A 56,129-nucleotide genomic window follows, 5' to 3' on the forward strand; every position below is an offset into this window, starting at 1 on the left:
CGCCGCCGGCTGCGCTCGCGCTGCCCGACCGGCCCGCGATCGCCGTGCTGCCCTTCACCAACATGAGCGGCGACCGCGAGCAGGACTATTTCTCCGACGGCATCAGCGAGGACCTCATAACCGCGCTGTCGAAGCTGCGCTGGTTCTTTGTCGTCGCGCGCAACTCTTCCTTCGTCTACAAAGGTCGTGCCGTGCACATCCACGAGGTCGCGCGCGAGCTCGGCGTGCGCTACGTGCTCGAGGGCAGCGTGCGGCGAAGCGGCGAGCGGCTGCGCATCTCGGCCCAGCTCAACGACGTCTCGACCGGCAGTCATCTCTGGGCCGAGCGCTACGATCGCGAGCTTGCCGACATCTTCGCCGTGCAGGACGAGATCACGGAAGCGATCGTCGCCGCGATCGAGCCGCAGCTCTACGCGGCCGAGAGCTTTCGCGCCCAGCAGAAGCCGCCGGGCAGCCTGGACGCCTGGGACCTCGTGATGCGCGCGCTGTCGCATTACTGGCGCATCACCCGCGAGGACAATGGCGCCGCGCAAGGATTGCTCGAAAAGGCGATCGCGATCGATCCCGCCTACGGCAAGGCGCTGGGCCTGTTCGCGACCAGCCATGTCTTCGGTGCGCATATGGGCTGGGCCGACATGGCCGCAACCGTTCCCATCGCGGAAGCCGCAGCCCTCGCGGCGGTGGTGGCCGATCGCGAGGACGCCTGGGCCCATCTCGGCCTCGCCTACACCTATCTGTTCCGCCGCCGCTTCGACGACGCGCTGGCGGAGTTCGAGCTGGCGCTGAAACTCAATCCGAATTTCGCGATGGCGCACGCCTTCTACGGCGTGACGCTATGCTACGCGGGACGATGGCAGGACGGCGATGCGGCCGCGCGGCGCGCGCTGCAGCTCAGTCCGCGCGATCCGCTCGCGGGGATCTATTGCGGCGTTGCGGCCTATGCCCAGTTCATCGGCCGCAATTACGAGGCGACCGTGCAGATGGCGCGGGAGTCGATGCGACAGCGCGGCGATTTCGTCGGCGCACATCGCGTGCTGACTGCCGCCGCCGGAATGTTGGGCGATCCCGTGCTCGCCGCGTCCGCGCTGCAAGGCCTGCGCCGCACCCAGCCCGGCATCTCACTCGCCTGGATCATGCGCGAGCTCCCGATGCTGCGGGAGGAGGATCGCGCGCACTATCTGGAAGGATTCCGCCGCGCGGGGATGAAGTGACGAACTTCTCCCTCTCCCCGCTTGCGGGGCCGCGACGAGCCTCGCTCGCGCTGAGAGAGTTGGGGTGAGGGGGAGTCTCCGCAGGGGCGCTATCAGTTGGACTCGCGGAGAGTCCCCCTCACCCGGATTGCATCTTCGATGCAATCCGGCCTCTCCCCGCAAGCGGCAGGGCTATCGCATATGACGGTTGAGAGGGTGCCGACCGAGCTCGGCCTGCATGGTTCGAGACGCCCGCTTCGGCGGGCTCCTCACCATGAGGGTTTGATATCTCGCCGCGAAAGGTGACCTCATCCTGAGGGGCCGCCGTAGGCGGGCGTCTCGAAGGATGGCCGCAGGCGAGCTTCCCGGCACGTTTTTCTTCATATGCGATAGCCCTGCCGCAAGCGGGGAGAGGCGAAGGACACCCTACTCCTGCATCATCTCGCCGCTGCCGCCGAACTCCGCGGGAAAGTCCTTCAGCTTGGGCAGGCCGTCGCGCATCGGCAGCACCGTCTCGGCATAATTGACGTGGACCCCGGGCGTGAAGGCGAGTGTGGGGATGGTGGCGGTGAAGACGTCGATCAGATCGAGCGGCGGGTGATTGGTCATGAGATGGCCGCCGCACTTCTTGCAATATTTGCGCTGGCTGAGCGGCGTCTTGGCAAAGGTCTCGACGTGCTGGGCGCCTTCGGTGATGCGCACGGCTTCAGGCTTCCACAGGCTGAAGGCGTTCACCGGTCCGCCCGACCACGAGCGGCAGGAGCGGCAATGGCAATAGCCCATCGCCGCCGGATCGCCCGTGACCTCGATCGTGACCGCGCCACAGAAGCAATTTCCGACATGTTTCATTTGGTCGTCTCCGTTGATGAAGGTTTGAAATCGTTACTCTCTTCCCGCTCCCTATCCGCCGAAGCCTCGGCGAAGATGAAGGCGGGATCGAGACGAGCTTCGCTCACTCTGAGAGGGTCGAGCTAAGGGGGCGAGGTGACGGGGAATCACCCCCGGGGGATATCAAAGGCTGAACTGCTCCGCCCTTCCCCGCATCCTCCTTTTGGAGGACGCGCGGAGAGACAAAGCAGCGCACATATTCACGCCGACCTGCGCCAGGGAATAAGCATCGACACCCGTTGTTTGTACTGCCGGTAATCGTCGCCGAAGAGATCGACGAGGTCGCGTTCCTCCAGCGCGATGCCGACGAAGATGTAGAGCGTGGTCACGGCCGCAAACAGCAGGTGGCCCGCGGTCATGGTCGGCGCCGCCCAGAACGCAATGATGAAACCGAGATAGAGCGGATGGCGGACGAACTTGTAGAGTAGCGGCGTCTTGAAGCGCGCCGGCGTCACTTCCTTGCCGACGAGATGATTGGTCACCTGATGCAATCCGAACAGTTCGAAGTGGTTGATCAGGCAGGTGCTGATGAACACGAGCACCCAGCCTGCGAAGGACAGCGTGACCAGCGTCACGGCAAGATCGGGATCCTGGACGTCCCATATGATCGTGGGCAGTGGACGCCACTGCCAGAACAGGAGGAGCAATGACAGGCTCGAGAACAGCACATAGGTGCTGCGCTCGATCGGCCTGGGCACGAACTGCGTCCACCACGCCTTGAACCGCTGGCGCGCCATCACGCTGTGCTGAACGGCGAACAGCGTCATCAGAAGGAGATTGACGATGACGGCCTCGGCCGTCGGCGTCTCGGGTCCGGTGTCGATGGTCTTCGGAACCACCAGCCCCATCACGAAACCGATCGCGTAGAGAATGGTGACGAAAAACACGAGATATGCCGCAATTCCGTACAGAAAGGCGAGGAACTTGAAAATGCGTGAGCCCGCAAACTCCGGGCTGATCGAATGAACCTGATGGTCAATTTGGGTCATAGAAAGCTCCGTTGTGCCGAGGCATCGGCACTGTTTGGTAGCTGCACCATGCCGGATCTGACGGCCCGAGGCTTTCGCGGACGGTTGATTTTCGCCTGAGACGACTTTGATTTTTGCTTGAGACGACAGAAACGTGCGATTCCTCTTTGAAAACAACGTGCTCGACGGCGACCTGCGCGAGCTGACCCGCGCCGGAACAACCGTGCCGCTGCAGCCGCAGGTGTTCGATCTCTTGTATTACCTCGTCGCGCAGCGGGCGCGCGTCGTCAGCAAGGATGACCTGATCAGCCAGATCTGGAGCGACCGCATCGTCTCGGACTCCGCCCTGAACAGCCGGATCAATGCCGCGCGCAAAGCGCTCGGCGACGACGGCGCGACGCAGCGGCTGATCAAGACGATTCCGCGCAAGGGCTTTCGTTTCGTCGGCGAAGTCCGGGAAGAATCGGCCGCAACGCTTGCGCCGGCCGAACCCGGCCCAGCCCCGGCGCGCGCCGTGACGGACCGTCCCGCGATCGCGGTGCTCGCCTTCGAGAACATGAGCGGCGATCCCGCGCAGGAGTATTTCGGCGACGGAATCAGCGAGGACATCCTCACGGCGCTGTCGAAGCAGCGCTGGTTCATGGTGGTCGCCCGCAACTCGTCCTTCACCTACAAGGGACGCGCGGTCCACATCAGGCAGATCGCCGAGGAGCTCGGCGTCCGCTACATCGTCGAGGGCAGCGTGCGCAAGGCGGACAACCGGGTGCGCATCACCGCGCAGCTCAACGACGCCACCACCGGCAGCCACCTCTGGGCCGAGCGCTACGACCGCGAGCTGGTCGACGTCTTCGCCGTGCAGGACGACATCACCAACGCGATCGTCGCCGCGATCGAGCCCCAGATCCATGCGGCGGAGAATTTTCGCGCCGACCGCAAACCTCCCGCGAGCCTCGACGCCTGGGACCTGTTGATGCGCGCGCTGTCGCATTACTGGCGGGTGACGCGGCAAGACCACCAGGCCGCGCAGGCATTGCTCGAGCGCGCCATTTCCATCGACCCGAATTACGGCCAGGCACTGTCAGTGCTCGCGGCAAGCCACATGTTCGGCGTACACCTCGGCTGGGCGGAGCTTGCCGCGGCGGCGCCGATCGCGGAGGCCACCGCGCTCGCCGCGGTGCGCTGCGACCACGAGGATGCCTGGGCGCACACCGCGCTCGGCAGCGTCTGCTTCTCGACACGACGGCTTTCCGAAGCGCTGTCCGAGTTCGAGCAGGCGCTCGCGCTCAATCCGAACTTCTCGCTGGCCCAGGGCTATTACGCGCTCGCGCTGTCCTACGCCGGGCGGTCGGGAGATTCGTTCGAGGCGGCGCAAAAGGCGATCCGGCTCTCACCGCGCGATCCGTCGTTGGCGATCTATTACGGCATCGCCGGCTATGCGCGCTTCACCGAGCGGCGCTACGACGAGGCCATCACGCTGGCGCGCGAGGCGATCCGCCATCGCGGCGACCTCACCGGCGCCTACCGCGTGCTCGCCGTCTCCGCCGGCATGACCGGCGACAGCATGCTTGCGGAGATGGCGCTGGGCGAGCTCCGCCGCACCCAGCCCAAGATCTCGCTGCACTGGATCGCGACCCAATTGCCATGGGCCAATGAAGCCGATCGCGAGCACTATCTCGAGGGATTCCGGCGCGCGGGATTGCGGTGAGGGCCCTTGAAGCATTTCGTTCCGATGGAATCGGAACGGGGCTCTAGATTTTTGTTTTGACGCGTTTCCTTTACGCGAACCGGTATCCACTTCGCTCGAAAACGCTCTAACCCTCCCCTGGAGGGTGCACGGCGGCGCTACCTTCGCTTCCGGCGCAGATGGACGATGACGTCGAGCCGCGCGATCTCGTGGCCGGGGAGCGCTTCGGGTATCTTGGTGAAGGTCAGGCCGTCGGCGACGTCGACCAGCACGTCCTCGCCTTCGAGATAGAAGTGCGGATGCACGGACGTGTCGGTGTCGAAGAACGACTTGATGCCGTCGGCGGCGATCCGGCGCAACAGGCCGGCTTCAGTGAACTGGTTCAGCGTGTTGTAGACGGTCGCGAGCGACAGGTACGCGTTCGCCGCCAGCGCCTCTTCGTAAAGCCCTTCCGCGGTGACGTGACGGTGGCCGCGCAGGAACAGCAATTGGCCGAGCGCCAGACGCTGACGCGTCGGGCGCAAGCCGGCATCGCTCAGCAATTGCAGACAGCGCTGCACGCCTTCGTCCGGCGGCGGCTCCGGTCCGGCGACGCCCGGGCCGCTCGCGTCATCCGAAGGGATAGTCGTGGCCTGGATGTCCATCGATCGCCTCACGGCTTGGGGATCGGCGACGCCGCGTCCCGCCAGTTGCCATTCGATCGCAGAAGCGGCGACTTGGCTTTGATCCGGATCAAATTCGGAGCGGCCCCTGCATCTGACCTATCGAAAGGCGGCTCGATTTATTCCCCGCCACGGCGGCTCAAAGAGCTCAAGGCGCGCCTCGGCCACTCGATGCTATTCATCACCCACGATCTACGCATCGCAGCCCAAATCTGCGACCGTATCGCGGTGATGCAACGCGGCGCCATCGTCCGGCTGAAACCGACCGCGCAGCTCTTCGCCGCGCCAGAGCACGCGTATACGCGCGAGCTGCTCACGGCGGCGACAGGGCGCAAAGAGCGCGCGCCGGCGGCATGAGATGGGCGCTTCGCCGGTTCCAGCCGACTTCGCATCCCTTCGGTATTCCGTTCCGACCCGGCAGCGGCGCAGTCACGCGCTTTTTATTCGCCTTGACCGCCCACGCCGTTTCAAAGAACCGGGCAGCACCCTACATCGAGATCGAATGATATCCATCATCTCATGATGGACACCAGTTAATGTTTGGAGTCGACATGGGCGAAGTTATTCAGTTTGTCTCAAGGTCGGAGCGCGAGCGACTGCGCCTCATCAAGGAGGCGCGTGCGATCTATGACAGCATCTTTCCGCCGGAGCCGGTCAACGAGGAGCAGGGCAACGCAACGATCAGTCGCGCAGTCAGCGGCGGCGATGTAGGAAACCTCTCGTGATCAAGATCATCGCCGTGCTCTGCAGCCTCTCATCTCCTGCCAATTGTCACGAGCAGGTCGTCACGACGTCGGACTTCGCTCAGGTCTCGGTGCAGTCCTGCCTGATGGGCGCGCCGCAACTCGCCGAATGGATGAACCAGCATCCGGCCGAGCGCCTGGCGGGATGGCGCTGCGTGCTTGGTCAACAGGGCGGCGGGGGCGCTTAGGATCGAAGATCCGCTCCTCAAGTGCTTCAATGCATTCTTGTTGTCGGTCTCGACGTGGCCCCGCCTCCTTCCGAAGAATGAGGAATGCCCGGATGAAGTCCGCGCACAGCGACGTGGGGGCGAGCGATGGTCGACGACAATTCCGGCAAGCAGCCGACCGAATACGGCGTCGTGCCCATCGAGGTGATGGCTTCGATGTCGGGGCTTGATTTCGTCCGCGCGATCTTCGCGCGGCAATTGCCCGAGCCGCCAATCATGCAGACCGTCGAGCCGTTCGACTGCACCGCCGATCCCGGAGTCGTCGTGATCCATAGCGTCCCGGGCTTGCGTCACTACAACCCGATCGGCTCGGTGCACGGTGGCTATGCCGCGATCCTGCTGGATTCCGCGATGGGCCTTGCAGTGCAGAGCACGCTGCCCGCAGGTACCGGCTATACGACGCTGGAATTCAAGATCTCCTTCGTGCGCGGCATGAGCGAAGCGAGCGGCGTGATCCGCACCGAGGGTCGCGTGCTCAATGCCGGCCGCCGCGTGGCCACCGCCGAGGCGCGCATCACCGATACAAAGGGCCGGCTGCTGGCGCACGCGACGACGACCTGCCTCGTGTTCGGAATTGGAAAGGACAGCGCGGAAGACTGACGTTGAGTTGCCCAGCCAGCGGGGCGGGCACCGGCTGACCGGCATCGGCTCCCACCTCGCCGGAGCGCCCTCTATCTCGTGGTGTTGCTCCAGGTCGGGACCGCGTTGGTCACGCCGACCGACGGCCAGTTGTATGATCCGATCGACGGCGCCGTGACCGTGCCGACCGACTGTCCGGACGAGCCGTAAGACGCCCTGGGTTGCACGGCCGGCGATCCGACGCCGCTAAAGGTCGGGGCCACCACACCGGTGCTGTAATGTCGGCTCGACCGGTGCTTCTTTGCTTCAGCCGCGAAAGGAGCGGCCGCCAGTCCGGCAGTGATGAGTACGGCAATGGCGAGTTTGAGGCTTGTCATCGCTGATCCCTCCGTCGCTAGGAACCCCTAGTGCCATGTGTTCATTCATCGGAAGATTTCCATAGGCACCCGTTCATAACTCCGTGCACGACCGTGATGTTGACGAGGCCGAACTGGCCGCCAGTGGGGCTGAAGAACGAAGGATAGATGGACTGGACGACATCCCCCGACAGAGGCAGCTTGAACACAGGCATGCGAATTCCCCTCGCTGACGCTCGACCGGCGCTGACACACTATCATGATCATGCCTGCCTTCGGATGGACCCGAATCAGCGTTAGTGCATTGCCTTCAGTCGCTCCCCCTGGACGCAAGCAGCATGACCGGCCCCGAACTGAAGCAACTCCGCGACGATCTCTCCGACACTCTCGGGCGGAAGCTCACCGCGTCCGACATGGCCAGGCTTTGCGGACTGACGGGCAAGGACGGCGCCGACACCATCCGGCGATGGGAGGTGAGCGGCCCGACGCCATCCGCGACCAAGGTGCTGCGCGTCCTCGCGATGGCGAGCGAGCGCTACCCGATCCTGGAGAAGTTCGACATCTTTGATCGTCACGACGTGCGCGAGGAAGACCGGCCGGCAAAGCGCGCGGCATTCCGCGAGCAGATGCGCGACGAGGTGCGGCGCCGTCTTGGTTAACGACAGACGCGCGCAAGTTACCCGAAGGCTACACAGTTAAGCCTTCCTTCAGCATTTCTTAAGCTGCCATTAAGCACGAAAATCATTTGCAGCCCAATAAGTTAGGTTGGCTGTCCTTGTGCCATGGATGTGACAGCATTTTCTTCAAAAGCGAGCTATCTGCAAAACCAACGACGGCGCGGACAGCGCGCCTGCCGGGGATAAAGTGTTGGAGTTCGAGACTATGAAGAAGATTCTGTTTGCGACCGTTGCGCTGCTCATGGTGAGTGCGGCTGCGCCGGCGATCGGTGCCGATCTCGGAGCGCGCAACTACTACAAGACCCCCCGCGCCGGCCTACGTCGCGCCGATCTACAACTGGACCGGTTTCTACATCGGTGGCCATCTCGGCGGCGCCTTCTCCAGCGACAACAATTTCAACGGCCTCTCCACCGGCAACAACGGCAACGGCCGTTTCCTCGGCGGCGTGCAGGTCGGTGCGGACTGGCAGCTCAACCCGTACTTCGTGGTCGGCGTCGAAGGCCAGTATTCCTGGCTCTCCGGCAACGTTGGCGCGGTGTTCCCGGGCGGTGTTGCCTACACCAACGACCAGCGTGGCCTTGGCTCGATCACCGGCCGCGTCGGCTACACCTGGGGTCCGGGCCTGCTGTACGTGAAGGGCGGCTACGCCTATTCGGACAACAATGAGAAGGTGACGGTTGGTGGCGTGCCGACCGGCTTCATCATCGATGGCGATCATCGCAACGGCTACACCGTCGGCGCCGGCATCGAGTACATGTTCGCCCCGAACTGGTCGGCCAAGGCCGAGTACCAGTACTACAATTTCGGCGACGCGCACTTCATCGCAGGCCCGCTGGTGGGCACCGGCAACTTCACCACCGACGACCACACCGTCAAGGCCGGCCTCAACTACCGCTTCAACTGGGCCAGCCCGGCGGTCGCGCGCTACTGATCGCGCCTCAAAAATCTCTTTCGCCATCAAGGGCCGGCAACTCTGCCGGCCCTTTCTTTTTCGCTGTGCGGAACAGACGCAACCGATTGTGCAACTTGCGATTTTTTAACCCGCCCCAAGGATACTCCGCCGCGAAAATATTAAGAGATCATGGGTGTGGGGGAATTTCGATGGCGATCCGTCTGAGTCTTAGCCGCTTCCTTGGCCGTTTTCGGCCTCGCTTCAAGATGCCGAAATGGGGTGTGCGCGGCAGTCTGTTCGCGGCCTTCGCGCTGATTGCTGGCATGGGCCTCGTGATCGCGGCCGGCGCCGGCTTCGTCTTCAATCATCTCGGCGCGACCATGATGGATCTGAGCGGCCGCGACATTCCGCGCCTCTCCGCCAGCCTTCAGCTCGCCTCGCAGAGCGCAACGCTCGCGGCGCAGGGCCCCGGCCTCCTGGCATCGCCCTCCGACGAGGCACTGAACGAACGCACCAAGAGCGTAAAGGACATCCAGCAGCTCGCCATGGCCAAGCTCGGCGAGATCATCGAGCTCGGCGCCGACAAGCAGACCGCGAACGCGCTGCGTGACACCGCCAAGAGCATCGACGAGGCAACCCAGAGCCTGGTGTCGGCCGCACGTGAACGGCTCGATACCGGCGCGCTGCACGACAAGCAGTATGAAGCGCTGCGCAAGGCGCAGCTCGCCTTCGTCGGCGCGGCAGGTCCTGCGATGCTCGATGCGCAGACGCGCCTGAACGCGATCCTCGGCGCCGCGGAAGTCTCCGCTGACGAAGCCACCGAAGCCGCCCGCACCGTCGCCCAGATCTCGACGATCTCCGCCAACGGCAATCTGATGGCCGCCGACATGATGGCGGCACTCTCGGCCAACAACAGCGACACGCTGGAGGCGATCGAGAAGGAGTTCAAGGCGACCCGCGACCGCGTCAAGTCGAACCTCGAGGACCTGCCGAATATCCCCTCCATGCAGGCGACGCGCGACGCCGTGCAGAAGCTGCTCGCCTTCGGGGAGGGCAAGACCGGCGTGTTCAAGATCCGCCAGAAGGAGCTCGACTCCATCGATTACGGCCAGACCATCCTGGACGAGACCCGTAAGCTCAATGTCGGCCTCGGCATCAGCGTGCAGCAGCTCGTCGACGGCGTGCAGAAGGAGACCAACGCGTCGACCTTCCAGGCCCGTCAGGAAATCTCGTTCGCCACCATCGCCATGCTGGCGCTGGGCGCGCTGATGCTGGTCGGCTCGGCCCTGTTCGTCTGGCTCTATGTCGGCCGCAACATCCTGCGCCGGATCGGCGCCCTGCATCAGTCGATGCAGCTGCTCGCGAACGGCGACCTCGAGACCGATATCTACCGCTCGAAGAACCACAATGACGAGATCTCGGTGATGGCGAACACACTGCAGGTGTTCCGCGAGAGCATGATCGAGGCCCGCGCGCTGACGGGCGAGCAGGACAAGGACCGTGTCGCCAAGGCCGAGCGTGCCGCGCGCCTGGAGGCCAAGATCGCCGAGTTCGAGGGCACGGTGCGCACCGCGCTCGAAAATCTCGCGCAGTCGGCCAATTCGATGCAGTCGACCGCGCAGAGCATGTCGAACACCGCCGACCAATCCAGCGCGCTGGTCAACGCAGTCGCCTCCGCCGCGGAGGAAACCTCGGTCAATGTCCAGACCGTGTCGGCGGGCACCGAGCAGCTGTCCTCCTCGATCCAGGAAATCAGCCGCCAGGTGGTCACCTCGGCCGAGATCGCCAAGAAGGCGGTCGACGAGGCCGGCGCCACCGACACCACGGTACAGAGCCTCGCGGACAGCGCGAGCCGCATCAGCGTCGTCGTCGACCTGATCCAGACCATCGCCTCGCAGACCAATTTGCTCGCGCTCAACGCCACCATCGAGGCGGCGCGCGCGGGCGAGGCCGGCCGTGGCTTCGCGGTGGTTGCCTCCGAGGTGAAGAGCCTCGCGAGCCAGACCGCCAAGGCGACGGAGGAGATCCGCACCCAGATCGCCAGCATGCAGCAGGTCACGACGTCGGCTGTCGGCGCCATTCAGGGCATCGGCCGCATCATCGGCGAGATCAACGACGTCACCACCACGATCGCCGCCGCGGTCGAGGAACAGGGCGCGGCCACCCGCGAGATCGCCCGCAACATCCAGCATGCGGCCGGCGGCACCAGCGAGGTCTCCAGCAACATCGTCGGCGTCTCCACGGCGTCCGCAGAAGCCGGCGCGGCCGCAACGGAAGTGCTGGGCGCCTCGGATGCGCTCCGCCGCGAGGCCGACATGCTGCGTGGAGAGATCGACGCGTTCCTCAACAACATGCGGGCGGCCTGATTGTCGTTCCGGGGCGCCTCGAAGCGGCGAACTCTGGTGCGCAATAGCGCACCTGAGAATCCCGCGCTACAATCTCCGGATTCCGGGTTCGCGCTCACGCGCGCCCCGGAATGACAGCGGTTTTTGGCGCGCTCCAACCGGGACACGGAAATACGTCGCCCGGTATGACGGCCATGCAGCGACCACCCAGCGTAGTTTTTCGGCTGGCGCCCCACGGCCGGTCGGTTTAAGCCGGTAGCATGAATTCAAAAATCGATACCGCGCAGTCCTCGGCTGAGGCCCTGCGCTACCCCTGGGAACAGCATCCCGGTCCCGAAGAGGTCGTTGAGATACGGCCCGGCGTGTTGTGGGTGCGGCTGAAATTGCCGTTCCGCCTCAACCACGTGAACATCTATCTGCTCGCCGACGGCGACGGCTATGCGATGGTCGATGCCGGCTTCGGCAACGAGGAGACGATCGAGGCCTGGACGAAGCTGTTCGACGGTCCGCTGAAGGGCGTCAACATCACGCGGCTGATCGTCACCCACTCCCATCCCGATCATGTCGGGCTCGCGGGATGGATCGTCGAGCGGTTCAAATGCCCGCTGGTGATGTCGCAGGTCGAATATCTGCAATCGGTCTATCACCAGAACCGCGGCACCGAGGAACGACGCGAGGCGCAGCGGCTGTTCTTCCGCCGCCACGGCATGGACGAGTCGCTCACCGAGAAGCTGCTCGGCCGCGGCCAGGATTATCTCAAGCGCGTCTCGGTGCTGCCGCCGTCCTACCGCCGCATCTCGCACGGCGACGACGTCGTCATCGGTTCGCGCCGCTTCAAGGTGATCACCGGCGGCGGCCACGCGCTCGACCAGGTGATGCTGTATTGCGCCGACGACAAGCTGTTTCTCTCCGCCGACCAGGTGCTGAGCAAGATCTCGCCGAATGTCAGCGTGTGGGCGGTCGAGCCCGACCAGAACTCGCTCGGCGAATATCTGGCCTCGCTCGCAAGCCTTACCACCACCCTGCCCTATGACCTCCTGGTGCTGCCCGGCCACGGCGTGCCGTTCTATGGGCTGAAGACCCGCATCAAGCAGCTCGCCGACCACCACGAGGAGCGCTGCCGCCTGATCGCGGAGGCGTGCCGCGAGGTGCCGCAGACCTCGCGCGCATTGGTGCCTGTCGTTTTCAACAAGCACGTACTGGACGAACACCAGCTGGGCTTTGCCGCCGGCGAGCTGGTCGCCCATGTCAACTACATGATCGTCGAGGGCCGGCTGACGGCGGAGACGAAGGACGGCATGCTCCAGTTCAGGACGACCTGAGCGTGGTTTTCGCCTCTCCTCGCACGCGGGAAGAGGCCGACGCGCCGCGAGCGATGCGCAGCATCGTCTCGCGCGCGGCGGGCGAGGGGGGCTCTCAGCGCGTTCAACTCTCATCATCCCCTTGGAGACTCCCCCTCACCCAACCCTCTCAGAGCGAGCGTAGCTCGTCTCGACCCCGCAAGCGGGGCGAGGAGGCACACCGTCGGCGCTGCGGCGCATTGTGCAAAGCAACATTGCATCTCGCGTGAACTTGATCGGGATCAAGTTTCAAATCGCACGATAGGGCATTTTGCCCAAATGCCCCTCAGAGCCAAATGTGGGATAGCCGCATGGACATTAGAGCTGGAAAAGCTCTAAGAAGATGCGTCCCTTTTGGTCAGTTCCGTCTCAGGTTTTGCCGATGGATTACGCCCAGTTCTTCAATTCCGCCCTCGATCGTCTTCACACCGAGCGGCGCTATCGCGTGTTCGCCGACCTCGAACGCACGGCCGGCCGGTTCCCGCACGCAGTCTGGCACTCGCCCAAGGGCAAGCGCGACGTCGTGATCTGGTGCTCCAACGATTATCTCGGCATGGGCCAGCACCCGAAGGTGGTCGGGGCCATGGTCGAAACCGCGACCCGCGTCGGCACCGGCGCCGGCGGGACCCGCAACATCGCCGGCACGCATCATCCGCTGGTGCAGCTCGAGGCCGAACTCGCCGACCTCCACGGCAAGGAAGCCGCGCTGCTCTTCACCTCCGGCTATGTCTCGAACCAGACGGGCATCGCGACCATCGCAAAGCTCATTCCGAACTGCCTGATCGTGTCGGACGAGCTCAACCACAATTCGATGATCGAAGGCATCCGCCAGTCCGGCTGCGAACGCGTCGTGTTCCGTCACAACGATCTCGCGCATCTCGAAGAGCTGTTGAAGGCTGCGGGTCCGAACCGGCCGAAGCTGATCGCCTGCGAGAGCCTCTATTCGATGGACGGCGACGTCGCCCCGCTCGCGAAGATCTGCGATCTCGCCGAGAAGTACGGCGCGATGACCTATGTCGACGAGGTCCACGCCGTCGGCATGTACGGCCCGCGCGGCGGCGGCATCGCCGAGCGTGACGGCGTCATGCATCGCATCGACATCCTCGAAGGCACCCTCGCAAAGGCGTTCGGCTGCCTCGGCGGCTACATCGCCGCCAACGGCCAGATCATCGACGCCGTGCGCTCCTACGCGCCGGGCTTCATCTTCACCACCGCGCTGCCTCCCGCGATCTGCTCGGCCGCGACCGCCGCGATCAAGCACCTGAAGACCTCGAGCTGGGAGCGCGAGCGCCACCAGGACCGCGCCGCTCGCGTCAAGGCGATCCTCAACGCCGCCGGCCTACCGGTGATGTCGAGCGACACCCACATCGTGCCGCTGTTCGTCGGCGATCCCGAGAAGTGCAAGCAGGCCTCCGACCTGCTGCTCGAAGAGCACGGCATCTACATCCAGCCGATCAACTATCCGACCGTCGCCAAGGGCACCGAGCGCCTGCGCATCACGCCCTCGCCCTATCACGACGATGGCCTGATCGATCAGCTCGCCGACGCCCTGCTGCAAGTGTGGGACCGCCTCGGCCTGCCGCTCCGCGAGAAATCGCTGGCGGCGGAGTAGGCCTCTTCGCCTCTTCGCCTCTTCCCCAAATCCAACTCTCATCGAGCCCGGGGCTACCCCCCCTCCCCAACCCTCCCCCGCAAGGGGGGAGGGAGCGATACAGTTGCGCTTTCCTCACCTCGATTGAGTGCAACTGTCTGACGCGGGGCTGGTCTCACCTTAACGACAACCCCAGTTCCCGCTCCCACACAGCATTTCGCTGTCGCTTGCGCCCGTCCAAAGCGCTAGATTTGCAGGGAAAATGAGAGCGGGCGCTGTCACGCCCAGGGAGAACGCACGGACCAATGTTGCACGACTGGGGCGTGATCGCCGCCGCCTTCGGCTATATCAGCTTCCTGTTCCTGGTGGCGAGCCACGGCGACCGCCGTTCGCCGGCCGGGCCCGGCCGCGCCTCCGGGCTGATCTATCCGCTGTCGCTGGCGATCTACTGCACCTCCTGGACCTTCTTCGGCTCGGTCGGCTTCGCCACCCGCAACTCAACCGACTTCCTTGCGATCTATGTCGGCCCGATCCTGATGATCGGGCTCGGCGCCGGCGTGCTACGCCGCGTGATCCAGCTCGCGAAGGCCCACAACATCACTTCGATCGCCGACTTCATCGGCGCGCGCTATGGCAAGAGCCAGGCGGTGGCGGCCACCGTGGCCCTGATCGCGATCATCGGCTCGGTGCCCTACATCGCGCTCCAGCTCAAGGCGGTCGCCTCCTCGCTCGCAACGATCCTGAGCGAGGACCAGGCCTTCTCTCACATCCCGATCCTCGGCGACATGGCGCTGATGGTGACGCTGGCGATGGCAGCCTTCGCGGTGCTGTTCGGGACGCGGCAGACCGACGCCACCGAGCACCAGCACGGCCTGATGCTGGCGGTCGCGACCGAATCCATCGTCAAGCTGGTCGCCTTCATCGCCGCCGGCATCTTCGTCACCTTCTGGATGTTCTCGCCGCATGAATTGATCGAGCGCGCGATGAAGACGCCCGAGGCGGTGCGCGCGATCGAGTATTCGCCGTCGATCGGCAACTTCCTCACCATGACGCTGCTGTCGCTCTGCGCGATCATGTTGCTGCCGCGCCAGTTCCACGTCAGCGTGGTCGAAAACTCGTCCGACGCCGAGGTCGGCCGCGCGCGCTGGCTGTTCCCGCTCTATCTCGTCGCCATTAATTTGTTCGTGATCCCGATCGCCCTCGCCGGCCTCGTCATCTTTCCGTTCGGTGTGGTCGATCCGGACATGTACGTGCTGGCGCTGCCGATGGAGCGCGGTGCGGGACTCCTCAGCGTCGCAGTCTTCGTCGGCGGCCTGTCGGCGGCGACCGCGATGGTGATCGTCGAATGCGTCGCGCTCTCCATCATGGTCTCAAACGACCTCGTGGTGCCGCTGGTACTGCAACGGCGGCCGGAGGGGCGCACCGGCGGCGCCGATTTCAGCGACTTCCTGCTGCGCTCGCGGCGGCTCGCGATCTTCGCCATCATGGTGATGGCCTATTTCTACTACCGCGCGCTTGGCAACACCCAGCTCGTGGCGATCGGTCTGCTCTCCTTCGCCGCCATCGCCCAGCTTGCACCAAGCTTCTTCGGCGGATTGCTGTGGCGGCGCGCGACCGCGCGCGGCGCGATCGGCGGCATGCTGGTCGGCTTCGCGGTGTGGCTCTACACGCTGTTCATCCCGAGCTTCATGGACACCTCGACTTCAGGCATCCTGCTGCTCCAGCACGGTCCGTTCGGGATCGAGGCGCTACGGCCGCAGGCGCTGTTCGGCGCCGACCTGCCGCCGCTGATGCATGGCGTTATCTGGTCGCTGTCGCTCAATATTCTCACTTATGTGCTGCTGTCGCTGGCGCGGCACCCGTCTTCCATCGAGCTGGTGCAGGCCGATCTGTTCGTGCCCAACACGCTCGCGCCGATCTCCCCGAATTTTCGCCGCTGGCGCACCACCGTCACGGTGCAGGACATCCAGACCACGGTGGCGCAGTATCTCGGGCCCGACCGCGCACGACATTCGTTCGAAGCCTTCTCCGCAAGACGCAACGTTCGGCTGGAGCCCGCGGCGCCCGCCGATTTCGAGCTGTTGCAGCACGCCGAGCGCCTGATCGCCTCCTCGATCGGCGCGGCCTCCTCGCGGCTCGTGATGTCGCTCCTGCTGCGCAAGCGGACCGTCTCCGCGAAGGCCGCGCTGAAACTGCTCGACGATTCCCATGCGGCGCTGCATTTCAACCGCGAGATCCTCCAGACCGCGCTCAACCATGTGCGCCAGGGCATCGCGGTGTTCGACGCCGACCTGCAACTGATCTGCTCCAACCGTCAGTTCGGCGATCTCCTCAACGTGCCGCCGCATTTCATCCAGTTCGGCACGCCCTTGCGCGAAATCCTGGAATTCATGGGCGTGAGCGATCCGGACGATCCGTCCGCGCGCGAAGCCATGCTGGAGCGGCGGATCGCGGCCTACACCACCGACGGCGAGCCCTATCTCGAGCGCCTGCCGGAACGCCATATGGTGATCGAGGTGCTCACCAACCACATGCCCGGCGGCGGCTTCGTCATCACCTTTACCGACGTCACGCCGACATTCGAGGCCGCGGAAGCGCTGGAGCGCGCCAACGCGACGCTGGAAAAGCGCGTGCGCGACCGCACCGAGGAGCTGACGCGGCTGAACTCCGAGCTGGCGCGGGCCAAGAGCACGGCGGAAGACGCCAGCATCTCCAAGACGCGCTTCCTCGCCGCCGCCAGCCACGACATTCTCCAGCCGCTCAACGCGGCGCGGCTTTACGTCACGAGCCTGGTCGAACGCCAGCACAGCGGCGAGGAGACGCGGCTGGTCGAGAACATCGACGAGTCGCTCCAGGCGATCGAGGAGATCCTCGGCGCGCTGCTCGATATCTCGCGGCTGGATGCCGGCGCGATGACGACCTCGATCTCGAGCTTCAAGATGGCCGACTTGATGCGTTCGCTGGAGATCGAGTTCGCGCCGATCGCGCGCGCCAAGGGTCTCGAGCTCACCTTCGTGCCCTGCTCGCTGCCGGTCGAGTCGGACCGCCTGCTGCTGCGGCGCCTGCTCCAGAACCTGATCTCCAACGCGATCAAGTACACACCGCGCGGCCGCGTGCTGGTCGGCTGCCGCCGCCGCGGCGCCTCGCTCAAGATTTGCGTCTACGACACCGGCGTCGGAATCCCATCGGTCAAGCGTGGCGAGATCTTCAAGGAATTCCACCGCCTCGAACAGGGCGCACGGATCGCGCGCGGCCTGGGCCTTGGCCTGTCGATCGTCGAACGGCTGGCGCGCGTGCTCAAGCACGGCATCGCCATCGACGGTAATCCGAGCGGCGGCTCGGTGTTTTCCGTGACGGTGCCGACGGCGAAAGCGATCACCCACACCGCCGCCGTGACCAGCGCGACGCCGCTCGCGCGCACGCCGATCTCGGGCGCCCTGATCGTCTGCATCGAGAACGACGCGGCGATCCTCGACGGCATGCGCACGCTGCTAAAGGCCTGGAACGCCGAGGTGATCGCGGTGGCCGATCCCGAAGGCGCGATCGCCGCGATCGAAGCTGCCGGGAAGCGCGTCACCGGCCTGCTCGTCGATTACCATCTCGACCGTGGCAACGGCATTGCCGCGATCCGCGAGATCCGCCGCCGCTTCGGCGACACCATCCCCGCGATCCTCATCACCGCCGACCGCAGCCCCGCCGTGCAGGTCGCCGCGCGTGAGGAGAATATCGCGGTGCTCAACAAGCCGGTGAAGCCGGCTTCTCTCCGCGCCCTGCTCGGCCAGTGGCGAACGCAGCAGATGGTCGCGGCGGAGTAACGCGCGCGGCAGGTCAGTAGTCGGTCGAGACGCTGAGCGCGCGCCACCTATCGAGTTCCTCGAGGCGTTGCCGATCCGTCGTTGCGATGGCGCTTACCGCATCGCTGCCGAGCGCAATCCGGAGAGGCGGACGATCCATATCGACGAGCTTCAACAGGACAGTGGCAGCCTTCGCCGGATCACCCGGTTGGCGACCATCGTACTCGCGCTGCATCCTGACAGCAGCTCCAACGACTGCATCGTAGTCGGCACGACCTTCACCGGTCGCATGCGCGGCCTGCGCAAAGCCGGTCCGGAAGCCGCCGGGCTCGACGATCGTCACGTGCACGCCGACCAGCGCCATCTCGCGCGCCAGGGATTCCGAAAAGCCTTCGATCCCCCATTTCGCAGCCGAATAGGCCGCGCGGGCCGGAGCACCGATACGTCCACCGACGGATGAGAACTGCACGATGTGTCCGCGGCGCCGCCGACGCAGCACAGGGATCGCCGCCTTCGTGACGATGATGGTGCCGATCAGGTTGACCTCGATCTGCTGACGGAACGACTCCAGGCTCGTGTCCTCGACCGATCCGAGTTCGCCATAGCCGGCGTTGTTCACGACCACATCGACGCCGCCAAACGCCTCTACGGCGAGGCCGATGGCCGCTTGCGCTGCCGCCTCGTCGGTCACGTCGAGCGCTACGAGCCGCACTCTGTCGCCGAAGCATTCAAGCAACGGGTCGAGCGGCACCGTGTCACGAGCCGAAGCAACCACGCGATCTCCCGCCACAAGCGCGGCCTCCGCGATAGCCCACCCCAGACCGCGCGAGCTGCCGCTGATGAACCAGGTCTTCGACATCGTCGTCTCCCGGGGCTCAGGGCGCGAGCCGTGTGAAGACGTAATCGCGGCTCTTGGCGCGGGCTTCGTGACAGGCGAAGCAGGTGCGGTGCTGGGCCTCGTCGACCGGCTTGCCGTTGACGAAGCGGCCAAACCCCCAGCCGCCGGTGGCGGCATATTTTTTCGAATCCTTGACCATCACCTGCACCGTGGTGGCGGCGCCAGGAATCGTCGCGGACGCGAATTCGGGTGACTGCTTCCGCTTCCAGGCGCGCTTGACCAAAATGGTGCCGTCAGGGAATGGAAACTTTCCAGCCTGATAGGCGTCGATTGCGGTCTGGTTGCCGACCACGGCGCGAAGCTCGTCGAGCGGCGCAGCCTCCTCGGCCGGTGCGATCAGCTCCCACTGCTTGTAGCCCTGTGGAATCGTGACGCCGAAGATCGGCGACGCATCGGCTGTCGCGCGTTCCGCCGGCCCCTCCGCAAGGGCGATCGTGACGAGGTACGGCACGCAGGTCAGGAAAACGACGAGAAGGATCATGGCGAGCACGATCACCGTCGGGAAGGAGAATCTTTTCTTTTCAGTTTCGGTTGTCGTCATGACGCTTGATCAGGTTGGGATGGAAAGGAAGAACCTCGGTCCAGTCAGGCTGGACCGAGGTACAGATGAATCCTTAGGCACCGTCGGCGTCGATGACAGCCTTGGCAAAGGCTTGTGGTGCCTCCTGGGGCAGGTTGTGGCCGATGCCGCCGGTAATCAGGCGATAGTCGTACCGGCCAGAGAATTTCTTGGCGTAGGCGCTGGCGTCGGGATGTGGCGCGCCGTTGGCGTCGCCTTCCATCGTGATTGTCGGCACGCCGATCACGGGAGCGGCCGCAAGCTTCTTTTCGAGTTGCTCGTATTTCGCCTCGCCCTGGGCGAGCCCGAGCCGCCAGCGGTAGTTGTGGATCGTGATCGCGACATGATCCTTGTTGTCGAGCGCCGCCGCGCTCCGGTCGAAGGTGGCGTCGTCGAACTTCCACTGCGGCGAGGCGAGCTTCCAGATCAGCTTGGCGAAGTCGTGCGTGTATTTCTCGTATCCGGCGCGGCCGCGCTCGGTGGCGAAATAGAATTGATACCACCATTGCAGCTCGGCCTGCGGCGGCAGCGGTGCATTTCCGGCGGCCTGGCTGGAGATCAGATAGCCGCTGACCGACACCAGCGCGCGGCAACGATCCGGCCACAGCGCGGCGATGATATCGGCGGTGCGCGCGCCCCAGTCGAAACCGGCGACGACCGCCTTCTTGATGTTGAGCGCATCCATCAGCGCGATGATGTCGACAGCCATCGCGGCAGGCTCGCCATTGCGCGGCGTCTCGCTGGAGAGGAAGTGCGTCGTGCCGTAGCCACGCAAATACGGGATGATCACGCGATAGCCGGCCTGCGCCAGGATCGGCGCAACATCGACGAAGCTGTGAATGTCGTAGGGCCAGCCGTGCAGCAGGATCGCCACGGGACCGTTCGACGGACCGGCCTCCGCATAGCCAACATTGAGGACGCCGGCATCGATCTGCTTGATCGCGAAGGACGCCTTCGTCGAGGAGGAGCGCGGCGCCTCCGATTCAGCGCGGGCGAGGCTCATTACGCCGAGGCCGGCTGCGACGGTGCCGGCGGCGACGCCGAAAAACTGGCGCCGGTGTTGGTCGATGATCTGCTTCATGATGGTGCTACCTTGCTGATGGTTGTTGGAGGGTGCGTCAGATCAGCGCGACCGTGACGTCGATGTTGCCGCGGACGGCCTTGGAATAAGGACAGGTCTCGTGCGCCTCATCGACGATGCCGCGCGCGATATCGCGATCAAGGCCCGGCAGGCTGACATTGAGACGCGCCCTGAGCGAATACGCGCCCTCGTCAAGAATGAGGTCGATCTCCGCATCGATCGCGCTTTTCCTGGGAAGGTCGATCTTCCGCTTGCGGGCCGCGATCTCCATCGCGCCTTCGAAGCAGGCCGACCAGCCCGCCGCGAACAATTGCTCGGGATTGGTGCCTATGCCTGTGCCACCCGGCGGCGAGAGCTTGACGTCCAGACGGCCGTCCGAGCTGCGGGACGTTCCGTCCTGGCGCCCTCCGACGGTGTGCGTCCGGGCCGTATAGAGCAGTTTTTCCGTTTGCGTCATGATGTCTCCTTGCGGTCGCGCAACTGACTAGCAGCGGCCACCGCAGCACACCCGTTTGGACTTGTGAGAAGTTGTGAGGCCTCAGCTTGCAGCCGATCACGAGGCCTGCGCACGCGGTCTGAGCCAAATGCAGGGGCGGCCTTGCCGGATCACGATCGTCTGGCTATCCGGTACCTTCAAAAGGACCAAGATTCTGCCATGACCGAGCCGGGCGGCACCGCAGCGGGAACTCTATCGTTCGGGCCATTCATCGTGACGCCGCATGAAAGACTCGTGACGCGCGGCGGCGTCGTGCTGTCGCTCGGCGCGAGAGCGTTCGACACGCTGATCGCGCTGATGTCGCGACCGAACGAGGTCGTCAGCAAACAGGATCTGATGGCGCTGGTGTGGCCCGGCATGACCGTCGAAGAAGCCAATTTGCGCTTTCACGTCGCAACCCTTCGCAAGGCGCTCGGCGACGGCAAGGCCGGCGCACGCTATATCACCACGCTCTCCGGGCGCGGCTATTGTTTCGTGGCGCCGATCTCGCAAATGGAGAGCCCGGTAGAGCGCGACCCCGCACCGCGGACGGGTCCGCCGCTGGTGAAATTGCCGAACCGTCTGCAGCGGATGGTCGGCCGCGACGAAGCGGTCGCCGCCGTCTCGGACAAGCTCGTCATCTCGCGCTTCGTCACGATCGCCGGCCCGGGCGGCGTCGGCAAGACCGCCGTTGCGGTGGCGATCGCTCACGACCTGCTCGAAACGTTCTCCGACGCTGCACATTTCGTTGACCTTGCCGCGCTCAGCGATCCCGATCTCGTGATCACCTCGATCCTGCTGATGCTGGGCCTGCCGGCACAGGCCGACGATTCCTTACCCGCGCTGCTCGCGCATCTCCGGGACAAGCGGATGCTGCTGATCCTGGACAATTGCGAGCATGTCATCGCCGCTGCGGCGCCGCTTGCCGCGGCGATCTTCCACGCCGCGCCGCATGTTCATATCCTGGCGACGAGCCGCGAAGCCCTGCGCGTCGAGGGCGAGCAGGTCTATCGATTGGCACCGCTTGCCGTGCCACCTGACAGTGCCGGACTGACGGCGACCACCGCGCAGACCTATCCCGCGCTTCAGCTGTTCCTCGAACGAGCGTCAGCCGGTGGCGCGCAGATCGCGCTCGACGATGCCAATGCTGCGATCGTCGCCGGAATCTGCCGCAAGCTCGACGGCATGGCGCTGGCGATCGAGCTCGCCGCCGGCCGGGTCGAAGCCTACGGCCTCGAGCGGACGGCGGCGCTGCTCGACGAGCGCCTCAACCTGCTCTGGCAGGGCCAGCGCACCGCGCCGCCGCGACAGAAGACGTTGCAGGCGACGCTGGACTGGAGCTACGGGCTCCTGTCCGACATTGAGCGCCTCGTGCTGCGCCGGCTTGCGGTCTTCGCCGGTCACTTCACCATCGACGCAGCGCTCGAGGTCGTGCCGGACGAACGCGTCGACCGCTCCCACCTGTTCGACGCCATCGACAGCCTCGTCGCCAAGTCCATGGTCGCGCCGCGGCCGATCGGCGCCATGATGCGCTACCGTCTCCTCGATACGACGCGCGCCTATTTGCTCGAAATCGAGCCGAACGACGCGGCGCTCGCCGCCCGCCACGCGACCTACTACCGGCGATGGCTGGAGCAGGCCGGCACGACATGGGCTACGGTACCGAGCGCCGACGAACGCGCGATCCATTTCTCCGCGCTTCACAACGTGCGCGCCGCGCTGGACTGGTGCTTCGGCATGGGCGGCGACGTCCGCATCGGCATTGCGCTCGCCGCGGCTGCGGCGCCGATCTTCCTGGCGATGTCCTTGCTGATCGAATGCCGGCGCTGGTCGGAACGGGCGCTGCTCGCGATCGATCCTTCCGCGCGCGGCGGCGCCGAGGAAATGCACATCCAGGCCGCACTCGGACTGACCTTGATGTTCACGCGCGGCGGCAGCGAGGCGGCACGCGGCGCGTTGAGCAGGAGCCTTGCGATCGCCGAGACGCGCGGCGACCAGCAGAACCAGCTCCAGCTACTCGGCCGCATGCATATCTTCCACGAGCGGATGGGACAGTTCGACGCCGCGCTTGGTTTTGCGCAGCAGAGCCTCACGGTCGCCGAGGCGCTCGGCGATGCGGCCTCGATCGCCCTCGCCCATTCGCTTCTGGGCGTCTCGCTGCATCTGGCCGGCGAGCATCGCGACGCGCTGAACATGCTGGAGGCCGCGTGGCGGGGACCGGGCACGGAACGGATCAGCACAGTGTACGGCTTCGATCATCGCAACCGGGCCGGCATATCGCTCGCGCGAGAGCTTTGGTTGCAGGGCCGGCCCGCGGATGCGCGGCGATTGGCCCAGCAGACGGTCGCCGAGGCGGCGGAGATGGATCATCCGATCACGCTCTGCATTGCATTGATTTGGATGGTCTCGATCGATCTCTGGAGCGGAGACCTCGACGGCGCGGAAGAGAACATCGACCGCTTCATTGCACATGCCACGTCGCGCTCGATGGGTCCTTATCTCGCGGTCGGCCGAGGCGTCAAAGGCGAACTGGCGATCCGGCGCGGCGACGCCGCAAGCGGCGTCGAGACGATACGTGCCAGCCTGCGCGAGCTTCACGACGCCGGCTATGAGCTGCTCACCACGACATTCAACATCGCGCTGGTTCAAGGCTTGTTGGCGCTTGGACGGAGTGAACAAGGCGCGGTCCTGATCGACGATGCGATCCGCCTCGTCGAGCAAAGCGGTGATCATCTCTACATGCCGGAGCTGCTGCGCATGAAAGCCGAGGTGTTGCTGTCCCTTCCCGAGCCCAACGCCGGGAAAGCAGAAGTCCACCTGATGCAATCGCTGGAGCTTGGCCGCCGCAAGGGCGCGAAAGCCTGGCAGTTACGGGCCGCGATCGATCTCGCCGAGCTCATTGCCGAACGCGGCCAGCGCGAGGAAGCAAAAGGATTGCTTCAATCGGCCCTCGAAGGCTTCGCCGAGGGTCCGGAGACGGCGGACATCACGGCCGCCAACAGGCTGCTGGAAATATTGTAACCGCGGACCGCCTCGGCGCCCCGCAATGACGGAGCGCGGCTACCCCGTCGGGGTGCCCTGCTTCCACTGGCCGCCGGCGATCTTGGCCGCAGCGATCACCGCCTGCGTGCGGCTCTCGACGCCGAGCTTTTGCAGGATCGCCGAGACATGCGCCTTGATGGTGGCCTCGGAGACGCCGAGCTCGTAGGCGATCTGCTTGTTGAGCAACCCTTCCGACAGCATCATCAGGACCCGGACCTGCTGCGGCGTCAGCGTCACCAGGCGGTCACGCAGGCGCGTCATGTCGGGATCGGTCGCGGCCGACAGGTCGGTGTCGGCAGGAACCCAGACGTCGCCCTCCATCACCTTGAGGATGGCATCGCGCAACGTCTCGACGCCGAAACGCTTCGGAATGAAACCGGAGGCGCCGAAATCGAGCGAGCGGCGGATCGTGGCGCTGTCGTCGGAGGCCGAGACGATCACCACCGGGATCGCCGGATATTGCGCGCGCAGATAGATCAGGCCGGAAAAGCCGGAGATCCCGGGCATCGAGAGGTCAAGCAGGATCAGGTCGACGTCGGAGGTTTGTTCCAGCAGCTTGGTCAGATCCTCGAACGATCCGGCCTCGTCGATCCTCGCCGCGGTCAGGACGCTGGCCACCGCCTGCCGCAGCGCATCGCGGAACAGAGGATGGTCATCGGCAATGACGAGATGGGTCGAGGGAGCGGTCATCGTTCTCTTGCTGGCAATCGCACCGGCCAGTAGGCCGGCCCGGGGGGCCTTGGTCAATTCTTTCCCGACCCGCTGTGGCATGCAAGTGGACAATATCCCTTTGCGGGAACGGGGTTAATCCACCGTCGAGCACTATTCTGCCGGATCGGGGGTCCCCAGCGTCAGGCACGCGTCAGTGCGCAAGGCCAAAAGTCGTATTGGGGCGAGTTTCACGCCGATGTTACCTTGCGGTTAAGACCCAGGTTGATCCGGCTTGCCCGGACAGCCGGGACGCGAGGAAATGCATTTTCGGGGAGCTCATTTACAATGTCTACAATGGCTGCAACGTCGGCACGGTCGCCCGGCATGACGAAGGATGAGCGTTTCGTCATCCTCGCATCGTCGCTCGGCACCGTCTTCGAGTGGTACGACTTCTATCTTTACGGATCGCTGGCCGGCATCATCGGCGCGCAGTTCTTCTCGGATTATCCGCCAGCCACCCGTGACATCTTCGCGCTGCTCGCCTTCGCGGCAGGCTTCCTGGTGCGCCCTTTCGGCGCGATCGTATTCGGCCGGGTCGGTGACATCGTCGGCCGCAAATACACCTTCCTCGTCACCATCCTCATCATGGGCATGTCGACCTTCATCGTCGGCCTGCTGCCGAACGCGGCAACCATCGGCATCGCCGCCCCGATCATCCTGATCGCACTGCGCCTCGCCCAGGGTCTGGCACTCGGCGGTGAATATGGTGGTGCGGCGACCTATGTCGCCGAGCATGCCCCGAACGGCAGGCGCGGCTACTACACTTCCTTCATCCAGACGACCGCCACGCTCGGCCTGTTCCTGTCGCTGCTGGTGATTCTGTTCACCCGCACCGCGACGGGCGAAGCCGACTTCGCGAAGTGGGGCTGGCGCATCCCGTTCCTGGTCTCGGTGCTGCTGCTCGGCATTTCGGTCTGGATCCGGCTGCGTCTCAATGAATCGCCGATCTTCCAGAAGATGAAGGACGAGGGGAAGAGCTCGAAGGCGCCGCTGACGGAGGCCTTCGCGAACTGGCAGAACGGCAAGCTCGTCCTGCTCGCTTTGCTCGGCGGCACCATGGGCCAGGGCGTGGTCTGGTACACCGGCCAGTTCTATGCGCTGTTCTTCCTGCAATCGATCCTCAAGGTCGACGGCTATACCGCGAACCTGTTGATCGCCTGGTCGCTGCTGTTCGGCACCGGCTTCTTCGTCGTGTTCGGCGCACTCTCCGACAGGATCGGCCGCAAGCCGATCATCCTCGGCGGCTGCCTGATCGCGGCGCTGACCTTCTTCCCGATCTTCAAGATGATCACCACCAACGCCAACCCGGCGCTGGAGAAGGCGATCGAATCAGCGAAGGTCGAGGTGGTGGCCGATCCCTTGAGCTGCGGCGATCTGTTCAACCCGGTCGGCACCCGCGTCTTCAGTGCGCCTTGCGACATCGTGCGCTCCTTCCTGTCACAGTCGTCGGTTAAGTACACGACGACCGCCGGCCCGGCAGGCTCGGGGGTCAAGGTCGTCGTCAACGGCAAGGAAGTGCCCTACGCAAACGCCAAGGACGGCAACCCGGCGGTCCTCGCCGCGGTGCAGGCGGCGGGCTATCCCAAGGCCGGCGACGCCGGCATCGTGAAGATGTCGAACCCGTTCGACATCTTCCGTCCGCAGGTGGCTGCGATCATCGGCCTGCTGTTCATCCTGGTGATCTTCGTCACCATGGTGTACGGGCCGATCGCGGCGATGCTTGTCGAGCTGTTCCCGACCCGCATCCGCTACACCTCGATGTCGCTGCCCTATCACATCGGTAACGGCTGGTTCGGCGGCCTCCTGCCCGCGACCGCGTTCGCGATCGTGGCCTCGACCGGCGACATCTATGCCGGCCTCTGGTACCCGATCGTGTTCGCAGTGCTCACCGCGGTGATCGGTTTCCTGTTCCTGCCCGAGACGAAGGACGTCGATATCAAGGCGACCTGATCGGACAAGCGATCCCTGCCAATGCAAGCCGGCCGCGGATTCCGCGGCCGGTTTTGTTTTGACGGCTACTGATTGCTGCCGATGAATTGCAGCACCACCTCGCGACGGTGCGGGCGGCTGCGATGCTCGATCAGATAGATCGCCTGCCAGGTGCCGAGCGCGAGCTTGCCGTTCAGGACCGGGACCTGAAGCGAGGTCTGCGTCAGCATGGTCTTGATATGCCCGGGCATGTCGTCGGGCCCCTCGCTGTCGTGGATCCAGCCGGCATTTTCGGGCGCGAGGCGTGACAGCGCCGTTGTCAGATCGACGAGCACGGAAGGATCGGCGTTCTCCTGGATCGTCAGCGAGGCCGAGGTGTGACGGATGAACAGCGTCAGCGCGCCGTCGCGTGCGTGAGTCTCGTCGACGAACTTCGCGGCGTCGCTGGTGAGATCGGTGAAGCCGCGGCCCGGCGTCTGCACGGTGAGCAGCGACGATACGATGGTGGTGGCTTGCACCGTGGACGGTGCTGAACGTGTCAGCGAACTGGTCGATGTCATGAAAGGTCTCGATCTATCGAACTCTGCCGTAGGGTCGGCAAAGGCGCATACGCGCCGCGCCCACGTCTTCTCCGGTTATCGTGGAGGCACGGTGGGCACGGCGCGAGTGCGCCTTGCCCACCCTACGACAGTTCAACGCATGGATGGCGCGAAGGGGTCCTCAAATCTTCCCCGACACGTCCTTTTGCACGCGGTTGGCCATCTCGATCAGCCGCCGCCACGCCTTTTCCAGGAACGACATCACGCGATCGACATCCTGGTCGCTCGGCAGCGGGATCTCGATCTTGCGGTCGCCCTCGGCGACCTTCGGCTCGGCCTTCTTGAGCGGATCTGACTTCGGCAGCGCCTCGTCGATCTTGCCCGACACGGTCGGCCCCGCCGCGAGTTGTTCCTTCAGCTTCTCGACCTCGGCCTGGAGCCTGCCGATCTCGGCGTCGAACGCGGCACGTTCGTCGGGCACCGCGTAGCAGCCCCAGCCGGCGCCGTTCCTGGTGCAGGTCGACATCGCGCCGGTGCGGGTGTCGAGCCGCAGCACGCCCTCGGGGATCGGCGTCATGCTGTAGCGGCCGTTTTCGCTGTCGGGCGCGGATTGTGCGGCCACCAGGCTGCCGCTGGAGGCCATCATCGCCGCGAGCGCCGCGGTCGCAAGCCATGATGTTGTGGATGACGTCGCTGGTCTCATCGCCCTCTCCGCCACGATGCGCAGGTGGCACGCCTGCAATTCTACACCCCGGCACCAGAATCTGCCGCCGAAAAGCGGTCATCAAATCAACGATCACGGCTGCCCCTTTGATCCCGGCAGCACGGCGAAATGGCGACCGGATCCGCCGATCATGAGAAGAGCTGCTGCGGTGCGGCGTCACGCTGTGTGCAGCGCTGCCGCGCGAGCCAATATAATCAAGCAAATCAGATACATAACAGAAAGCGACGCAATCGTGACTTGGCTTGACTTGATTATGGTCGGTCAGTATGGTCCGCGCGGCTTTTGAGGGTGGCGGGCGTAGTTTCCATTCAACCGCAGCGTTTCGGGTCTTCGTTGCATGACACAGGGCACGGGACACGGCGAGAATGGAGATCGCGATAGAACGCCCGAGGAAGCTGCGCTTTCCGAACGGCTCGGAAATCTTGATCAGCGGTTGTCCGAATTTCGCGGCCGCCACGTCAAGACCGAGCAACCCGCAGGTGACGGTGGAGACGGAGCGGCCAGAGCCTCGGCGATGGCGCTTGGCTTCCGGTTATCCTCCGAGTTGGTCGCCGGGGTCGTTGTCGGAGCGGGGATTGGCTGGGGTTTCGACCGCTTGCTGTCGACGTCGCCTTTCGGATTCATCGTGTTCCTGCTGCTGGGCTTCGTGGCCGGCGTGGTGAACGTGGTGAGGACGGCGGGCGCGGGTCAAAACAGGCGCGGTGGTTCGTAGCTGGTCCCACCAGGAGAGGAATGATCGTGCCGGCCTCGCCGGTACGGGCCGGCCCGGCCGGTAGACCGAGACCAGCCGGCATTGCCCGGCAGACCAAGAGATGCCGCGCTGATGAAAATCGACCCGATCCACCAGTTCAACATCGAGCCTCTCTTCACCCTGGGCCATATCGGCAATCACACGATCGCCTTCACCAATTCGTCGCTCTACATGCTGGTGGCGGTCGCGATCATCTCGATCCTGATGCTCGCCAGCGGCACGCAGCTCGTTCCGGGCCGCCTGCAGTCGGTCGCCGAAATCTCCTACGAGTTCGTTGCCTCGACCATCCGTTCGACGGCCGGCGCGGAAGGCATGAAGTTCTTCCCGCTGATCTTCTCGCTGTTCATGTTCATCTGCGTGTCGAACCTGGTCGGCATCATCCCCTACACTTTCACGATCTCGAGCCACCTGATCGTCACCGCCGCGCTCGCTCTGCTGGTCTTCTTCACCGTCCTGATCTACGGCGTCTACAAGAACGGCCTGAAATTCTTCAAGATTTTCGTTCCCCACGGCGTTCCCGGCTACATCCTGCCGCTGGTCATGTTCATCGAGGTCCTGTCGTTCTTCCTGCGGCCGGTCTCCCACAGCGTCCGTCTCTTCGCCAACATGCTGGCCGGCCACATCGCGCTGAAGGTGTTCGCGGGCTTCGTCGCCATGCTCGGCTTCTCGCTCGGCGCCATCGGCTGGGTCGGCGGCGTGCTGCCGCTGGCGCTCACGGTCGCGCTGACCTCGCTGGAGCTCCTGGTCGCGTTCCTCCAGGCCTACGTGTTCGCGATCCTGACCTGCATCTACCTCAACGACGCCATTCATCCGGGACACTGAGCGGTCCGGGGAATTTCCACCCACAACCCAATCTTTCTTCCAAGGAGTCTAAAATGGATCCGGCAGCAGCAAAACTTATCGGCGCGGGCATCGCGTGCATCGGCATGGGCGGCGCGGGCGTCGGCGTGGGCGTGATCTTCGGCAACTACCTCGCCGCAGCCGTCCGCAACCCGTCGGCTGCTCAGGGCCAGTTCGGCAACCTGATTTTCGGCTTCGCCGTGACCGAAGCGCTCGGCATCTTCTCGCTGCTGATCGCGCTGCTGCTGCTGTTCGTTCCGCTCTGAGGACGACGTTTTTCGCGCCGTTCCAGCCTCTGGGACGGCGCGTGTGACAGCAACAGGAGATCTCCATGGCTGAGAGTCATGGCGGCGCAAAGGGTCCGGCGGCGGGCGCCCATACCGAGGCTGACGGTGGTCACCACGGTGGCGGCTTCCCGCCGTTCGAAAGCAGCACCTTTGCTTCGCAATTGGTGTCGCTCGCGATCTTCTTCGTCGTGCTTTACGTGATCGTGTCCAAGCTCGCCCTGCCGCGCATCGGCGGTGCGATCGAGGCGCGTCAAAACAAGATCGAGGGTGACCTCGCCGAAGCGCAGAAGCTGAAGGATCAGTCCGACGCGGCGCTGAAGGCCTATGAAAGCGAGCTCGCTGCGGCGCGCACGCGGGCGCAGGCGATCGGCAACGAATCCCGCGACAAGGCGAATGCGCAGGCGGAAGCCGAACGCAAGACGCTGGAAGAGCAGTTGGCGGCCAAGCTCGCCGGGGCGGAGAAGACCATCGCCTCGACCCGCGCCACCGCCATGAGCAACGTCCGCGGTATCGCGGCCGATGCGGCAGGCCAGATCGTGCAGCAGCTCACCGGCGTCGTGCCCGACGCTGCGGCGGTCAATGCCGCGGTCGATGCGTCCTTGAAGGGTTAGTCGATATGTTCTTCGAACCTGAATTTTGGGTCGCCGTCGCCTTCGTGATCCTGATGGTCGTGTTCGGCTATCTCGGGATCTTCAAGACGGCGATGAGCGCGCTCGATCATCGCGCCGACCGCATCAAGGCCGAGCTCGACGACGCGACGCGCCTCAAGCAGGAAGCGGCCAAGGTGCTCGCCGACTACAAGGCACGCAGCGCCACGGCCGAGCGCGAGGCCGCCGACATCATCGCCAACGCCAAGTCCGAAGCCGAGCGCATCGCGACCGAAGCCAAGGCGAAGATGGAAGACTTCGTCGCCCGTCGGACCAAGACCGCGGAGAGCAAGATCGCGCTCGCCGAGGCCCAGGCGGTCGCCGACGTCCGCGCCGCAGCCGCGGAAGCCGCCGTCCAGGCCGCCTCCACGATCCTGTCGCAGTCGGTCAAGGGCCAGGTCGCCGACGACCTGCTCGCCAAGGGCATCAACGAGGTTCGGCAGAAGCTGAACTGAGGGGTCTTGCCTTCACCAATCAAAAAGCCGGCGCGCGAGCGCCGGCTTTTTTGTTGGCTGTAAGACTCTCGTGTCCCGGACGCGGCGCGGCGTGAAATGACGCGACGCAGAGCCGGGACCCATGCGCTCGCGACCAATGGGCCCCGGCTCTGCGGTGCACCCGCCATAGCGCGTCAACGACGCGCGTAAACGCGCTTATTGCGCTGCACCGCGTCCGGGGCACGAGACCTTTTACTTCTTCTTTCCCCGCGCCTTTGGCTCGGGCGACAACGCCTGCGGGTCGAAGCCAACATAGAAGATGTAGGAATCGGCGGCCGCCGCCGAGGGCACCGGATAGGCCAGGTCCTCGGCAACGAAGGTGAACGGCACGCTGCCGCTCTCCGACATCTCGACCGTAGTCCGGTAGGCCTTCGAGGCGATCACCTTCTCGCCGACGCCGCCCTGCACCACCGCGACGCGCAAGGGGACCTCGACCGTGGCAGGCGCGCCGGCGGGACCGGCGATGACGCGGCCCTGGATGCCGACTCGGGCCGTGATCTGGCCACCGCTTCGCGAGCATTCGCGCGCCATTTTGGTGATCGAGGCCTGGAAGCGAACGTCATTGCCGACGGCCTGCTTGCCGGTCATACCGACGGCGTAGGTCGAAGCCCCGGCGCGCACCGTGACCTGCGGGCAATCGACGTCGTCATCGGCCGCCGGTTGGCCCGGCGCAGGCGCCGGGTTGGGCTGGGCCGGCTCGTCGGATTTGCCGCCGAACAGGCTCTTGAACCGGTCGGTCAGGGACTGGGCCGCCACCGGCGAGACGGAGGCGAGCGCAACCGACAACGCCAGCGCGACCGCCGTTCCCCGCCGCAACACATTCCGCGACGACCGAAGCTCCTTCACCATCAACGCCCGTACTCCATGACAATTTGCCGGCCGATCGCTGGCCGGGTTTGCGCGTTATATCGTCAAAATCGGCGAACCCAAGGCAGGAAACAAGGCAGGAAACAAGGAAGCAAACGAGGCCGCACCAACGAGACTTTGGTCACATGAATGGACGGGTTCAGCCGCGGAAATCTTCATGCAGCAGGCCGAACAGCAAGTGGTCCTGCCAGACCCCGTTGATGCAGAGATAGCGGCGGGCAAGTCCTTCGCGGGAGAAGCCGCACTTCTCCAGCACCCGGATCGACGGCGCATTGGTGGGGATGCAGGCGGCCTCGACCCGGTGCAGGTTGAGCTCGCCGAACAGCGTCGGCAACAGTACCCGAAGCGCAGCCGTCATGTAGCCGCGATGGGCATGGGGCTGGCCGACCCAGTAGCCGATGGTGCCGGCCTGCACGATGCCGCGCCGGACATTGGCCAGCGTGATGCCGCCAACCATGGCGCTATCGAGCTCCCGGAAGATCAGGAAGGGATAGGAGCGGTCCGCGGCGATGTCCTCGGAATAGCGACGCAGACGGCGGCGGAAGCCGGACCGGGTGAGATCGTCCGACGGCCAGATCGGTTCCCAGGGCGTCAGATAGTCGCGGCTGGTCTCGCGCAGATGGGCCCATTGCAGGAAGTCCGACATCTGCGGGGCGCGCAGCAACAGTCCGTTGCCGCGCGGGGCGAGGGCGGCGGGTCCACTGGATGGCAGGCGAAACAGGGCCATGGTGATGCTTCCCGGGGCGGGTCAGCGCGGCTCCTAATGCAGCCGCGCCTTGGCGCGCGCCCGCGTCAATCCTTCCGCAAAAGATACCGCCGTGTCCAGACCCCTGCCACTGCCTAATGCGACAACCGCAGGCCGGCTCCGCGAGAGCAGCGCACGCGCCGCATCGCGGGTCGATTCGACGCTGACGGCGTCGATCCGGGCCACCAGCTCCTGCACCGTCTGCGGCCGGCCATAGGCGAGCACGTGCCGGGCGAGCTGCTCGGCACGCGAGGAGCAGCTCTCCAGCGCCATCAGCAGGCCAGCCTTCATCTGCGCCTTGGCGCGCGCGATCTCGGCCTCGGTCAGGGTCTCCACCGAATCATTCATGACATCGACCACGACCTCCATCATCTCCGGCGCATCGGCCGGATCGGTACCGGTGTAGAGGCCGAAGAAGCCGGTGTCGGTGTAGGGCGCGTGGAAGCTGTAGATCGAGTAGCAGAGGCCGCGCTTCTCGCGCACCTCCTGGAACAGTCGCGAGGACATCCCGCCACCGAGGATGTTGGTGAAGACCTGGAGCGAGAACAGGGACAGATCGGTCTGCGGCACGCCTTCCAGCGCCAGCGTCAGATGCGCCTGCTCGAGCTCGCGGTGCACCACCTTGGCGCCGCCCTTGCCGAACATCGCCGCCTGCGGCTTCGGACCCGGCGTCGCCTCGAAGCTCGCAAAGCGATTCTCGACCTCGGCAACCACCTGCTTGTGATCGACTGCACCCGCGGCCGCCACCACCATGTCGGGACCTCGGTAATGGGTCGACAGATAACCGCGCAGCGAGTCGCGGTTGAAGCTGCGCAAGGTCTTCGCAGTTCCAAGCAACGAGCGCCCCATCGGCTGATCGGGATAGCAGAGCTCATTGAGGTGCTCGAACACGACGTCGTCGGGCGTGTCCTGCGCAGCTCCGATCTCCTGCACGATCACGTTCTTCTCGCGCTCGAGCTCCTCCGGCTCGAAGGCGGGATTGGCGAGGATGTCGGAGAGCACGTCGAGCGCGAGCGGCACGTCGGCCTTCAGCACGCGCGCATAATAGGATGTCGTCTCGGTCGAGGTGCCGGCATTGAGATCGCCGCCGACCGCTTCGATCTCCTCCACGATCTCGCGGGAGGATCGCCTCGTCGTGCCCTTGAACGCCATATGCTCGAGCAGGTGGGAGATGCCGTGCTCGTCCGGCTTCTCGTCGCGTCCGCCGACGCCGGCCCAGACGCCGAGCGCCGCGGTTTCGAGATGGGGCATCTTGTCAGTGACGACGGTCAGGCCGGAGGCAAGCTTGGAAATCTCGACGCTCATCCGGCAACTCCCTCTTTCGCGGCGCGGCTGACCGACAGCACGAACCGCTCGACCTCGGCCTGATCGTTCTTCATCACCTTCATGTGTTCGGATTTGGTCATCAGCCCGTCGAGCCAGGCCGGCAGTTGCGGCCGCTGGCCGCAGGCCGCCTCGACCGCGTCGGGGAATTTGGCCGGATGGGCGGTGGAGAGCACGATGCTGGGCACCGTGGTGTCGGTGGTGTCGCGGTCGGCGACAGCGAGCGCGACCGCCGTGTGGGGATCGACGAGCTCGCCCGCCTCGCGCCAGGCGGCCCGGATCGCAGCCGCGGTTTCAGTCTCGTCGGCGCGGCCGGCGTCGAACTCCTCACGGATCGCGGCCAGGGTCGCATCGGGCAGCACGAAGCGCCCCGATTGCTTGAGCGAGTCCATGAGACGGCGCACGCCGGCCGCATCGCGCCGGCCCGCCTCGAACAGCAGCCGCTCGAAATTCGAGGAGATCTGGATATCCATCGACGGCGACGCGGTCGCGTGCACCTCGCGCACCTCGTAGATCCCGGTCTTGAGCGTGCGCGCGAGGATGTCGTTGACGTTGGCGGCAATGCGCAGGGTCCGCACGGGAAGACCCATGCGCTTGGCGACATAGCCCGCGAAGATGTCGCCGAAATTGCCCGTCGGCACGACGAAGTCCACCGCGCGCGCCGGCGCTCCAACGGCGACCGCCGACGTGAAATAGTAGACCACCTGGGCAACGATGCGCGCCCAGTTGATGGAATTGACGCCGGACAGCGAGGTCGCATCGCGGAAGCGATGGTTGTTGAACATCCCCTTCACGAGTGCCTGGCAGTCGTCGAACGTGCCCTCGATGGCGAGCGCATGGACATTGGCCGCGCCCGTCGTCGTCATCATCCGCTGCTGCACCTCGGAGATGCGGCCGTGCGGGAACAGCACGATCAGATCGACATTCTCGAGCCCCGCAAACGCCTCGACGGCGGCGCCGCCGGTGTCGCCCGAGGTCGCGACCACGATGGTGGTGCGCTGGCCACGCTTGGCAAGCACATGGTCCATCAGCCGCGAGATCAGTTGCATCGCCACGTCCTTGAAGGCGAGCGTCGGACCGTGGAACAGCTCCAGCACGAACTGGTGCGGCGACATCTGGCGCAGCGGCACCACCGCGGGATGGCGGAAGGTGGCATAAGCCTCGTTGGCCATGCGGCCGAGCTCGGCGTCTGAAATCTCGCCACCCGCGAAGGGGCGGATCACGTCGACGGCGACCTCCCAATAGGGGCGACCGAAGAAGCCGGTGATGGTCTCTGCCGAGAGCTGCGGCCAGATGGCCGGCACATACAGGCCGCCGTCGCGGGCAAGCCCGGTCAGCATCACGTCGCAGAAGCCGAGTTCGGGGGCCTCGCCCCGGGTCGAGATATAACGAGTCAAACTGCCCTCCAAAGGCCGGCCGAGCCCAAGCTCGACCTGTAAGCCTTTGATTTTACGAAAATACTTGTTAACAGCCAGAGGCTTTGGCCCACCATAAAGTGTTTTGCGGCATCGGGAAACCGCTTCCCGCCTGCACCCCGTCCAACGCAAAAGGGCTGCGGCGATGCCGCAGCCCTCTCTTGGAAGGTCTGTCGTTGATGTGTGCAGACCAGTTTGCCTCGTCCGGGTCGCTGACCCGCTCGAACTGCTCCCGCAAGCTTTCGTCAGCTGTCACGATATCGTCAAGGGCGAAAACGGCGAACGCCGGAAGATGTTCCTATTTTTCCCGGCGTGTTTCATCGTCCGCAGCACGGCTTTGGGAATGCTCGCCCTAGAGCCATTTCCGTTCCGATGGAATCGGAACGGGGCTCTAGACTCATATTCTGACGCGTTTTCTTGACGCGAACCGGTATCCATTTCGCTCGAAAACGCTCTAGATTGCCATTTTTTCCCGAGGCATGCGTATGGCTCCGGAACGATTGCCGCCTTGGCCCATTGTGTCGTCGGATGGTGTCGGCGTTGTCCCATGCATTGCCTGTGCGCCGAGACCGGTCCGCCCCCGCCGAACCGGCTGCATCCTGGAGCAGCGGGTTCGGCGCACGGGACGTCAGCTCATCCCGATTTCCACCGCGACCCTGATCAGGTCGGAATGGTTCTTGGCGCCAAGCTTCTGCTTGAGTAGGGACGTGGTGTTGGCGACCGTCTTGTAGGAGATGCCGAGCGCCTCGGCGACCTCGACGATCTTGTCGCCGCGTCCGAGCAGGCGGAGAATCTCGAGCTCCCGCGGCGTCATCTGCGAGGCCGGGTTGGCCTTGATCGCGGCGCCGGAGAACGTCACGGCCTCCGCAAGCTGCGGCGATATGTAATTGTCACCTGCGACCACCTTGCGCACCGCCTTGAGCAGAATCCTGGGATCGTCGCCCTTGGAGACATAGCCCTGCGCGCCAAGCTCGACGGCCCGCACCACGAAGGCCGGATCGTCGTTCATGCTGAACATGATGATCTTTGCGTCGGGATCGTCCTTGCGGATCCGACGCATCAACTCGAAGCCGGAGACGTCGGGCAGGCTGATGTCGATCACGGTCACGTCGGGCCGCTTGCTCACATAGGCACGATGGCCGGATTTCGCGTCAGTCGCCTCGTCGATCCGGATCGAATGGTCAGACGCGAAAAGGGTGCGACAACCTGACAGCACCACAGGGTGGTCGTCGACGATCAGGATCCTGGTCGCCGGCTTGGCGGTATCTTGCATCGCGCGCTCTCTGTTTTTCGACTCATAGACCGACGGGAACAAATGGAAAGAGAGAAATCCGTCGGAACGCGTTAGAATTGACCTAATGTGGCAACGGCTCTCCTTCAGAACGCGGCTGTTTCTCCCGCTCGGCGTGGGTTTCCTCGCCGCGCTGATCATGGGCGGCGTGCTGCTCCAGACGTTCGCGACCGGCCAGCTGGCCGACGAGACTGAGCCGGGCCGGCGCTCGACCCGCACTGTCGCCACCGCCCTCAACAGCACCCTGAGCATCGCGGACAATCCGCGGAAGATGCTCGAAGCATTTGTCCATTCTTTGGACGCCTCCTCGGATATTCAGTTCCGTCCTGTGGAAGCGGGTCCCGCGCCCTCCGTGAAGGACAGCCTGCGCGATCTGCATGGCGTGCCGCAATGGTTCGTCAACCTGATCGTCATTCCGGACACGGACGTGGCATCTCCGGTAATCATCGACGGCAGGCGCGTCGGCGACATCGTATTCATGCCCGACCTGTCCGCCGACCTGTTCGAGAAATGGATCGGCTTCCTTGCGCTGACGAGCCTCATCGCCGTGATGATGGTGCTGACCGGAACGATCACCTACCTCTTCGTCGGATCTGCGCTACGCCCCCTGCAGAATCTCGGCGCGGGCCTCACGCGAATACGGCGCGGCGATTATTCGACGCCGATCCCGGTGGCAGGACCGCCGGAGATCCGGCAGAGCTGCGAGGAGGCCAACGCGCTGGCGACCACGCTCGCGCAATTGAACCAGGACAATCGCGACCTGTTGCACCGTCTGGTGTCGCTCCAGGACAATGAGCGGCGCGATCTCGCGCGCGAATTGCACGACGAGCTCGGTCCGTTGCTGTTCAGCATCCGCGCCGGCACGATCGCGCTGATCGAGGCCCCGCCGCAGGTGGGAAATCTCTGCAATTCTGTGCAGGAGGTGCTGCAGTCGGTCGAGGCGCTGCAGCAGACCAACCGTCGCATCCTCGACCGGCTGCGGCCGCTGTACATTGAGGAGTTGGGCCTCGAGACCAGCTTGCAGACGCTGCTCCAGAACTTTCGCAAGCAGGCGCCGCATATTGGCCTCACAGCGACGATCGATCCCGACCTCAACGGGATCGACGGGCCGCTCGCCCAGACCGTCTATCGCCTGATCCAGGAAGCGCTGACCAACGTGTTGCGCCACGCCGGAGCGAGCAATGCTCAGGTGCAGGCAACCATTTCCGGCCGGGCCATCGCCATCGAGATATCCGACGACGGCGCCGGCTTTCCCGCCAACAACGTCTTCGGCCGGGGCCTGACCGGCATGCACGAGCGCGTGCGCGCGCTCAGCGGATCACTGTCTTTGCTGCGCGCAGACGAGCAAACCTATGTACGCTGCCACCTGCCGGTCGGAGCGACGCGAGACGCGACGGCATGAAGTCAGCAGGCGCAGCCGTCGTGCGAGTTCTGCCGCGACGGTGTGCACAGCGTGCTGTAGATCTTGCCTTCCGCACTGAATCGAAACGAGGCGCGAATGCGCAGCGAGCCCGCGATGGAGTATTCGAGATCGACACCGTGGGGTGTGGGCTTGATCTCCTCCAGCCCGAAGCCGGCCGAGGAGAAGCCGCTCAACCGTGGTCCCCAATAGCTTTCGAGCTCGCGCCTGCCGCGATAGCGCTGCATACCGTTGCACGTGCATTCGAGCTCGGCATCGTCCGTATAGAGGTCGAGCAGCGCCGCAAGGTCGCCTCTCCGGCAGGCATCCACCCAATCGACGACAATTCCCATCTGATCAAAATCGCTCACGCCTGAATCCTGACCGCAGCAAAAATTTGCGTGCGCCTTCGGATCACACTCGTGAATGTGCGCGGAATAATAAAGTCCGGGCGATACCGGGTTCCCTCGGGGAAGCTGCGGGAACCTAACTTCGTCGCCGGCCCCTCATCCAGACACCGAAGGCAATCAGCACGGCGCCTGCGAGCGTGAACCAGGTGATGGCGTATTGCAGATGATCGTCCTTCAGATGGACGTCGAGCGGTCCGGGACGCGGAATGTTGTTCTCCGGCGCCGGCTGCTCCAGGTCGATGTAGAACGGTGCCACTGCGCCCCAGCCGAGCGCGCTGGCGATCGCCAGATGATCGCGCACGAACCAGAGCCGCTTGTCGCGGTTCTCCGCCGGCGTCAGCCAGCCCGGCGCCTCCGGGAAACGCAGATAGCCGGTGAGCGCGACGGGCTGGCCCGTCACGAGCTTCTTCACCGCGCGATCCTCGACACTGCGATCCTGCATCGTGTTCTCGACGAAGCCGGTATCTATCACGACCGTCTCGCCGCTCGGCAGCCGCGCCGGCAGGAACGCCCAGGTGCCGGGGCCGGAAGCATCCTTGCGCACGGCGGAGCCGGAGGAATAGACCATCGCGTCAGCCAGCGGCGCGTACGTCGCGGTGAGGCTGACGCGGCGGAATTCGTCACGCGCCGGATTCAGCGCGGCCCATTGCGCGGGCGGCGGCAGCGCGATGGGTGCAGCCGCAAGACGCTCGGTGAGCGCCGCGATCAGCTCGTGCTTAGCGGCGCGGCGCTGCAACTGCCAGGCGCCGAGCGCGACAAACACGGCGGTCAGGAAAAGCGTGAACAGCGCGAAGCCGGCCACGCGAGGCTTGCGCGCGGTGTCGTTCATTTCTCGCGGTCGACCAGCCGGCCAGGCGCAGCCTTGTGGTGGAACTGCAGCGCGATCAACAGCGACTTCATGGAGCGCAGCGGCAGTAGCGTGGTGGCGAGGATCAGCGGCAGCCAGAGCACCGCATGCAGCCAGAACGGCGGCTGGTATTTGACCTCGACGACGAGCGCGCAGCCGACCACGATCGCGCCGGCCAGCATGATAATGAAGATCGCCGGACCGTCGCCGGAGTCGATGAAAGCGTAGTCGAGGCCGCAACGGTCGCAGCTAGGTGCGAGTGTCAGGAAGCCCGCATAGAGCTTGCCCTGGCCGCAGCGCGGGCATTTGCAGGCAAGTCCGCGCATCGCGCTCTGCAGGACTGTGGTTTCGGACCCGGATGTACCGGCGGGCTCGTTCATGACGGCAAACTCTATCACACTTTCCGCCGAAACTTCCGGCGCTCGAAAAGGCGAAAGGGCGGCCCTGCGGCCGCCCTTTCTGATCAATCTGTCGTGGCTCAGTGCGCGCCGTGGGCCATGGTCTCGGCACCGTGTCCCCAGACGTAGATGCAGAGGAACAGGAACAGCCAGACCACGTCGACGAAGTGCCAGTACCAGGCGGCGAATTCGAAGCCGAGGTGCTGCTTCGGCGTGAAGTGGCCGGCATAGGCGCGGGCGAGGCACACGATCAGGAAGATGGTGCCGACCAGCACATGGAAGCCGTGGAAGCCGGTGGCCATGAAGAAGGTCGCGCCGTAGACGTTGCCGGCGAATGAGAACGCCGCGTGGCTGTACTCATAGGCCTGCACGCAGGTGAAAAGCGCGCCGAGCACGACCGTGAGAATCAGGCCGTACTTGAGACCCTGGCGATCGTTCTCGAGCAGCGCGTGGTGCGCCCAGGTCACGGTGGTGCCGGAGGTGAGCAGGATCAGCGTGTTCAGGAGCGGCAGATGCCAGGGATCGAAGGTCTCGATGCCATGGGGCGGCCAGGTGCCCGGCACGGAGCAGGCGCCGGCCTGGGTGCCGAGGCCGCAGCCGAACACCGCGTCGCGGGTGGCGTGGACGGCGTCGGCCGGGAACAGCGCGGCGTTGAAATAGGCCCAGAACCAGGCCACGAAGAACATCACCTCGGAGGCGATGAACAGGATCATGCCGTAGCGGTGATGGAGCTGCACGACGCGGGTGTGGTCGCCCTTGTACTGGGCTTCCTTGATGACGTCGCCCCACCAGCTCGCCATCGTGTAGAGCACGCCGACGGTGCCGACGCCGAACACGATCGGCGCCGCCGCGAACATGTGATGCATCCAGGCGATCGCGCCGACCGCCATGATGAAGGCCGATAGCGAACCGACGGCGGGCCAGGGAGAGGGATCGACCAGGTGATAGTCGTGATGCTTGGTTTGCGCCGTAGCCATTTGCGGTCTCTCTCCTCAATCCCGTGCCTGTCCGGCACTTATCCCCTTGTTTCCAACCCCTGCGGCGTGAGCCCGGCGATCAGAGATTTCCTTTGCGTTTGTCGTCCTCGCCCGATGCGAGCGGTTTCACCACCGGATCGCGCACCGGATAGAACGTGTAGGACAGCGTGATCGTGTTCAGTCCGTCGTTCTCGTGATCGTCGGCGATCGACGGATCGACGTAGAACACGACCGGCATCTCCCGCTTCTCACCGGGCGCCATGGTCTGCTCGGTGAAGCAGAAGCAGTTGATCTTCTGGAAGTAGGAGCCGACCGTCAGCGGCGCGACATTGTACGCAGCCTGGCCCGCGGTGGTGCGCGCAGCCTGGTTGGTCACGGTGTAGAAGACCGTCGTGACCTGGCCGATATTGACCTCGATCTCGTTCTGCTCCGGCTCGAACTTCCAGGGCAGGCCGGGCGCGACGTTGGAATCGAAGCGCACCAAGATCTTTCGGGCGATCGGTCCGGTCGCAGGCGCGGAGGTCGCGACCTGGGTCGTGCCGTTGAAGCCGGTGGCACGACAGAACCAGTTGTAGAAAGGCACCGCCGCGTAGGACGCGCCGACCATCAACGCGACAACGCCGCCGCAGATCGAGGCGACGAACGCGTCGCGGCCAAGGCCCTTGAAAGGACCTCGCCCCTTCTTGGCCGTCCGGCTCTGATCCCGCGATATGGTCGGCTTCTGATCCATCTTCCCTACATCGGCCGGACTAGGACTGCCGGTCCCTTGACCATGGTGACGGCGAAGAACAGCACAACGAGCACGCCGAGCGCGAGCGCGATCGCGATCGAGCGCTGCCGACGGCTCTTCTTCTGCGCCTCGGTGAGGACGATTCCATCTGGCTCGGGTTTGTCAGCCATCCCAGCCTCATGCGCCCCATGCCATCGGAGCAAGCGCCCGGAACACGACTTCGGCCAGCAGGGTCGCGAACAGTCCAAACAGATACAGGATCGAGAAAGCAAACAGCTTGCGCGTGGCGCGCAGTGACTGGCTGCGCTCGCGACGCATATAGACATTGATGGCGAGCACCAGCATGCCGGCGCCCAGGATCAGCGAGATGACGCCGTAGACGGCGTCGAAATAGCCTAGCGCCCAAGGCGCGGCGGCCACCGCGATCAGGACGATGGTGTAGAGCAGGATCTGAAGCCGCGTCGCGTCGGGACCGGCGACGTTGGGCAGCATCGGAATGCCGGCGCGCGCGTAATCGTCGGAGCGGAACAGCGCCAGCGCCCAGAAGTGCGGCGGGGTCCAGAAGAAGATGATGGCGAAGAGAAGCAACGGCTCGACGTCGACCTTGCCGGTCACGGCGGCCCAGGCGACCACCGGCGGCAGCGCGCCGGCGGCGCCGCCGATCACGATGTTCTGCGCGGTCCAGCGCTTCAGGCCCATCGTGTAGATCACGACGTAGAAGAAGATCGTGAAGGCGAGCAGCGCGCCCGCGATCCAGTTGACGAGGATGCCGAGCGTCATCACCGAGAAGAAGGCGAGCGTCATGCCGAACGCCATCGCCTCGGGACGGGTGATACGGCCACGCGGGATCGGCCGGTTCGCCGTGCGCGACATCTTGGCGTCGATGTCACCTTCGAGCGCCATGTTGAGCGCGCCCGAGGCGCCGGCGCCGACCGCGATGCAGAGCAGCGAGGTGATCGCCAGCACCGGGTGGAAATACCCGGGCGCCATCGCCATTCCGACCAGCGCGGTGAAGATCACCAGCGACATGACCCGCGGCTTGAGCAGCGCAATGTAGTCGCCAACCTCCGCTTCCGAGATGCGGGGGGTGATGTCGACGGCGTTGTGGTCGAGGACGGACACTAGTTCAACTCGCTTCGTTATAGAGCCGCGGCGCCCATGACGGGCGCCGCGGGAGATCGCTTACTGCACGCGGGGCAGCACTTCGAACTGGTGGAAGGGCGGCGGCGAGGACAGCGTCCACTCCAGCGTGGTCGCGCCCGCTCCCCACGGATTGTTGCCTGCCGGCACCTTGCGGGCGAAAGCATCGATCACGCAGTAGAGGAAGATCAGCACGCCGAAGCCGGAGATGTAGGAGCCGACCGACGACACCAGGTTCCAGCCCGCGAAGGCGTCCGGATAGTCGACATAGCGGCGCGGCATGCCCGACAGGCCGAGGAAGTGCTGCGGGAAGAACACCAGGTTGACGCCGATGAAGGTGACCCAGAAGTGCGCCTTCGCCAGGGTCTCGTTGTACATGTAGCCCGTCATCTTCGGGAACCAGTAGTACCAGCCGGCGAAGATCGCGAACACCGCACCGAGCGACAGCACGTAGTGGAAGTGCGCGACGACGTAGTAGGTCTCCTGGAGCACGCGGTCGACGCCCGCGTTCGCCAGCACGACGCCGGTGACGCCGCCGACCGTGAACAGGAAGATGAAGCCCACGGCCCAGATCATCGGGGCGCGGAAGTCGATCGAGCCGCCCCACATCGTGGCGATCCACGAGAAGATCTTTACGCCGGTCGGAACCGCGATGACCATTGTGGCGGCGACGAAATAGGCCTGCGTCGCCGACGACATGCCGACCGTGTACATGTGGTGCGCCCACACCACGAAGCCGATGCCACCGATCGCGACCATGGCGTAGGCCATGCCGAGATAGCCGAACACGGGCTTGCGCGAGAAGGTGGAGACGATCTGGCTGATCATGCCGAAGCCGGGCAGGATCAGGATGTACACCTCGGGGTGACCGAAGAACCAGAACAGGTGCTGGAACAGCACGGGGTCGCCACCGCCATCGGGCGCGAAGAACGTCGTGCCGAAGTTGCGGTCGGTGAGCAGCATGGTGATCGCACCGGCGAGCACCGGCAGCGACAGGAGCAGCAGGAATACCGTCACCAGGATAGACCACACGAACAGCGGCATCTTGTGCAGGGTCATGCCCGGCGCACGCATGTTGAAGATCGTGGTGATGAAGTTGATGGCCCCGAGGATCGACGAGGCACCGGCAAGGTGCAGTGCCAGGATCGCGAAGTCGACGGCCGGACCCGGATGGCCCGAGGTCGACAGCGGCGCGTACATGGTCCAGCCGGCGCCGACGCCGTTGGCGCCCGGCTCGCCCTCAACGAAAGTCGAGCAGAGCAGCAGCGCGAAGGAGGCCGGCAGCAGCCAGAACGAGATGTTGTTCATGCGCGGGAACGCCATGTCCGGCGCACCGATCATCAGCGGCACGAACCAGTTGCCGAAGCCGCCGATCATCGCGGGCATGACCATGAAGAAGATCATGATCAGGCCGTGCGAGGTCACGAAGACGTTGTAGGTGTGCGTCTCGTGGAAGATCTGCACGCCCGGATACATCAGCTCTGCGCGAATCGCGATCGACATCGCGGCACCGATGATGCCGGCGATGACCGCGAAGATCAGGTACATCGTGCCGATGTCCTTGTGGTTGGTCGAATAGACGTAGCGCCGCCATCCGGTTGGATGGGCGTGCTCGTCATGCGCGTGATCGCCGTGTGCCGCTGCGCTCGTTGCCATTTTCAAATCCTGCCTTGCGTCCCGTTCGGACCTTTGGAGGTCCCGCCCTTATCTTTCAGTCCCCTTGAACCTTCACCCGGCGCTTACTGCGTCGGGCCGGCCGCGGAGGCGTAGGTGCTGGTGCCGCCGCTCGCATATTTCTTCTTCGCGGCCTCGACCCAGGAGGCGAACTCCTGATCGTTCACCACGCGGATCGCGATCGGCATGAAGGCGTGATCCTTGCCGCACAGTTCGGAGCACTGACCGTAATACATGCCGGTCTTGGTGGCCTTGAACCAGGTTTCGTTCAGCCGACCCGGAATGGCGTCGATCTTGACGCCAAAAGCCGGCAGCGCGAAGGCGTGGATGACGTCGGCGCCGGTGGTCTGGACGCGAATCACCTTGTTGACCGGCACCACCATCTCGTTGTCGACACCGAGCAGGCGGGGCTGCTTGTCCTGGGCCATCAGCGAGTCGAACTCGAACTTGCCGTTGTCAGGATAGGCATAGGACCAGTACCACTGCTTGCCGGTCGCCTTGACGGTCAAATCCGCCTTCGGAATGTCGAGCTGGAGGAACAAGAGGCGGAACGACGGCACCGCGATGCCGACCAGGATCAGCACCGGAACCAAGGTCCACACCACCTCGATCAGCGTGTTGTGGGTGGTCCGCGACGGCACCGGATTGGCCCTCGCGTTGAACTTGACGACCACGATCACGAGCAGCGCCAGAACGAACAGCGTGATCACTGTGATCAGCACGAACAGGAAATTGTGGAACCAGACGATGTTGTCCATCACCGGCGAACCGGATTGCTGGAGCGTCCACTCCCACGGCGCCGGTTGCCCGAGCTCGGCGAATGCCGAACCGCCCGTCGCCAGCGTCAGACCCGCCACGGCCAATCCCAGCAAGTGCCGGCCCATCCGGCCCATCGACATCCTCATGCCGTTCGCGCTCCCCTTACGAAGTCACCCCAAGTGCACCCCCCTGTTTCCGGGAAATGCTTATTCGATCCGCCCGCCTGACAAACCGCCGCACAAGAATACCTCTAAGAGGAATTGGGGCCAGATCGCTAGAACGCCGAAATCAAGCCTCTCAAACCATAATTCTTGATCTATCGCAATGCAGTCTTGAGCCCCTTCTGTCAGCGATCACCCGCAAGATATTTCCTAGTAACATCAGACAAAAATACCGTTTCCCGGGATGCTGCGGCTTGACAGCGGAATTGCCCGCGTTAGGCACGGGCAGCCAGCCGCGCAGGAGCCTGATTCGTGCGAACGATGGCGGTGCAAGGCGGCGCGGAATTTGCTTGGGAATCGCCTTCAAGACGCCGTCATTCCCGTATCAGTCCGTCAGGTGCGAGCGACCCAGGCGAGCAGAGGGACCGACCCGATGGGGTTTTCGAGATGCATGGCAAGGCAGGCTACAAGGCAGGCTAACGGCCTCTCGGCGCTGGCAGCCCTGCTGACTGCGGTCGTCTTCCTGGCGCTCCCCGGCCTCGCCCATGCGCAGGGCGCGGTGCGCTCCGTCCATGGCGATTGGCAGATCCGCTGCGACACCCCGCCGGGCGCCCAGACCGAGCAATGCGCCCTGATCCAGAGCGTGGTGGCCGAAGACCGCTCCAATGCGGGCCTGACCGTGATTGTGCTGAAGACCGCCGACCAGAAGAGCCGCCTGATGCGCGTGGTTGCCCCCTTGGGCGTCCTGCTGCCCTCCGGCCTCGGGCTTAAGCTCGACAACCAGGACGTCGGTCGCGCCGGCTTCGTCCGCTGCCTGCCCAACGGCTGCGTCGCCGAGGTCGTCATGGACGACAAGCTGCTCGGACAGCTCCGCACCGCCAAGACCGCGACCTTCATCATCTTCGAGACCCCCGAAGAAGGCATCGGCTTCCCGCTCAGCCTGAACGGACTCGGCGAGGGCTACGACAAGCTGCCGTAGACGGCGGACCGGCAGAGAACCTATTGTTTCCGTAATGTGAGGCTTCGCGCCCTCGCGGAACCGATCCGAAACCATTATCTTGCCCCACATCCCCCGATAATGGACGGACGCATGACCAACCCTGCCACAACCTCCCTGCTCGACCGTGCCAATCTCGACCGCGACCAGGTTCGCCACGAGGTCGCGCGCGGGCTTGCCGGTGCCGACGACGGCGAATTGTTCCTGGAATACAGCCAGACCGAAGCGCTGATGTTCGACAATGGGCGGCTGAAGCAGGCGACCTACGACACCTCGCAGGGCTTTGGCCTGCGCGCCGTCAAGGATGACGCGGTCGGCTATGCTCATTCATCCGACGTATCGCTGCCGGCGCTGATTCGCGCCGCCGATGCGGTCGCAGCGGTTCGCGGCGGCTACTCCGGCAGCTTCGCAGCGCCGCCCCCGCACACCAATGTGCGGCTCTACGGCGACGACAATCCGCTGGACGCACCGGGCTTCGAGACCAAGGTCAAGCTGCTCGCCGAGATCGACGCTTATCTGCGCGACAAGGATCCGCGGGTGCGGCAGGTCAGCGTCAGCCTGGGTGCGACCTGGCAGGTCGTCGAAATCCTGCGGCCCGACGGCGAGAGCTATCGCGACATCCGCCCGCTCGTGCGCGTGAACATTTCCGTCGTCGCCGGTCAGGGCGACCGCCAGGAGAGCGGCAGCAAGGGCTATGGCGGCCGCGCCGGCTATGCGGAATTCATCGAGAGCAAGAACTGGCGCGATGCCGCCGACGGCGCGCTGCGCGAGGCGTTGGTCAATCTGGAATCGATTCCGGCTCCGGCTGGCGAAATGGACGTCGTGCTGGGTGCCGGCTGGCCGGGCGTGATGCTGCACGAAGCGGTCGGCCATGGCCTCGAAGGTGACTTCAACCGCAAGAAGACCTCGGCGTTTGCCGGCCTGATGGGCCAGCAGGTCGCGGCCAAGGGCGTCACCGTGGTCGACGACGGCACCATAGCCTCGCGCCGCGGCTCGCTGTCGATCGACGACGAGGGCACGCCGACCAACCGCACCGTGCTGATCGAGGACGGCATCCTGGTCGGCTACATGCAGGACCGTCAGAACGCGCGCCTGATGAATATGAAGCCGACCGGCAACGGCCGCCGCCAGGGCTATGCCCATGTGCCGATGCCGCGCATGACCAACACCTACATGCTCGCGGGCGACCGCGATCCGGCCGAGATCCTCGCTTCCGTGAAGAACGGCGTCTTCGCCGCGAATTTCGGCGGCGGCCAGGTCGACATCACCTCGGGCAAATACGTGTTCCAGTGCACCGAGGCCTACAAGATCGAGAACGGCAAGATCGGCGCGCCCCTGAAGGGCGCCATGCTGATCGGCAACGGGCCGACCGACCTGCATCGCATCCGCATGATCGGCAACGATCTCGCGCTCGATACCGGCATCGGCACCTGCGGCAAGAACGGCCAGGGCGTGCCGGTCGGCGTCGGCCAGCCGTCGCTTCTGATGGAACGCATTACGGTGGGTGGAACGGGCGCATGAGTGTCGAGAAGGTGACTGTCACCCCCAAGCGGAAGAGCAGCGGCTGGGGTGGGCAAATCGTTCAACTCGCCGGCATCGTTGCCGCCGTGTTCATCGCCAAGGGCGCGCTTGCCGAGCCGTTCTACGTGCCGTCGGGCTCGATGGAGCCGACGCTCCTGATCGGCGATGCGCTGCTCGCCTCCAAATTCCCCTATGGCTACGGCACCTCGTCGCTGCCGATCCAGATCAACCTACCCGAGAGCGGCCGCGTCTTCGCGGAGACGCCGAAGCAAGGCGACGTCGTCGTCTTCCGCTGGCCGGGCGACCGCTCGCAGGCCTGGGTCAAGCGCGTCGTCGGACTTCCCGGCGACCGCATCCAGATGCGCCAGGGCCAGCTCTTCATCAACGACCGCCCCGCCGAGCTGAAGCCGGATGGCGTCGGCGCGGCCGAGGACGACAATGGCGGTAGCGAGCCCGCCCACCGCTATGTCGAGACGCTGCCCAACGGTGTCTCGCATCTGATCTTCAAGATGCGCGACAACGGTCCGCTCGACAACACGCCGGAGGTGACGGTGCCGGCCGGCCATCTCTTCGTGCTCGGCGACAACCGCGACAACTCCGCCGACAGCCGCGTGCCCTTGCGCTCCGGCGGCGTCGGCCTCCTGCCGATCGACAACCTCGTCGGCCGCGCCGATGCCGTGCTCGGCTCCTGGGATCTCGGCATCCGCGGCCAGCCGGTATGGACCTGGCTGTCCGGTTTCAGGCTCGCCAGGTTCTTCACCGCCGTGCATTGACGCCGCTCCTCATGGTGAGGAGCGCGTCGCGCGTCTCGAACCATGAGGCCCGCGGCCCATCCTTCGAGACGCCGCGCAAGAGCGCGGCTCCTCAGGATGAGGACTTCGATTGCGGAGACGTCAGATGACCTTCGACGACGTCAGAAACTTGGTGCTGACGTGGCCGGAGGTCGAAGACGGCACCTCCTACGGCACGCCGGCGCTGAAAGTGCGCAAGAAGATGCTGGCGCGCCTGAAGGAGGACGGCGACAGCCTGGTGCTGCCGGACGTGCCGATCGACGAGCGCACGATGCTGGTCGAGAGCCAGCCCGGGATCTTCTATTTCACCGCTCACTATGCCGACTATCCGATCGTGCTGATCCGCCTGTCGAACGCGAAGCGCGCGATCGTCGAACCGTTCCTGCGGCGGCGCTGGCGCGCGCTGGCCTCGAAGGCGGCGCGCGCCCAGCATGACGCGCGCGAGGGCGCATGAGCGGCGCGATGGACGAGGCGCACTTCCTCGCGCTGGCCCTGAGGAATCCGGTCAATGTTGCGATCATCGAGGAACTCCATCGGCTCGCGGTGCCGGATGCGTGGCTGGTCGCAGGGTGCCTCGCGCAGACGGTGTGGAACGTGCTCACGAAACGCGCGATCGATCACGGCATCTCCGACTACGACGTATTCTACTTTGACCCTGACACCTCCTGGGAAGCGGAAGACACGGTGATCCGCAAGCTGCATGCGCGGCTCGGGCATCTCGGCGCCAAGGTGGAGATCCGCAACCAGGCGCGCGTGCATCTGTGGTATCCCGACAAGCACGGCCTGCCTTATCCGCCCTTGAAATGTTCGACGGATGGCATCGACCGCTTTCTCACCCAGAACACGCAGGTTGGCGTGAGGCGCTCGGGCAATGGCTACGAGGTCTACGCACCGCACGGCTTCGGAGACATTGCAGGGCTGATTGCGCGGCCCAATCGGGCGCCGAATTTTTCCGCAGCGAATTACGCCACGAAGGCGGAGCGATGGAAGACGCTGTGGCCGGAGATTTCGGTGATCGCGGCGGAGTGAGATCTCGTAGGGTGGGCAAAGCGTAGCGTTCCCACCGACAGGGCGCGATTGCCGAGAGACGGTGGGCACGGCGCGAGTGCGCCTTTGCCCACCCTACGGCGCATCCGTTACCGCACCACGCCGGACGTGAACCCCGCCTTGCGGCGCGGCGGCTTGATTTCCTTTTTCAGGAAACACCGCGCCTCTCGGCCGGTGTAGCCGGGACGCGCATAGGTGAAGGCGCGGCATTTGTTGTCGGCAGTGCAGGCGGCCTTGCAAACCTCTACGCCCTCGCCTTCCTTGAGCTCGAAATTGCGCAAGTCCCCGCCGGGGCGATCGATCGACGTTTCCACGCCTTCGATCCGCGGCTCGATCACGCCGGCACCGCGCACCCCGGAGATGCAACAGCTTCCCGCCACGCGCGCCGGCACCGTATTCTTCAGCCAGCACACCGCCGAACCGCCTTCGACGTCGGGATAGCTGAAGCTCCAGGAACGGCAGCGACGATCGCGCTCGCACAGCAGCGCGCAATCCTCGGGGTCGCCTGACGGGATCGGCGTGCTGAAATAGTCGCCGCCGGGCCGGTCGAATGCCGTCTGGGCGCGCGCCGGCAAGCTCGCAAGCATAAGCAACAGCAGCGCGGCACAGGCCACGACGCTTGCCATGACGCCCCCCAGGCAGGCGGCCCTTCCCCATCGGAACAGCTTTCGAGTTATTGACGACGCTCAGGTTTTTTCAGCCGGTCATTTGATCGCCGCAAACCTGTACGGGCGATGAACGGCCTCGACCTTGTGCGTTGGCCTATCGGACTAGAGCCCCGTTCCGATAGAATCGGAACGGGGCTCTAGATTTTAGTTTTGACGCGTTTTCTTTACGCGAACCGGTATCCACTTCGCTCGAAAACGCTCTAGAACGCGTATTCCGCGTAGGCCGGTTCCACCGAACCCTTCCAGGGTCCGTTGAACTTGTCGAGCATCTCCTCGGCCGGCGTCCGGCCGGAATCGACGATACGATCGAGCGGCTCCAGATGCCGGCTCTCGTCGCGGCCGAGCTGGTCGACCTGGCCGCGCCGGCGCAAGCCGGCATGTGCCAGAACGAGGCATTCCTTGGCGATCTCGAAGAGATAACGGTCCTTGATGCGCGCCTTGAAGCCGAAGCGCGGCACGTCGTCGCGCAAGGCCTGACGCTCGTGCGCGCTCCAGTGCTTCACCATGTCCCAGGCGGCGTCGAGCGACACATCGTCGTAGAGCAGTCCGACCCAGAACGCCGGCAACGCTGGCAGCCGGCCCCAGGGGCCGCCGTCAGAGCCACGCATCTCGAGATAGCGCTTCAGCCGCACTTCGGGGAAGATCGTCGAGAGATGGTTGGCCCAGTCCGACAGCGTCGGACGCTCGCCGGGCAGGTTGTTGTTGCGGCCGTCGAAGAACGCGCGGAACGAGGAGCCCGACACGTCGATGTACTCGTCGCCGCGCTTGACGAAGTACATGGGCACGTCGAGCGCGTAATCGACATAGCGCTCGAAGCCCATGCCGTCCTCGAACGCCCATGGCATCATGCCCGCGCGCGCATTGTCGGTGTCGCGCCATATCTCGGAACGGAAGGAAAGAAAGCCGTTCGGCTTGCCTTCGGTGAACGGCGAATTGGCGAACAAGGCGGTCGCGACCGGCTGGAGCGCGAGCGAGACGCGCAGCTTCTTGACCATGTCGGCTTCGGAGCAGAAGTCGAGATTGGTCTGCACCGTGCAGGTCCGGTACATCATGTCGAGGCCGTACTGGCCGACCTTCGGCATGTAGTTGGTCATGATCTTGTAGCGGCCCTTGGGCATCACTGGGATGTCGGCGCGCGACCAGGACGGCGTCATGCCGAGGCCAAGGAAGCCGATGCCGAGCGGCGTTGCGATCTCGCGCACCTGCGCCAAATGCGCCATCAACTCGCTCTGGGTCTGGTGCACGTTCTCGACCGGTGCACCGGACAGCTCGAACTGTCCGCCGGGCTCGAGCGAGATCGCGCCGCCGCCTGTGACGTCGTAGAGGCCGATGATGTTGCCCTTCTCCATGATCGGCTCCCAGCCGAGCAGGAGCTTCATGCCTTCGAGCAGGGCGCCGATGCCGCGCGCGCCTTCGTAGGGCACCGGACGGTGCCCTTCGAGCGTGAACGGCGTCTTCTCGTGCTCGGTCCCCATGCGGAATTCGGACCGGGGCTTGCAGCCGGCCTCGAACCACGCAACGAGTTCGTCGCGTGATTGCAGCGGCGTCATATCGATCTGGTCTCGCGCCATATCAAACTCTAATCAAAAGCGCTTCGATCGAATGCGCGCGGGTGACGGGACGGCCCGCGAACCCACCGGGCGCGCGGACATGCTGGTTTGCCGCGCGATCATCGCAACGGCGTGCTTTCGTTGACGCTGACGGGCGGCAGCTTCACCTCGCCGCACGAACAGCCCAGACGGTCGAGCAGACCGCTGAGCCTGACGGCATCGGCATCGGACAGTTTCGAGCCGACATATTTCTCGATCGCAGCGGAATAGGCCCCCCACATCCGCTTCTGCAATTCGCGGCCAGCCTCCGTAATCTCGACGAACTGGCCGCGCTTGTCGATCTTGCATTCGCGCCGGGAGGCGAGGCCCTCGTCGACCAGCCGGTCGATCAGGCGCGAGGTGGAGTATTGCGGGATCAGCATCTGCCGTTCGAGTTCCACCGGCCGCAGCTCGCCGGAGGGCGCGCGTGACAATTCGAGCAGCGCGTCATACCAGGCGAGCGGCGGGAACCCCGCCTTCTTCAGGTCCTGCTCGACGCAGTCGAGCACGCGGCTCTGCACCCGCATCAGGCGGATCCAGGCGGCAGTTGCCTCGGTCGATGGTTTGCGTTTCATGGTCCCGCTCAAGCTCGTCGCCCGCTCTTTACCTCACTCGATGCACCTGCATCAATCTTGACTATTTCATGCAGACGCATGTAGTCGTTCTTTCGCTCCAACCAAGCATCAAGAGGAGGAAATTCCATGAAACTGTACTATTCGCCCGGCGCCTGCTCACTCTCCCCCCACATCGCGCTCCTGGAAGCCGACCTGCCCTATGAGCTGGTCAAGGTCGATATCCGGGCCAAGAAGCTCGAAAATGGTGAGGATTATCTGAAGCTGAACCCCAAGGGCCAGGTCCCTGCACTGGGCCTCGACAGCGGTGAGATCGTGACCGAAGGGCCGGTGATTGTCCAGATGATCGCCGACCAGGCTTCAGGCAAGGCGCTGGCGCCGGCCCGCGACAGCTCCGAGCGCTACAAGCTGCTCGAATGGCTGAACTTCCTCACCTCGGAGGTGCACAAGAGCTTCGGTCCGCTGTTCGCGCCGGCGCTGAATGATGAGGCCAAGGCCTTCTTCAAGGACCGCGTCATGGGCAAGCTGAAGTACATCGACAGCCAGCTCGCCGGCCGCGACTACCTCATGGGCAAGCAGTTCACGGTCGCCGACGGCTATCTCTTCACCATGCTGACCTGGGGCGACCGCATGAAGTTCGACCTCTCGGCAATGCCGAACTTAACCGCCTACAAGGTCCGCGTCGCAGCACGGCCCAAGGTGCAGGAAGCCCTGAAGAAAGAAGGGCTGGCGCAGGCCGCCTGAGGCGCGACAGCGATCAATCTCCACAGGGCCGGGTCGACGATCCGGCCCTTTTTGTTTGCCGAAGGACGGCGCGGCCTGGGCAACCCCGCCGGATCATCGTACCTTTAATTAGACTAGCCTTATAAACTCACGTTCGCCAAAGGTAAGTAATGCTGTCTTGTCAGCACCCGCAAAGCGAGCGAGCTTGAAGAAATTGGTCGAAGAGTATCTGGCTCTCATCGGAGTTGAACTTGACGATTGCCTTCGTCCTGATCGTCGCAAGTACGCTGGTGGGAATAGCGACAGGCTACGTTTTCAGGATCTGGGCACTGGTCCTGATCTCTCCGCTCGTCGCAATTTCTTCGGCGATTGTTCTTCGTGCCCATGAATTCGGGATGATGGCGGGCGTGACCGTCATTGCCATCTGCCTTGTCGCCTGCCAGCTCGCCTACCTCGCCGCAACCTATCTGCTGCACGCGCGGAATGTTTCATCCCATGACGAAGTCGACGGCAAACCAGGCGAGATAAGCGAGCAGAAAATCCGCAGCCAGCACAAGTAACGCCAAGACCGCCCAAAGCACTGGCCCCTTGCGGCGCAGGCGTGCCGGCTTTTGTCGTGGCGAGAGGCGCCCTGTCGCCGACGCGGCAGCATATTTCGCGGCGAGATCGCGACCGAGCGCGGTCTTCCGCAGCACCAAAGAGTTCATCAAGGACACTTTCTTATTTCGTCTTCGACTTGCCGGTGGAATGGCAAGTGTCCCGACAAGGTTCATGACCCTGAACCAACGCAACAGTAGTGCGAGGGCCAAGCAAAAGAACGGCGCCGCTTTGACGCGCCTATGACAATTGCGCGGCACGCCGCGACTCTGGCGCGGTTCCTACGGGACCTCTGTCGCAAGTTCCACAAACGCGAAGAGATTCTGACGCAACTGTGATGATGTCGCCAAAAACAAGAAGGCCGGATCGATGATCCAGCCTTCTGTTCTCAAGCGAAACTCAGACGATCAGGCAGCAGCCGCCTTCTTCGGAGCGAAACGGCCGTAGAAGGTTTCTCCCTTCGCAGCCATCTCCACGAGAAGTTTCGGCGGGGTGAAGCGCGAGCCGTACTTCGCTTCGAGCTTGTGGCAGAGCTCAACGAACTTCTTCGTGCCCATGAAGTCGATGTAGGACAGCGTGCCTCCGGTGAACGGCGCGAAGCCGAAGCCGAGGATCGAGCCGACATCCGCCTCGCGCGGATCGGTGATGACGTGGTCCTCGACCGTGCGCGCGGCTTCCACCGCCTGCACCACCAGGAAGCGCTGCTTCAGTTCCTCGACGTCGAGCGTGTCAGGATCGAGCTGCTTCGGCTGCAGCGCCGAGAGGCCCGGCCACAGGCTCTTCTGGCCCTTGCCCTTCTCAGGGTAATCATAGAAGCCCTTGCTGTTCTTGCGCCCCAGACGGCCCTGCTTCTCGACCAACTCCACCATCAGCTTCTTCTGGTCGGGGTTGATCGCGTTGGGGCCGAGATCGGCTTCGGTGGCCTTCATGATCTTGAGACCGAGGTCGAGCGCGACCTCATCCGACAGCGAGAGCGGGCCGACCGGCATGCCGGCCATCTTGGCGCAGTTCTCGATCATCGCCGGCGGCACGCCTTCGAGGAACATTTCGTTGCCTTCGGCGACGTAACGGCCGACGCAGCGATTGGCGAAGAAGCCACGGCTGTCGTTCACCACGATCGGCGTCTTGCCGATGGTGCGGACGTAGTCGAGCGCGGTGGCGAGCGCAACGTCGCCGGTGTTCTTGCCGAGGATGATCTCGACCAGCATCATCTTCTCGACCGGCGAGAAGAAGTGGATGCCGACGAACTTGCCCTGGTCCTTGAAGCTTTCGGCGAGCGAGGTGATCGGCAGCGTCGAGGTATTCGACGCGAAGATCACGTCCGGCTTCAGATATTCCTGCGCCTTGGCAAAGGTCTCAGCCTTGACCTTGCGGTCTTCGAACACGGCCTCGATGACGAGGTCGACGTCCTTCAGCGCAGCGTAATCTGCGGTCGGCGTGATGCGCGCGAGCAGTGTTTCGGCGTCCGTGGACTTGGCGCGGCCCTTCTTGATCTGCTCCTCGATCACCTTCTGCGCATGCGCCTTGCCCCTGTCGGCGCTCTCCTGGTCGCGATCGATCAGGACGACGTCGAGCCCAGCGCGGGCCGAGACGTAGCCGACGCTCGCGCCCATGAAGCCGGCGCCGATCACGGCGATCTTCTTCACCTTGGTCGCGGGCACGTCCTTCGGACGGCGCGCGCCCTTGTTGAGCTCCTGCATCGACAGGAACAGGCTGCGGATCATCGCCGCCGCTTCCTTCGAGCGCAGCACCGAGGTGAAGTAGCGCGACTCCACGCGCAGCGCGGCGTCGATCGGCAGCTGCAGGCCTTCATAGACGCAGCTCATGATCGCACGCGCGGCCGGATAGTTATCGTAAGTCTCGCGACGATAAATCGCGTTGCCGGCCGGGAACATCATCATGCCGGCCTTGGAGAACACCGGACCACCCGGCAGCCTGAAGCCCTTCTCGTCCCAGGGCGCGACCGCCTTGCCGCCACCCTTGATCCAGTCCTTCGCGGCCTTGATGAGATCGGCCCTGGGAACGATCGCGTGAATCAGATTCAGCGCCTTGGCCTTCTCGACCGTGACCGGTTCGCCCTTGAGCAGGATGGTCATCGCGTCCTGCGGCTGCACCAGGCGCGGCACGCGCTGCGTGCCGCCGGCGCCGGGGAACAGGCCGACCTTGACCTCGGGGAGGCCGAGCCGCGTCTTGGGATTCTCCGCCGCCACGCGATAGTGGCAGCACAGCGTGATCTCGAAGCCGCCGCCGAGCGCGAGGCCGTTGATCGCGGCCGCCCACGGCTTGCCGGAGGTCTCAATGGAGCGCAGCACCAGCGAGAAGCGCCGGCTCTGCTCGAACAGCATCTGATTCGCCGCAGTCTCGCCCTGCTCCTTCAGGACCTTTGCGTAGGCCTGGTTCATGCCTTCGAGCATCGACAGATCGGCGCCGGCGCAGAACGCGTCCTTGGCGGAGGTGATGACGACGCCCTTCACGGCGGCATCCGCCGTGGTCTCTTTCACGATCGCCTCGAGCTCGTTGGTCGAGGTTTCGTCGAGCACGTTCATCGAACGGCCGGGGATGTCCCAGGTGACG

Annotated in this window: 54 protein-coding genes and 2 pseudogenes (1 of these 56 running past the window's edge); 27 read left to right on the top strand and 29 right to left on the bottom strand. The window is 64.6% G+C overall.

Annotated elements, in window-relative coordinates; translation table 11 throughout:
- Positions 1-1,211: hypothetical protein (locus AC630_RS35330; RefSeq protein WP_074123028.1), on the top strand; the 1,211-nt coding region annotated here is incomplete at its 5' end.
- Positions 1,212-1,616: 405 nt separating this feature from the next.
- On the opposite strand, the gene AC630_RS35335 is transcribed toward AC630_RS35330, so the two are convergent.
- Positions 1,617-2,039, bottom strand: coding sequence for a GFA family protein (locus AC630_RS35335; protein ID WP_074123029.1), 423 nt, complete (start codon positions 2,037-2,039; stop codon positions 1,617-1,619).
- Between the two features lie 239 nt (positions 2,040-2,278).
- Positions 2,279-3,067, bottom strand: coding sequence for a methanethiol S-methyltransferase (mddA, locus tag AC630_RS35340; protein ID WP_074123030.1), 789 nt, complete (start codon positions 3,065-3,067; stop codon positions 2,279-2,281).
- Positions 3,068-3,200: 133 nt separating this feature from the next.
- On the opposite strand from mddA, the gene AC630_RS35345 reads away from it, so the two are divergent.
- Positions 3,201-4,751 (top strand): winged helix-turn-helix domain-containing tetratricopeptide repeat protein, encoded by a 1,551-nt coding sequence (locus AC630_RS35345; RefSeq protein WP_074123031.1) that lies wholly within the window; start codon positions 3,201-3,203, stop codon positions 4,749-4,751.
- Positions 4,752-4,888: 137 nt separating this feature from the next.
- Here AC630_RS35345 and irr read toward each other — a convergent pair whose 3' ends face one another.
- Positions 4,889-5,374, bottom strand: coding sequence for a Fur family transcriptional regulator Irr (irr, locus tag AC630_RS35350; protein ID WP_074123032.1), 486 nt, complete (start codon positions 5,372-5,374; stop codon positions 4,889-4,891).
- 150 nt (positions 5,375-5,524) lie between these two features.
- On the opposite strand from irr, the pseudogene AC630_RS35355 reads away from it, so the two are divergent.
- From AC630_RS35355 to AC630_RS35365, 4 genes and pseudogenes are all read left to right on the top strand, one after another.
- Positions 5,525-5,749 (top strand): annotated as a pseudogene (locus AC630_RS35355) (microcin ABC transporter ATP-binding protein); the annotation flags it as partial.
- 194 nt (positions 5,750-5,943) lie between these two features.
- Positions 5,944-6,117: a hypothetical protein gene (locus AC630_RS45885; RefSeq protein WP_167561343.1), complete on the top strand. Its 174-nt coding sequence runs from the start codon at positions 5,944-5,946 to the stop codon at positions 6,115-6,117.
- The gene (locus tag AC630_RS35360; RefSeq protein WP_074123033.1) at positions 6,114-6,323 is read left to right on the top strand and encodes a hypothetical protein; all 210 of its coding nucleotides are present in this window, start codon (positions 6,114-6,116) and stop codon (positions 6,321-6,323) included. Before AC630_RS45885 ends, AC630_RS35360 begins: the two co-directional genes overlap by 4 nt.
- 126 nt (positions 6,324-6,449) lie before the next feature.
- On the top strand, positions 6,450-6,962 hold the full coding sequence (locus AC630_RS35365) for a PaaI family thioesterase (RefSeq protein ID WP_074123034.1): 513 nt from the start codon (positions 6,450-6,452) through the stop codon (positions 6,960-6,962).
- Between the two features lie 71 nt (positions 6,963-7,033).
- On the opposite strand, the gene AC630_RS35370 is transcribed toward AC630_RS35365, so the two are convergent.
- Positions 7,034-7,318: a hypothetical protein gene (locus AC630_RS35370; protein WP_074123035.1), complete on the bottom strand. Its 285-nt coding sequence runs from the start codon at positions 7,316-7,318 to the stop codon at positions 7,034-7,036.
- Positions 7,319-7,635: 317 nt separating this feature from the next.
- Between AC630_RS35370 and AC630_RS35375 the strand changes: the two genes are divergently transcribed.
- The 6 genes and pseudogenes from AC630_RS35375 (at position 7,636) to AC630_RS35400 (ending at position 17,958) form a co-directional block, all read left to right on the top strand.
- Positions 7,636-7,956, top strand: a complete 321-nt coding sequence (locus AC630_RS35375) for a helix-turn-helix domain-containing protein (protein ID WP_074123036.1) — start codon at positions 7,636-7,638, stop codon at positions 7,954-7,956.
- A gap of 223 nt (positions 7,957-8,179) precedes the next feature.
- Positions 8,180-8,906: pseudogene (locus AC630_RS35380) on the top strand (outer membrane protein).
- Between the two features lie 170 nt (positions 8,907-9,076).
- Entirely contained in the window at positions 9,077-11,233 is a 2,157-nt protein-coding gene (locus AC630_RS35385) for a methyl-accepting chemotaxis protein (RefSeq protein ID WP_074123037.1), read from the top strand.
- A 239-nt stretch (positions 11,234-11,472) separates the two neighbouring features.
- Positions 11,473-12,534: an MBL fold metallo-hydrolase gene (locus tag AC630_RS35390; protein ID WP_074123038.1), complete on the top strand. Its 1,062-nt coding sequence runs from the start codon at positions 11,473-11,475 to the stop codon at positions 12,532-12,534.
- A 400-nt stretch (positions 12,535-12,934) separates the two neighbouring features.
- Entirely contained in the window at positions 12,935-14,164 is a 1,230-nt protein-coding gene (gene hemA / locus AC630_RS35395) for a 5-aminolevulinate synthase (RefSeq protein ID WP_074123039.1), read from the top strand.
- 284 nt (positions 14,165-14,448) lie between these two features.
- Positions 14,449-17,958 carry a PAS domain-containing hybrid sensor histidine kinase/response regulator gene (locus AC630_RS35400; RefSeq protein ID WP_074123040.1) on the top strand — a complete coding sequence of 1,170 codons (3,510 nt, stop codon included), beginning with the start codon at positions 14,449-14,451 and terminating at the stop codon, positions 17,956-17,958.
- 13 nt (positions 17,959-17,971) lie between these two features.
- Here the strand turns inward: AC630_RS35400 and AC630_RS35405 are convergent, their stop codons facing one another.
- The 4 genes from AC630_RS35405 to AC630_RS35420 all read right to left on the bottom strand — a co-directional run bounded on the left by AC630_RS35405 (position 17,972) and on the right by AC630_RS35420 (position 20,932).
- On the bottom strand, positions 17,972-18,796 hold the full coding sequence (locus AC630_RS35405; RefSeq protein WP_074123041.1) for an SDR family NAD(P)-dependent oxidoreductase: 825 nt from the start codon (positions 18,794-18,796) through the stop codon (positions 17,972-17,974).
- A gap of 16 nt (positions 18,797-18,812) precedes the next feature.
- Positions 18,813-19,376: a cytochrome P460 family protein gene (locus tag AC630_RS35410; protein WP_143198560.1), complete on the bottom strand. Its 564-nt coding sequence runs from the start codon at positions 19,374-19,376 to the stop codon at positions 18,813-18,815.
- 73 nt (positions 19,377-19,449) lie between these two features.
- On the bottom strand, positions 19,450-20,475 hold the full coding sequence (locus AC630_RS35415; RefSeq protein WP_074123042.1) for an alpha/beta fold hydrolase: 1,026 nt from the start codon (positions 20,473-20,475) through the stop codon (positions 19,450-19,452).
- Positions 20,476-20,512: 37 nt separating this feature from the next.
- Positions 20,513-20,932, bottom strand: a complete 420-nt coding sequence (locus AC630_RS35420) for an organic hydroperoxide resistance protein (protein ID WP_074123043.1) — start codon at positions 20,930-20,932, stop codon at positions 20,513-20,515.
- 198 nt (positions 20,933-21,130) lie between these two features.
- Between AC630_RS35420 and AC630_RS35425 the strand changes: the two genes are divergently transcribed.
- Positions 21,131-23,971: an ATP-binding protein gene (locus tag AC630_RS35425; protein WP_074123044.1), complete on the top strand. Its 2,841-nt coding sequence runs from the start codon at positions 21,131-21,133 to the stop codon at positions 23,969-23,971.
- A gap of 39 nt (positions 23,972-24,010) precedes the next feature.
- Here the strand turns inward: AC630_RS35425 and AC630_RS35430 are convergent, their stop codons facing one another.
- A complete protein-coding gene (locus AC630_RS35430; protein WP_074123045.1) occupies positions 24,011-24,682 on the bottom strand; it encodes a response regulator in 672 nt (223 codons plus the stop codon).
- A gap of 345 nt (positions 24,683-25,027) precedes the next feature.
- On the opposite strand from AC630_RS35430, the gene AC630_RS35435 reads away from it, so the two are divergent.
- Entirely contained in the window at positions 25,028-26,653 is a 1,626-nt protein-coding gene (locus AC630_RS35435; protein ID WP_208867090.1) for an MFS transporter, read from the top strand.
- Positions 26,654-26,718: 65 nt separating this feature from the next.
- Here AC630_RS35435 and AC630_RS35440 read toward each other — a convergent pair whose 3' ends face one another.
- The gene (locus AC630_RS35440) at positions 26,719-27,192 is read right to left on the bottom strand and encodes a secondary thiamine-phosphate synthase enzyme YjbQ (RefSeq protein ID WP_074123047.1); all 474 of its coding nucleotides are present in this window, start codon (positions 27,190-27,192) and stop codon (positions 26,719-26,721) included.
- 160 nt (positions 27,193-27,352) lie between these two features.
- Positions 27,353-27,874, bottom strand: a complete 522-nt coding sequence (locus AC630_RS35445) for a hypothetical protein (RefSeq protein ID WP_074123079.1) — start codon at positions 27,872-27,874, stop codon at positions 27,353-27,355.
- Positions 27,875-28,232: 358 nt separating this feature from the next.
- Between AC630_RS35445 and AC630_RS35450 the strand changes: the two genes are divergently transcribed.
- From AC630_RS35450 to AC630_RS35470, 5 genes are all read left to right on the top strand, one after another.
- Positions 28,233-28,607 (top strand): AtpZ/AtpI family protein, encoded by a 375-nt coding sequence (locus tag AC630_RS35450; RefSeq protein WP_074123048.1) that lies wholly within the window; start codon positions 28,233-28,235, stop codon positions 28,605-28,607.
- 111 nt (positions 28,608-28,718) lie between these two features.
- Positions 28,719-29,468, top strand: a complete 750-nt coding sequence (locus AC630_RS35455) for a F0F1 ATP synthase subunit A (protein WP_074123049.1) — start codon at positions 28,719-28,721, stop codon at positions 29,466-29,468.
- 53 nt (positions 29,469-29,521) lie between these two features.
- Positions 29,522-29,752, top strand: coding sequence for a F0F1 ATP synthase subunit C (locus AC630_RS35460; RefSeq protein WP_007599451.1), 231 nt, complete (start codon positions 29,522-29,524; stop codon positions 29,750-29,752).
- Between the two features lie 65 nt (positions 29,753-29,817).
- Entirely contained in the window at positions 29,818-30,384 is a 567-nt protein-coding gene (locus AC630_RS35465) for a F0F1 ATP synthase subunit B (protein ID WP_074123050.1), read from the top strand.
- A gap of 5 nt (positions 30,385-30,389) precedes the next feature.
- On the top strand, positions 30,390-30,875 hold the full coding sequence (locus AC630_RS35470) for a F0F1 ATP synthase subunit B family protein (protein ID WP_074123051.1): 486 nt from the start codon (positions 30,390-30,392) through the stop codon (positions 30,873-30,875).
- Positions 30,876-31,106: 231 nt separating this feature from the next.
- Here AC630_RS35470 and AC630_RS35475 read toward each other — a convergent pair whose 3' ends face one another.
- The 5 genes from AC630_RS35475 to AC630_RS35500 form a co-directional block, all read right to left on the bottom strand.
- Positions 31,107-31,763, bottom strand: coding sequence for a hypothetical protein (locus AC630_RS35475; RefSeq protein WP_074123052.1), 657 nt, complete (start codon positions 31,761-31,763; stop codon positions 31,107-31,109).
- Positions 31,764-31,920: 157 nt separating this feature from the next.
- Complete coding sequence (locus AC630_RS35480; protein WP_074123053.1) at positions 31,921-32,508, bottom strand: GNAT family N-acetyltransferase; 588 nt, start codon at positions 32,506-32,508, stop codon at positions 31,921-31,923.
- 33 nt (positions 32,509-32,541) lie between these two features.
- Entirely contained in the window at positions 32,542-33,831 is a 1,290-nt protein-coding gene (locus AC630_RS35485) for a M16 family metallopeptidase (protein WP_074123054.1), read from the bottom strand.
- Positions 33,828-35,246: a threonine synthase gene (thrC, locus tag AC630_RS35490; protein WP_074123055.1), complete on the bottom strand. Its 1,419-nt coding sequence runs from the start codon at positions 35,244-35,246 to the stop codon at positions 33,828-33,830. The genes AC630_RS35485 and thrC overlap by 4 nt, the downstream gene beginning before the upstream one ends.
- A gap of 646 nt (positions 35,247-35,892) precedes the next feature.
- Positions 35,893-36,537, bottom strand: coding sequence for a response regulator transcription factor (locus AC630_RS35500; protein WP_074123080.1), 645 nt, complete (start codon positions 36,535-36,537; stop codon positions 35,893-35,895).
- Between the two features lie 85 nt (positions 36,538-36,622).
- Here AC630_RS35500 and AC630_RS35505 point away from each other — a divergent pair, with 85 nt between their 5' ends.
- Positions 36,623-37,957 carry a histidine kinase gene (locus AC630_RS35505; protein ID WP_074123057.1) on the top strand — a complete coding sequence of 445 codons (1,335 nt, stop codon included), beginning with the start codon at positions 36,623-36,625 and terminating at the stop codon, positions 37,955-37,957.
- Between the two features lie 2 nt (positions 37,958-37,959).
- Here AC630_RS35505 and AC630_RS35510 read toward each other — a convergent pair whose 3' ends face one another.
- The 9 genes from AC630_RS35510 to coxB form a co-directional block, all read right to left on the bottom strand.
- Positions 37,960-38,325 carry a nuclear transport factor 2 family protein gene (locus tag AC630_RS35510; RefSeq protein ID WP_074123058.1) on the bottom strand — a complete coding sequence of 122 codons (366 nt, stop codon included), beginning with the start codon at positions 38,323-38,325 and terminating at the stop codon, positions 37,960-37,962.
- A 115-nt stretch (positions 38,326-38,440) separates the two neighbouring features.
- Positions 38,441-39,193, bottom strand: a complete 753-nt coding sequence (locus tag AC630_RS35515) for an SURF1 family protein (RefSeq protein ID WP_074123059.1) — start codon at positions 39,191-39,193, stop codon at positions 38,441-38,443.
- Positions 39,190-39,591, bottom strand: coding sequence for a DUF983 domain-containing protein (locus tag AC630_RS35520; RefSeq protein WP_074123060.1), 402 nt, complete (start codon positions 39,589-39,591; stop codon positions 39,190-39,192). The genes AC630_RS35515 and AC630_RS35520 overlap by 4 nt, the downstream gene beginning before the upstream one ends.
- Before the next feature lie 98 nt (positions 39,592-39,689).
- Positions 39,690-40,586 carry a cytochrome c oxidase subunit 3 gene (locus AC630_RS35525; RefSeq protein WP_074123061.1) on the bottom strand — a complete coding sequence of 299 codons (897 nt, stop codon included), beginning with the start codon at positions 40,584-40,586 and terminating at the stop codon, positions 39,690-39,692.
- Between the two features lie 79 nt (positions 40,587-40,665).
- Positions 40,666-41,316, bottom strand: a complete 651-nt coding sequence (locus AC630_RS35530) for a cytochrome c oxidase assembly protein (RefSeq protein ID WP_074123062.1) — start codon at positions 41,314-41,316, stop codon at positions 40,666-40,668.
- A gap of 5 nt (positions 41,317-41,321) precedes the next feature.
- Positions 41,322-41,486: a cytochrome c oxidase system small membrane protein gene (locus AC630_RS35535; protein WP_018644977.1), complete on the bottom strand. Its 165-nt coding sequence runs from the start codon at positions 41,484-41,486 to the stop codon at positions 41,322-41,324.
- Positions 41,487-41,493: 7 nt separating this feature from the next.
- Entirely contained in the window at positions 41,494-42,438 is a 945-nt protein-coding gene (locus AC630_RS35540) for a heme o synthase (RefSeq protein ID WP_074123063.1), read from the bottom strand.
- 60 nt (positions 42,439-42,498) lie between these two features.
- Positions 42,499-44,112 (bottom strand): cytochrome c oxidase subunit I, encoded by a 1,614-nt coding sequence (gene ctaD / locus AC630_RS35545; RefSeq protein ID WP_074123064.1) that lies wholly within the window; start codon positions 44,110-44,112, stop codon positions 42,499-42,501.
- Positions 44,113-44,195: 83 nt separating this feature from the next.
- Positions 44,196-45,035 carry a cytochrome c oxidase subunit II gene (gene coxB / locus AC630_RS35550; RefSeq protein WP_074123065.1) on the bottom strand — a complete coding sequence of 280 codons (840 nt, stop codon included), beginning with the start codon at positions 45,033-45,035 and terminating at the stop codon, positions 44,196-44,198.
- Between the two features lie 448 nt (positions 45,036-45,483).
- Here coxB and AC630_RS35555 point away from each other — a divergent pair, with 448 nt between their 5' ends.
- From AC630_RS35555 to AC630_RS35575, 5 genes are all read left to right on the top strand, one after another.
- Positions 45,484-46,029: an invasion associated locus B family protein gene (locus AC630_RS35555; protein WP_074123066.1), complete on the top strand. Its 546-nt coding sequence runs from the start codon at positions 45,484-45,486 to the stop codon at positions 46,027-46,029.
- Between the two features lie 111 nt (positions 46,030-46,140).
- Entirely contained in the window at positions 46,141-47,568 is a 1,428-nt protein-coding gene (gene tldD, locus AC630_RS35560) for a metalloprotease TldD (protein WP_074123081.1), read from the top strand.
- Positions 47,565-48,341, top strand: a complete 777-nt coding sequence (lepB, locus tag AC630_RS35565; protein WP_074123067.1) for a signal peptidase I — start codon at positions 47,565-47,567, stop codon at positions 48,339-48,341. Before tldD ends, lepB begins: the two co-directional genes overlap by 4 nt.
- Before the next feature lie 124 nt (positions 48,342-48,465).
- Positions 48,466-48,813, top strand: coding sequence for an MmcQ/YjbR family DNA-binding protein (locus AC630_RS35570; RefSeq protein WP_074123068.1), 348 nt, complete (start codon positions 48,466-48,468; stop codon positions 48,811-48,813).
- Positions 48,814-48,821: 8 nt separating this feature from the next.
- Positions 48,822-49,388: a nucleotidyltransferase family protein gene (locus tag AC630_RS35575; protein ID WP_074123082.1), complete on the top strand. Its 567-nt coding sequence runs from the start codon at positions 48,822-48,824 to the stop codon at positions 49,386-49,388.
- A gap of 107 nt (positions 49,389-49,495) precedes the next feature.
- On the opposite strand, the gene AC630_RS35580 is transcribed toward AC630_RS35575, so the two are convergent.
- The 3 genes from AC630_RS35580 to AC630_RS35590 all read right to left on the bottom strand — a co-directional run bounded on the left by AC630_RS35580 (position 49,496) and on the right by AC630_RS35590 (position 52,238).
- The gene (locus AC630_RS35580; protein WP_074123069.1) at positions 49,496-50,032 is read right to left on the bottom strand and encodes a PAN domain-containing protein; all 537 of its coding nucleotides are present in this window, start codon (positions 50,030-50,032) and stop codon (positions 49,496-49,498) included.
- A 242-nt stretch (positions 50,033-50,274) separates the two neighbouring features.
- Positions 50,275-51,645, bottom strand: coding sequence for a glutamate--cysteine ligase (locus AC630_RS35585; protein WP_074123070.1), 1,371 nt, complete (start codon positions 51,643-51,645; stop codon positions 50,275-50,277).
- Between the two features lie 98 nt (positions 51,646-51,743).
- Entirely contained in the window at positions 51,744-52,238 is a 495-nt protein-coding gene (locus AC630_RS35590; RefSeq protein ID WP_074123071.1) for a MarR family winged helix-turn-helix transcriptional regulator, read from the bottom strand.
- 126 nt (positions 52,239-52,364) lie between these two features.
- Between AC630_RS35590 and gstA the strand changes: the two genes are divergently transcribed.
- Positions 52,365-52,979: a glutathione transferase GstA gene (gene gstA / locus AC630_RS35595; protein WP_074123072.1), complete on the top strand. Its 615-nt coding sequence runs from the start codon at positions 52,365-52,367 to the stop codon at positions 52,977-52,979.
- 230 nt (positions 52,980-53,209) lie between these two features.
- On the top strand, positions 53,210-53,518 hold the full coding sequence (locus tag AC630_RS35600) for a hypothetical protein (protein WP_083636498.1): 309 nt from the start codon (positions 53,210-53,212) through the stop codon (positions 53,516-53,518).
- Positions 53,519-53,962: 444 nt separating this feature from the next.
- On the opposite strand, the gene AC630_RS35610 is transcribed toward AC630_RS35600, so the two are convergent.
- A protein-coding gene (locus tag AC630_RS35610; RefSeq protein WP_074123073.1) for an FAD-dependent oxidoreductase crosses the window boundary here: on the bottom strand, positions 53,963-56,129 show its 3' portion. Its footprint extends 50 nt past the window's final position; the window shows 2,167 of its 2,217 coding nt (coding positions 51-2,217); the start codon falls outside the window, past its right edge; its stop codon occupies positions 53,963-53,965.

Source organism: Bradyrhizobium sp. AS23.2 (assembly GCF_001908185.1).
Taxonomy (GTDB): domain Bacteria; phylum Pseudomonadota; class Alphaproteobacteria; order Rhizobiales; family Xanthobacteraceae; genus Bradyrhizobium.

What these genes read in the sequence shown, in the direction of transcription:
- AC630_RS35520 (WP_074123060.1), bottom strand. Translation starts at nt 39,591, where the DNA reads ATGAACGAGCCCGCCGGTACATCCGGGTCCGAAACCACAGTCCTGCAG.
- AC630_RS35500 (WP_074123080.1), bottom strand. Translation starts at nt 36,537, where the DNA reads ATGCAAGATACCGCCAAGCCGGCGACCAGGATCCTGATCGTCGACGAC.
- AC630_RS35450 (WP_074123048.1), top strand. Translation starts at nt 28,233, where the DNA reads ATGACACAGGGCACGGGACACGGCGAGAATGGAGATCGCGATAGAACG.
- AC630_RS45885 (WP_167561343.1), top strand. Translation starts at nt 5,944, where the DNA reads ATGGGCGAAGTTATTCAGTTTGTCTCAAGGTCGGAGCGCGAGCGACTG.
- AC630_RS35470 (WP_074123051.1), top strand. Translation starts at nt 30,390, where the DNA reads ATGTTCTTCGAACCTGAATTTTGGGTCGCCGTCGCCTTCGTGATCCTG.
- AC630_RS35385 (WP_074123037.1), top strand. Translation starts at nt 9,077, where the DNA reads ATGGCGATCCGTCTGAGTCTTAGCCGCTTCCTTGGCCGTTTTCGGCCT.
- AC630_RS35460 (WP_007599451.1), top strand. Translation starts at nt 29,522, where the DNA reads ATGGATCCGGCAGCAGCAAAACTTATCGGCGCGGGCATCGCGTGCATC.
- AC630_RS35580 (WP_074123069.1), bottom strand. Translation starts at nt 50,032, where the DNA reads ATGGCAAGCGTCGTGGCCTGTGCCGCGCTGCTGTTGCTTATGCTTGCG.
- AC630_RS35425 (WP_074123044.1), top strand. Translation starts at nt 21,131, where the DNA reads ATGACCGAGCCGGGCGGCACCGCAGCGGGAACTCTATCGTTCGGGCCA.
- AC630_RS35415 (WP_074123042.1), bottom strand. Translation starts at nt 20,475, where the DNA reads ATGAAGCAGATCATCGACCAACACCGGCGCCAGTTTTTCGGCGTCGCC.
- ctaD (WP_074123064.1), bottom strand. Translation starts at nt 44,112, where the DNA reads ATGGCAACGAGCGCAGCGGCACACGGCGATCACGCGCATGACGAGCAC.
- AC630_RS35590 (WP_074123071.1), bottom strand. Translation starts at nt 52,238, where the DNA reads ATGAAACGCAAACCATCGACCGAGGCAACTGCCGCCTGGATCCGCCTG.
- coxB (WP_074123065.1), bottom strand. Translation starts at nt 45,035, where the DNA reads ATGAGGATGTCGATGGGCCGGATGGGCCGGCACTTGCTGGGATTGGCC.
- AC630_RS35555 (WP_074123066.1), top strand. Translation starts at nt 45,484, where the DNA reads ATGGGGTTTTCGAGATGCATGGCAAGGCAGGCTACAAGGCAGGCTAAC.
- hemA (WP_074123039.1), top strand. Translation starts at nt 12,935, where the DNA reads ATGGATTACGCCCAGTTCTTCAATTCCGCCCTCGATCGTCTTCACACC.
- AC630_RS35435 (WP_208867090.1), top strand. Translation starts at nt 25,028, where the DNA reads ATGACGAAGGATGAGCGTTTCGTCATCCTCGCATCGTCGCTCGGCACC.
- AC630_RS35575 (WP_074123082.1), top strand. Translation starts at nt 48,822, where the DNA reads ATGGACGAGGCGCACTTCCTCGCGCTGGCCCTGAGGAATCCGGTCAAT.
- AC630_RS35375 (WP_074123036.1), top strand. Translation starts at nt 7,636, where the DNA reads ATGACCGGCCCCGAACTGAAGCAACTCCGCGACGATCTCTCCGACACT.
- AC630_RS35485 (WP_074123054.1), bottom strand. Translation starts at nt 33,831, where the DNA reads ATGAGCGTCGAGATTTCCAAGCTTGCCTCCGGCCTGACCGTCGTCACT.
- AC630_RS35390 (WP_074123038.1), top strand. Translation starts at nt 11,473, where the DNA reads ATGAATTCAAAAATCGATACCGCGCAGTCCTCGGCTGAGGCCCTGCGC.
- AC630_RS35480 (WP_074123053.1), bottom strand. Translation starts at nt 32,508, where the DNA reads ATGGCCCTGTTTCGCCTGCCATCCAGTGGACCCGCCGCCCTCGCCCCG.
- AC630_RS35400 (WP_074123040.1), top strand. Translation starts at nt 14,449, where the DNA reads ATGTTGCACGACTGGGGCGTGATCGCCGCCGCCTTCGGCTATATCAGC.
- AC630_RS35505 (WP_074123057.1), top strand. Translation starts at nt 36,623, where the DNA reads ATGTGGCAACGGCTCTCCTTCAGAACGCGGCTGTTTCTCCCGCTCGGC.
- AC630_RS35365 (WP_074123034.1), top strand. Translation starts at nt 6,450, where the DNA reads ATGGTCGACGACAATTCCGGCAAGCAGCCGACCGAATACGGCGTCGTG.
- lepB (WP_074123067.1), top strand. Translation starts at nt 47,565, where the DNA reads ATGAGTGTCGAGAAGGTGACTGTCACCCCCAAGCGGAAGAGCAGCGGC.
- AC630_RS35515 (WP_074123059.1), bottom strand. Translation starts at nt 39,193, where the DNA reads ATGAACGACACCGCGCGCAAGCCTCGCGTGGCCGGCTTCGCGCTGTTC.
- gstA (WP_074123072.1), top strand. Translation starts at nt 52,365, where the DNA reads ATGAAACTGTACTATTCGCCCGGCGCCTGCTCACTCTCCCCCCACATC.
- AC630_RS35530 (WP_074123062.1), bottom strand. Translation starts at nt 41,316, where the DNA reads ATGGATCAGAAGCCGACCATATCGCGGGATCAGAGCCGGACGGCCAAG.
- irr (WP_074123032.1), bottom strand. Translation starts at nt 5,374, where the DNA reads ATGGACATCCAGGCCACGACTATCCCTTCGGATGACGCGAGCGGCCCG.
- AC630_RS35465 (WP_074123050.1), top strand. Translation starts at nt 29,818, where the DNA reads ATGGCTGAGAGTCATGGCGGCGCAAAGGGTCCGGCGGCGGGCGCCCAT.
- AC630_RS35440 (WP_074123047.1), bottom strand. Translation starts at nt 27,192, where the DNA reads ATGACATCGACCAGTTCGCTGACACGTTCAGCACCGTCCACGGTGCAA.
- mddA (WP_074123030.1), bottom strand. Translation starts at nt 3,067, where the DNA reads ATGACCCAAATTGACCATCAGGTTCATTCGATCAGCCCGGAGTTTGCG.
- AC630_RS35445 (WP_074123079.1), bottom strand. Translation starts at nt 27,874, where the DNA reads ATGAGACCAGCGACGTCATCCACAACATCATGGCTTGCGACCGCGGCG.
- AC630_RS35525 (WP_074123061.1), bottom strand. Translation starts at nt 40,586, where the DNA reads ATGGCTACGGCGCAAACCAAGCATCACGACTATCACCTGGTCGATCCC.
- AC630_RS35410 (WP_143198560.1), bottom strand. Translation starts at nt 19,376, where the DNA reads ATGACGACAACCGAAACTGAAAAGAAAAGATTCTCCTTCCCGACGGTG.
- AC630_RS35430 (WP_074123045.1), bottom strand. Translation starts at nt 24,682, where the DNA reads ATGACCGCTCCCTCGACCCATCTCGTCATTGCCGATGACCATCCTCTG.
- AC630_RS35570 (WP_074123068.1), top strand. Translation starts at nt 48,466, where the DNA reads ATGACCTTCGACGACGTCAGAAACTTGGTGCTGACGTGGCCGGAGGTC.
- AC630_RS35405 (WP_074123041.1), bottom strand. Translation starts at nt 18,796, where the DNA reads ATGTCGAAGACCTGGTTCATCAGCGGCAGCTCGCGCGGTCTGGGGTGG.
- AC630_RS35335 (WP_074123029.1), bottom strand. Translation starts at nt 2,039, where the DNA reads ATGAAACATGTCGGAAATTGCTTCTGTGGCGCGGTCACGATCGAGGTC.
- AC630_RS35585 (WP_074123070.1), bottom strand. Translation starts at nt 51,645, where the DNA reads ATGGCGCGAGACCAGATCGATATGACGCCGCTGCAATCACGCGACGAA.
- AC630_RS35370 (WP_074123035.1), bottom strand. Translation starts at nt 7,318, where the DNA reads ATGACAAGCCTCAAACTCGCCATTGCCGTACTCATCACTGCCGGACTG.
- AC630_RS35420 (WP_074123043.1), bottom strand. Translation starts at nt 20,932, where the DNA reads ATGACGCAAACGGAAAAACTGCTCTATACGGCCCGGACGCACACCGTC.
- tldD (WP_074123081.1), top strand. Translation starts at nt 46,141, where the DNA reads ATGACCAACCCTGCCACAACCTCCCTGCTCGACCGTGCCAATCTCGAC.
- AC630_RS35455 (WP_074123049.1), top strand. Translation starts at nt 28,719, where the DNA reads ATGAAAATCGACCCGATCCACCAGTTCAACATCGAGCCTCTCTTCACC.
- AC630_RS35535 (WP_018644977.1), bottom strand. Translation starts at nt 41,486, where the DNA reads ATGGCTGACAAACCCGAGCCAGATGGAATCGTCCTCACCGAGGCGCAG.
- AC630_RS35475 (WP_074123052.1), bottom strand. Translation starts at nt 31,763, where the DNA reads ATGGTGAAGGAGCTTCGGTCGTCGCGGAATGTGTTGCGGCGGGGAACG.